Annotated in this window: 41 protein-coding genes, 1 tRNA gene and 1 pseudogene (1 of these 43 running past the window's edge); 13 read left to right on the forward strand and 30 right to left on the reverse strand. The window is 64.5% G+C overall.

Annotated features, from left to right (window positions below):
• The 7 genes from ACQKQA_RS12940 to ACQKQA_RS12970 form a co-directional block, all read right to left on the reverse strand.
• A partial coding sequence (locus tag ACQKQA_RS12940) for a PAS domain-containing protein (RefSeq protein WP_427557672.1) occupies positions 1–528 on the reverse strand: 528 nt, incomplete at its 3' end.
• A gap of 208 nt (positions 529–736) precedes the next feature.
• Complete coding sequence (locus ACQKQA_RS12945; RefSeq protein WP_427557674.1) at positions 737–2,311, reverse strand: ABC transporter ATP-binding protein; 1,575 nt, start codon at positions 2,309–2,311, stop codon at positions 737–739.
• Positions 2,312–2,327: 16 nt separating this feature from the next.
• Entirely contained in the window at positions 2,328–3,350 is a 1,023-nt protein-coding gene (locus ACQKQA_RS12950) for an ABC transporter permease (protein WP_427557677.1), read from the reverse strand.
• Positions 3,350–4,411 carry a microcin C ABC transporter permease YejB gene (locus ACQKQA_RS12955; protein WP_427557680.1) on the reverse strand — a complete coding sequence of 354 codons (1,062 nt, stop codon included), beginning with the start codon at positions 4,409–4,411 and terminating at the stop codon, positions 3,350–3,352. The genes ACQKQA_RS12950 and ACQKQA_RS12955 overlap by 1 nt, the downstream gene beginning before the upstream one ends.
• Positions 4,411–6,279: an extracellular solute-binding protein gene (locus ACQKQA_RS12960; RefSeq protein ID WP_427557683.1), complete on the reverse strand. Its 1,869-nt coding sequence runs from the start codon at positions 6,277–6,279 to the stop codon at positions 4,411–4,413. Before ACQKQA_RS12960 ends, ACQKQA_RS12955 begins: the two co-directional genes overlap by 1 nt.
• A gap of 135 nt (positions 6,280–6,414) precedes the next feature.
• Positions 6,415–6,696 (reverse strand): peptidylprolyl isomerase, encoded by a 282-nt coding sequence (locus tag ACQKQA_RS12965; protein ID WP_427557686.1) that lies wholly within the window; start codon positions 6,694–6,696, stop codon positions 6,415–6,417.
• Between the two features lie 379 nt (positions 6,697–7,075).
• Entirely contained in the window at positions 7,076–8,167 is a 1,092-nt protein-coding gene (locus ACQKQA_RS12970) for a 3-deoxy-7-phosphoheptulonate synthase (RefSeq protein WP_427557689.1), read from the reverse strand.
• A gap of 641 nt (positions 8,168–8,808) precedes the next feature.
• On the opposite strand from ACQKQA_RS12970, the gene ACQKQA_RS12975 reads away from it, so the two are divergent.
• On the forward strand, positions 8,809–9,567 hold the full coding sequence (locus tag ACQKQA_RS12975; protein ID WP_427557691.1) for a carbon-nitrogen hydrolase family protein: 759 nt from the start codon (positions 8,809–8,811) through the stop codon (positions 9,565–9,567).
• On the forward strand, positions 9,564–10,010 hold the full coding sequence (locus ACQKQA_RS12980) for a GNAT family N-acetyltransferase (RefSeq protein ID WP_427557694.1): 447 nt from the start codon (positions 9,564–9,566) through the stop codon (positions 10,008–10,010). Before ACQKQA_RS12975 ends, ACQKQA_RS12980 begins: the two co-directional genes overlap by 4 nt.
• 32 nt (positions 10,011–10,042) lie before the next feature.
• On the opposite strand, the gene ACQKQA_RS12985 is transcribed toward ACQKQA_RS12980, so the two are convergent.
• Positions 10,043–10,273: a DNA-binding protein gene (locus tag ACQKQA_RS12985; protein ID WP_427557697.1), complete on the reverse strand. Its 231-nt coding sequence runs from the start codon at positions 10,271–10,273 to the stop codon at positions 10,043–10,045.
• Between the two features lie 81 nt (positions 10,274–10,354).
• Between ACQKQA_RS12985 and ACQKQA_RS12990 the strand changes: the two genes are divergently transcribed.
• From ACQKQA_RS12990 to ACQKQA_RS13010, 5 genes are all read left to right on the forward strand, one after another.
• Entirely contained in the window at positions 10,355–10,720 is a 366-nt protein-coding gene (locus tag ACQKQA_RS12990) for a helix-turn-helix domain-containing protein (RefSeq protein ID WP_427557699.1), read from the forward strand.
• A gap of 145 nt (positions 10,721–10,865) precedes the next feature.
• Entirely contained in the window at positions 10,866–11,507 is a 642-nt protein-coding gene (gene gacA / locus ACQKQA_RS12995; RefSeq protein ID WP_020295157.1) for a response regulator transcription factor GacA, read from the forward strand.
• Between the two features lie 2 nt (positions 11,508–11,509).
• Entirely contained in the window at positions 11,510–13,333 is a 1,824-nt protein-coding gene (uvrC, locus tag ACQKQA_RS13000) for an excinuclease ABC subunit UvrC (protein WP_427557704.1), read from the forward strand.
• Positions 13,334–13,365: 32 nt separating this feature from the next.
• Entirely contained in the window at positions 13,366–13,926 is a 561-nt protein-coding gene (gene pgsA / locus ACQKQA_RS13005; protein WP_427557706.1) for a CDP-diacylglycerol--glycerol-3-phosphate 3-phosphatidyltransferase, read from the forward strand.
• Between the two features lie 63 nt (positions 13,927–13,989).
• Positions 13,990–14,065 (forward strand) — tRNA-Gly (locus ACQKQA_RS13010).
• A 207-nt stretch (positions 14,066–14,272) separates the two neighbouring features.
• On the opposite strand, the gene ACQKQA_RS13015 is transcribed toward ACQKQA_RS13010, so the two are convergent.
• Entirely contained in the window at positions 14,273–14,629 is a 357-nt protein-coding gene (locus ACQKQA_RS13015; protein ID WP_427557709.1) for a type II toxin-antitoxin system RelE/ParE family toxin, read from the reverse strand.
• Positions 14,630–14,631: 2 nt separating this feature from the next.
• Entirely contained in the window at positions 14,632–14,922 is a 291-nt protein-coding gene (locus tag ACQKQA_RS13020) for a type II toxin-antitoxin system ParD family antitoxin (RefSeq protein WP_427557787.1), read from the reverse strand.
• Positions 14,923–15,035: 113 nt separating this feature from the next.
• Between ACQKQA_RS13020 and ACQKQA_RS13025 the strand changes: the two are divergent.
• From ACQKQA_RS13025 to ACQKQA_RS13045, 5 genes and pseudogenes are all read left to right on the forward strand, one after another.
• Positions 15,036–15,249: pseudogene (locus tag ACQKQA_RS13025) on the forward strand (IS5/IS1182 family transposase); the annotation flags it as partial.
• A 918-nt stretch (positions 15,250–16,167) separates the two neighbouring features.
• Positions 16,168–17,958, forward strand: coding sequence for a type I secretion system permease/ATPase (locus tag ACQKQA_RS13030; RefSeq protein ID WP_427557712.1), 1,791 nt, complete (start codon positions 16,168–16,170; stop codon positions 17,956–17,958).
• Positions 17,939–19,252 carry an HlyD family type I secretion periplasmic adaptor subunit gene (locus tag ACQKQA_RS13035; protein WP_427557790.1) on the forward strand — a complete coding sequence of 438 codons (1,314 nt, stop codon included), beginning with the start codon at positions 17,939–17,941 and terminating at the stop codon, positions 19,250–19,252. Before ACQKQA_RS13030 ends, ACQKQA_RS13035 begins: the two co-directional genes overlap by 20 nt.
• Positions 19,253–19,254: 2 nt before the next feature.
• Complete coding sequence (locus ACQKQA_RS13040) at positions 19,255–20,646, forward strand: TolC family outer membrane protein (RefSeq protein WP_427557715.1); 1,392 nt, start codon at positions 19,255–19,257, stop codon at positions 20,644–20,646.
• Between the two features lie 701 nt (positions 20,647–21,347).
• The gene (locus ACQKQA_RS13045; protein ID WP_427557718.1) at positions 21,348–22,064 is read left to right on the forward strand and encodes a response regulator transcription factor; all 717 of its coding nucleotides are present in this window, start codon (positions 21,348–21,350) and stop codon (positions 22,062–22,064) included.
• 207 nt (positions 22,065–22,271) lie between these two features.
• Here ACQKQA_RS13045 and ACQKQA_RS13050 read toward each other — a convergent pair whose 3' ends face one another.
• The 12 genes from ACQKQA_RS13050 to ACQKQA_RS13105 form a co-directional block, all read right to left on the reverse strand.
• Positions 22,272–26,951: a DUF5801 repeats-in-toxin domain-containing protein gene (locus tag ACQKQA_RS13050; protein WP_427557721.1), complete on the reverse strand. Its 4,680-nt coding sequence runs from the start codon at positions 26,949–26,951 to the stop codon at positions 22,272–22,274.
• 261 nt (positions 26,952–27,212) lie between these two features.
• Positions 27,213–33,632, reverse strand: coding sequence for a DUF5801 repeats-in-toxin domain-containing protein (locus ACQKQA_RS13055; RefSeq protein WP_427557793.1), 6,420 nt, complete (start codon positions 33,630–33,632; stop codon positions 27,213–27,215).
• A gap of 810 nt (positions 33,633–34,442) precedes the next feature.
• A complete protein-coding gene (locus tag ACQKQA_RS13060) occupies positions 34,443–35,801 on the reverse strand; it encodes an ATP-binding protein (RefSeq protein WP_427557724.1) in 1,359 nt (452 codons plus the stop codon).
• The gene (locus ACQKQA_RS13065) at positions 35,777–36,442 is read right to left on the reverse strand and encodes a response regulator transcription factor (RefSeq protein WP_427557726.1); all 666 of its coding nucleotides are present in this window, start codon (positions 36,440–36,442) and stop codon (positions 35,777–35,779) included. The genes ACQKQA_RS13060 and ACQKQA_RS13065 overlap by 25 nt, the downstream gene beginning before the upstream one ends.
• Positions 36,443–36,527: 85 nt before the next feature.
• The gene (locus ACQKQA_RS13070; RefSeq protein WP_427557728.1) at positions 36,528–36,962 is read right to left on the reverse strand and encodes a hypothetical protein; all 435 of its coding nucleotides are present in this window, start codon (positions 36,960–36,962) and stop codon (positions 36,528–36,530) included.
• 29 nt (positions 36,963–36,991) lie between these two features.
• Positions 36,992–37,756: a hypothetical protein gene (locus tag ACQKQA_RS13075; RefSeq protein ID WP_427557731.1), complete on the reverse strand. Its 765-nt coding sequence runs from the start codon at positions 37,754–37,756 to the stop codon at positions 36,992–36,994.
• An 82-nt stretch (positions 37,757–37,838) separates the two neighbouring features.
• Positions 37,839–38,882, reverse strand: coding sequence for an ABC transporter ATP-binding protein (locus ACQKQA_RS13080; protein WP_427557734.1), 1,044 nt, complete (start codon positions 38,880–38,882; stop codon positions 37,839–37,841).
• Complete coding sequence (locus ACQKQA_RS13085) at positions 38,879–40,477, reverse strand: ABC transporter permease (protein WP_427557796.1); 1,599 nt, start codon at positions 40,475–40,477, stop codon at positions 38,879–38,881. Before ACQKQA_RS13085 ends, ACQKQA_RS13080 begins: the two co-directional genes overlap by 4 nt.
• 3 nt (positions 40,478–40,480) lie before the next feature.
• Entirely contained in the window at positions 40,481–41,497 is a 1,017-nt protein-coding gene (locus tag ACQKQA_RS13090) for an iron ABC transporter substrate-binding protein (RefSeq protein ID WP_427557737.1), read from the reverse strand.
• A 237-nt stretch (positions 41,498–41,734) separates the two neighbouring features.
• Positions 41,735–42,136, reverse strand: a complete 402-nt coding sequence (locus tag ACQKQA_RS13095) for a cupin domain-containing protein (RefSeq protein WP_427557740.1) — start codon at positions 42,134–42,136, stop codon at positions 41,735–41,737.
• 86 nt (positions 42,137–42,222) lie between these two features.
• Complete coding sequence (locus tag ACQKQA_RS13100) at positions 42,223–42,702, reverse strand: carboxymuconolactone decarboxylase family protein (RefSeq protein ID WP_427557742.1); 480 nt, start codon at positions 42,700–42,702, stop codon at positions 42,223–42,225.
• Between the two features lie 38 nt (positions 42,703–42,740).
• Positions 42,741–43,490 carry an SDR family oxidoreductase gene (locus ACQKQA_RS13105; RefSeq protein ID WP_427557745.1) on the reverse strand — a complete coding sequence of 250 codons (750 nt, stop codon included), beginning with the start codon at positions 43,488–43,490 and terminating at the stop codon, positions 42,741–42,743.
• 226 nt (positions 43,491–43,716) lie between these two features.
• Here ACQKQA_RS13105 and ACQKQA_RS13110 point away from each other — a divergent pair, with 226 nt between their 5' ends.
• Positions 43,717–45,282: a winged helix-turn-helix domain-containing tetratricopeptide repeat protein gene (locus ACQKQA_RS13110; protein ID WP_427557747.1), complete on the forward strand. Its 1,566-nt coding sequence runs from the start codon at positions 43,717–43,719 to the stop codon at positions 45,280–45,282.
• Between the two features lie 113 nt (positions 45,283–45,395).
• Here ACQKQA_RS13110 and ACQKQA_RS13115 read toward each other — a convergent pair whose 3' ends face one another.
• The 8 genes from ACQKQA_RS13115 to ACQKQA_RS13150 all read right to left on the reverse strand — a co-directional run.
• On the reverse strand, positions 45,396–45,902 hold the full coding sequence (locus ACQKQA_RS13115; protein ID WP_427557749.1) for a hypothetical protein: 507 nt from the start codon (positions 45,900–45,902) through the stop codon (positions 45,396–45,398).
• A gap of 163 nt (positions 45,903–46,065) precedes the next feature.
• The gene (locus tag ACQKQA_RS13120) at positions 46,066–46,887 is read right to left on the reverse strand and encodes a helix-turn-helix transcriptional regulator (RefSeq protein WP_427557752.1); all 822 of its coding nucleotides are present in this window, start codon (positions 46,885–46,887) and stop codon (positions 46,066–46,068) included.
• A gap of 479 nt (positions 46,888–47,366) precedes the next feature.
• The gene (locus ACQKQA_RS13125; RefSeq protein WP_427557755.1) at positions 47,367–48,098 is read right to left on the reverse strand and encodes a helix-turn-helix transcriptional regulator; all 732 of its coding nucleotides are present in this window, start codon (positions 48,096–48,098) and stop codon (positions 47,367–47,369) included.
• A gap of 372 nt (positions 48,099–48,470) precedes the next feature.
• A complete protein-coding gene (locus ACQKQA_RS13130; RefSeq protein WP_427557758.1) occupies positions 48,471–50,210 on the reverse strand; it encodes a dipeptidase in 1,740 nt (579 codons plus the stop codon).
• 187 nt (positions 50,211–50,397) lie between these two features.
• Positions 50,398–51,933, reverse strand: coding sequence for a tyrosinase family protein (locus ACQKQA_RS13135; RefSeq protein WP_427557760.1), 1,536 nt, complete (start codon positions 51,931–51,933; stop codon positions 50,398–50,400).
• A 47-nt stretch (positions 51,934–51,980) separates the two neighbouring features.
• Complete coding sequence (locus tag ACQKQA_RS13140; RefSeq protein ID WP_427557763.1) at positions 51,981–54,173, reverse strand: multicopper oxidase family protein; 2,193 nt, start codon at positions 54,171–54,173, stop codon at positions 51,981–51,983.
• 111 nt (positions 54,174–54,284) lie between these two features.
• Positions 54,285–55,034: a DJ-1/PfpI family protein gene (locus ACQKQA_RS13145; RefSeq protein WP_427557766.1), complete on the reverse strand. Its 750-nt coding sequence runs from the start codon at positions 55,032–55,034 to the stop codon at positions 54,285–54,287.
• Between the two features lie 215 nt (positions 55,035–55,249).
• On the reverse strand, positions 55,250–57,671 hold the 3' portion of the coding sequence (locus tag ACQKQA_RS13150; RefSeq protein ID WP_427557769.1) for a TonB-dependent receptor plug domain-containing protein. 71 nt of this gene lie beyond the right edge of the window; 2,422 of the gene's 2,493 nt are visible here — the last part of the coding sequence; its start codon lies off the right edge, out of view; the stop codon is at positions 55,250–55,252.

Genomic DNA, 57,671 nt, shown 5'->3' on the forward strand with positions numbered 1-57,671 from the left:
GCCAGGAAGCTCGCCGGTGGGGGGCAGGGCCGCGCCGCCGTGGAACTTGGTGATCAGGCCGCTTTCCGCCAGATCGCTGAGCCGCGCCCGCAGCAGCGAGCGGGTCGAGGCCAGCTCCTCCTGCATGCTCAGGTAGCGCTTGAGCATCGGCGACAGGCTGCGCAGTTCGTCGAACAGGGCAAAGCCAATGGCGCCGATCACCGCCCCGGCCTGGTCATGGATCGGCAGGCGCATCACCACCAGCGGGTCCTTGGGAGTGTCCTGCATGTCCAGCAGGATCGGCCGCCCGGTGCGCACCACTTCGCGCAGCAGACTGCCGGGGATCACGCTTTCGCAGGCCTTGCCGATGGCGAACGCCGCCGACTCCAGGCCGAAGCGTCGGGCATAGCGCTCGTTCATCCAGACGATATTGGCGTCGCGGTCGACGATCACCGTGCCCTCGCTGGACTGCTCGATGATCTCGAACAGCGAACGGATCGCCAGTCGGCGAACCCGTTGGTAATCCTTGAGGCTTTCGGTGTCGTTCATGGCGGGAGTCCTGAAGGGAGCGCGGCGCCGATTATGCCGGGAATCCTGGCGCCGACGCGACTGTGACGCCATGCCCTGTAGCCGCTGCCGCAGGCTGCGATCGACCGCGAAGCGGGCGCCGCGATTTCGGACCCATGAAGGTCCTTCGGACCTTATCGCAGCCTGCGGCAGCGGCTACAGGGTGTTGCTCCTACAAGGGAGTGCCGGGTCAGCCGGGGTGGGCGGCAGCCAGCAGTTCCTTGGTGTAGGGATGCTGCGGCGCTTCGAACACTTCGTGGCTGGGGCCGCGCTCGACCACCTTGCCGTCCTTGACCACGATCATGTCGTGGGCCAGGGCGCGGACCACGGCCAGGTCGTGGCTAATAAATAGATAGGTCAGGCCGTGCCGTTCCTGGAGCTGGCGCAGCAGCGCCACCACCTGCTTCTGCACGGTGCGGTCCAGCGCCGAGGTCGGTTCGTCCAGCAGGATCAGCGCCGGCTTGAGCACCAGGGCGCGGGCAATGGCGATGCGCTGGCGCTGGCCGCCGGAAAACTCGTGGGGGTAGCGATGGCGGCTGGCCGGGTCCAGGCCGACTTCTTCCAGGGCCTGGATCACCTGCTGCTCGCACTGCTGGGCGGTGGAGTGGCTGTGCACTTCCAGCCCTTCGCTGATGATCTGTTGCACCGACATCCGCGGGCTGAGGCTGCCGTACGGGTCCTGGAACACCACCTGCATCTGCTTGCGCCAGGGCCGCAGCTGCTTCTGGTTGAGGCCGTCCAGCGCCTCGCCCTGGAAGCGGATGCGGCCCTCGGAATCCAGCAGGCGCAGGATCGCCTGGCCCAGGGTGGACTTACCGGAGCCGGACTCGCCGACTATGCCCAGGGTCTTGCCCCGTTGCAGGCTCAGGCTGATGCCGTCCACTGCGTGCAGGTATTCCTTGCGCCGGAACAGCCCGCCGCCGATCGGGAACCGCACAGTCAGGTCGTCCACCTGCAGCACCACCTCGCGCTCGTCCCGGGGCAGGGCTTCGCCTTCCGGCTCGGCATTGAGCAGCAGCCGGCTGTAGGGATGTTGCGGGGCGCTGAACAGGGTTTCGCAGGGTGCCTGCTCGACGATCTGCCCGGCCTTCATTACGCATACGCGCTGGGCGATGCTGCGCACCAGGTTGAGGTCGTGGCTGATCAGCAGCAGCGACATGCCCAGGCGCTGCTGCAGGGACTTGAGCAGTAGCAGGATCTTGCGCTGCACCGTGACGTCCAGGGCGGTGGTCGGTTCGTCGGCGATCAGCAGTTCCGGCTCACAGGCCAGGGCCATGGCGATCATCACCCGCTGGCGTTGGCCGCCGGAGAGCTGGTGCGGGTAGGCCTTGAGCCGTTCCTCGGGCTTCTGGATGCCCACCAGGCGCAGCAGCTCGAGGATCCGCGCCTGGGCCGCCTTGCCGCCCAGGCCCTTGTGCAGCAGCAGGGTTTCGCCGATCTGCTTTTCGATGCTGTGCAGCGGGTTCAGCGAGGTCATCGGTTCCTGGAAGATCATGGCGATGCGGTCGCCACGAATCTTGCGCAGAGTAGCGTTGTCGGCGCCCAGCAGCTCCTGGCCGCGGTAGCGGATGCTGCCGCTGCTGTGGCTGTCGCAGTCGGGCAGCAGTTGCAGGATCGAGTGGGCGGTCACTGACTTGCCCGAACCCGACTCGCCCACCAGCGCCAGGCACTCGCCGGGGCGGATGTCCAGGCACAGGTCGCGCACCACGGTCTGCGCGCCGAAGGCGACATTGAGGTTGCGGATTTCGATCAGGTTGTCAGTCATTACAGAGTCCGCTTCTTCAGGATCGTGGGTCGAAGGCGTCGCGCAACGCCTCGCCGATAAACACCAGCAGCGACAGGATCAGCGCCAGGGTGAAAAACGCCGTCAGGCCCAGCCAGGGTGCCTGCAGGTTCTGCTTGCCCTGGCCGATCAGTTCGCCCAGGGAGGCGCTGCCGGCCGGCATGCCGAAGCCGAGGAAGTCCAGGGCGGTGAGGGTGGAGATCGCCCCGGTGAGGATGAACGGCAGGTAGCTCAGGGTGGCGTTCATCGCGTTGGGCAGGATGTGCCGCACTATCACCTTGCGGTCGTTGAGCCCCAGGGCCCGGGCGGCCTTGACGTATTCCAGGTTGCGCCCACGGAGGAACTCGGCGCGCACCACGTCCACCAGGGCCAGCCAGGAAAACAGCGCCATGATCCCCAGCAGCCACCAGAAATTCGGCTCGACGAAACCGGAGAGGATGATCAGCAGGTACAGCACCGGCAGCCCCGACCAGACCTCCAGCAAACGCTGGCCCAGCAGGTCGACCCAGCCGCCGTAGTAGCCCTGCAGGGCGCCGGCGGCGATGCCGATCAAGGCGCTGATGAAGGTCAGGGCCAGGGCGAACAGGATCGACACCCGGGCGCCGTAGATCACCCGGGCCAGCACATCGCGGGCCTGATCGTCGGTACCCAGCCAGTTGACCGCGGTCGGCGGGCTCGGCGCCGGGCCGCTGAGGTCGTAGTTGGGGGTGTCCTCGCTGAAGGGGATGGGCGGGAACAGCAGCCAGCCGCCGTCCTGGCGGATCAGCTTTTGCACATAGTCGCTGCGGTAGTCGGCCTGGAACGGCAGTTGGCCGCCGAATTCCTGCTCGGTGTAGCGCTTGAACACCGGGAAATACAGCGAGCCCTGGTAGCTGACCACCAATGGCTTGTCGTTGGCGATCAACTCGCCGCCCAGGGTCAGTACGAACAGGCCGACAAACAGCCACAGCGACCACCAGCCGCGGCGGTTTTTCTTGAAGCGGTCGAAGCGCCGGCGCGCCAGCGGGGAGAGCGTGGGCATCAGGCGTTCCTCGCGGCGAAGTCGATGCGCGGGTCGACCAGGGTGTAGCACAGGTCGCCGACGAGTTTTATCAAGAGGCCGAACAGGGTGAAGATGAACAGCGAGCCGAACACCACCGGATAGTCCCGCGACACCGCGGCTTCGTAGCTCATGCGCCCGAGGCCGTCGAGGGAGAAGATCACCTCGATCAAGAGGGAGCCGGCGAAGAACACGCTGATAAAGGCCTGGGGAATGCCCGACACCACCAGCAGCATGGCATTGCGGAACACATGGCCGTAGAGCACCCGGCGCTCGCTCAGGCCCTTGGCCCGGGCGGTGACCACGTACTGGCGGGTGATTTCGTTGAGGAAGGAGTTCTTGGTGAGGATGGTCAGGGTGGCGAAGCCGCCGATCACCAGGGCGGTCACCGGCAGCACCAGGTGCCAGAAGTAGTCGACGACCTTGCCCAGGGTGCTCAACTGCTCGAAGTTGTCCGAGACCAGCCCGCGCACCGGGAACCAGTTCAGCGAGGTGCCGCCGGCGAACACCACGATCAGGAACATGGCGAACAGGAAGGCCGGCATGGCGTAGCCGATGATGATCGCGGTGCTGCTCCAGATATCGAAATGGCTGCCGTGGTGCACCGCCTTGCGAATCCCCAGGGGGATCGACACCAGGTAGGTGATCAGCGTCGCCCAGAGCCCGAGGGAGATGGTCACCGGCATTTTCTGCAGGATCAGCTCGGTGACCGTGGCGCCGCGGAAAAAGCTCTTGCCGAAGTCCAGCTGGGCATAGCTCTTGAGCATCAGCCATAGGCGCTCGTGGGCCGGCTTGTCGAAACCGTACTGTTTCTCGATGTCCTTGATCAGCTGCGGGTCGAGGCCGCGGCTGGCCCGGGAGTTGCCGGTGACCGCGTCGCCTGCGCCGCCGAGGTTGCCGCCGCTGCCTATGCCTTGCAGGCGGGCGATGGCCTGTTCCACCGGGCCGCCGGGCGCGGCCTGGACGATGGCGAAGTTGACCAGCAGGATGATCAGCAGGGTGGGAATGATCAGCAGCAGGCGCCGCAGGATATACGCCAGCATCAGTGCGGCCCTCCCGGCTTGCCGCGCTGGATACGCTCGGCAGCCATTTGCTCGTTGGTCAGGGGCGTGCGGCTCATTTCCCACCAGCTCTCGATGGCTTCGTCATTGCTGGCGGGAATGACCGGCATGCCGAAGCGGTTCCACCACACGGTGGAAGTGCCGGGCGGGTAGTAATTGGGAATCCAGTAGTAATTCCATTGCAGCACACGGTCCAGGGCGTGGGCGTAGCGCAGCATCTCCGGCTGGGTGGTGGCCTTGACCAGGCCGTTGATCAGGTTGTCCACCGCCGGGTTCTTCAGCACCATCAGGTTGCTGGAGCCGGGGTCGTTGGCTGCTGCCGAGCCGAAATAGTTGTACAGCTCCAGCCCCGGCGAGGTGGTCACCGGGTAGCCGGTGACGATCATGTCGTAGTCCCGGGCCATCAGCCGGTTGACGTACTGCGACGCGTCGATGCGACGGATTTCCAGGGTGATGCCGATCTGCGCCAGGTTGCGCTTGTAGGGCAGCAGCAGGCGCTCGATGCCGCTCTGGCTGTTGAGGAAGGTGAAGCGCAGCGGCTCGCCGTCGGCGTTGACCAGTGTGTCGCCATCGGGTTTCCAGCCGGCCGCTTCGAGCAGGGCCAGGGCCTGCAGCTGCTTGTCGCGGATCAGGCCGCTGCCGTCGGTTTTCGGGGCTTCGAAGACCTTGTCGAAGACCTCGTCGGGGATCTGCCCGCGCAGCGGTTCGAGGATCTTCAGTTCCCCGGCGTCGGGCAACTCCCGGGCGGCCAGGGCGCTGTTGGAGAAGAAGCTCTGCTGGCGGATGTACAGGTCGCGCATCATCTGCCGGTTGCTCCACTCGAAGTCCCAGAGCATGGCCAGGGCCTGGCGTACCCGACGGTCCTGGAACATCGGTTTTTGCAGGTTGAACACGAAACCCTGGGCCGGTTGCGGCGCGTCTTTGGCCAGGTGGGCCTTTTGCAGGCGGCCGTCGTTCAGGGCCGGGCTGTCATAGCCGATGGAGAAGCCGGTGGCGGAGAACTCGCGGTTGTAATCGTAGGCGCCGCCGCGCAGCACCTGGCGGGCGACGTCGGTGTCACCGAAGTACTCGATGCTGAAGCGATCGAAGTTATACAGGCCGCGGCTGACCGGCAGGTCCTTGCCCCACCAGTCGGCATCGCGGGTGAAGGTGATGCTGTTGCCGTTGTCGACCTTGCTCACCTTGTACGGGCCGCTGCCCAGGGGCGCTTCGTAACCACCGCCGCCGGCGAAGTCGCGACTCTTCCACCAATGCTCAGGGAGCACCGGCAGGGTCGCGATGTCCAGGGGCAGGGTGCGGTTTTCGCTGCTCTTGAAGTCGAAGCGGATCGTGCGCGGCGACTCGACTTCGACGCCTTTGACGTCGGCGAACTGGGTGCGATAGCGCAGGCTGCCCTGGGTCATCAGCAGGTTGTAGGTGTAGCGCACGTCTTCGGCGGTGATGGGGGTGCCGTCGGCGAAGCGCGCCTTGGGGTTGAGGTAGAAGCGCAGCCACAGGCCGTCGTCGGCCCGTTCCATTTTCTGCGCCACCAGGCCGTAGACGGTGTAGGGCTCGTCCAGTGAGCGCTGGGCCAGGGGCGAATAGATGTAGCCGTCGAGCTGCGAGACGCCGATACCTTTGTCGATATAGGGCAATACGTGGTCGAAGCGACCGATCTCGATGGCCGAGCGGCGCAGGCTGCCGCCTTTGGGCGCCAGGGGATTGGCGTAGGCGAAATGACTGAAACCGGCGGGGTACTTGGCCGGCTCGCCATAGACGGTCAGGGCGTGTTGCGGTGCGGCGCCGACACTCGCGGTCCCCAGCAGCAGGGCCAGGGCGGTGAATATCAGGGTGGGGAAAAGCAGTCGCATTGTCAGCCTTAAGAGCCGGGTGATCGATGACCACGATTTGTACGCTACCGGCGCGCTCCTGACCAGCGCGGGCGGCAGCCCAAACACAACGGCCCGCCAAGGGGCGGGCCGTCGTTCATGCGCATCGCGGCAGAATCAGTCCTGGCGGCTGGTCACTTCCAGCAGGTGATAACCGAACTGAGTCTTCACCGGGCCTTGCACGACGTTGACCGGGGCGCTGAACACCACGGTGTCGAATTCCTTGACCATCTGGCCGGGGCCGAACGAACCCAGGTTGCCGCCGTCACGGCTGGATGGGCAGGTGGAGTGCTTCTTCGCGATGTCGGCGAAGTCGGCGCCGGCTTCGATCTCGGCCTTCAGTTCGTTGCACTTGGCTTCGCTGGCAACCAGGATGTGACGGGCAGTGGCTTTGGCCATGGGGAATTGCTCCTTTCAAGAAAGTGGTGAGCCTACCGGATTGTGTCGTCTATTTCTCGTCAAAGTTCCGTCAAGGCATTGCAGCGGTTGACGGTCGGCAGCCTGGGCCTGTAGCCGCTGTCGAGCCTTGGCGAGGCTGCGATCGTCTGCGCAGCAGACGCCAAGCCAGGCACCGCGCAGCGTCAGTTACACCGCGTCGGCCGGTCTACGGGGCTGTGTCGGAATGCCGCCCACCTCGATCGCAGCCTCGCCGGGGCTCGACAGCGGCTACAGGGTGAGTGGGGTTTTGTAGGGGCGAGGCTTGCCCGCGATACAGACGACGCAGTGGAGCAGTCACACCGCATCATCGTTCATCGCGGGCAAGCTCCGCTCCTACAGGTCAGGCGGAGGCCGGAATGTTTTGCCGGGCGTTGCGCAACTGGCGGGCGGCGTTGCGCAGCAGTTGCTCGGTGGCGTCCCAGCCCAGGCAACCGTCCGTCACCGAGACCCCGTAGCGTAGCGTCGGGCTCAGGGGCTGGCAGCCTTCGAACAGGTGGCTCTCCAACATCACCCCGACCAGGGTCGAATCGCCCTGCAGGCGCTGCTCCAGCACCTCGTTGAACACCGCCGGCTGGCGCAACGGGTCCTTGCCGCTGTTGGCGTGGCTGCAATCGACCATGATCCGCGCCGGGATCTTCAGCTTCTGCAGGTCGTGCTGCACCTGGGCCACGCTCTGGCGATCGTAGTTCGGGCCGCGATGGCCGCCGCGCAGCACCAGGTGGGTGTCCGGGTTGCCCGGGGTCTGGATCACCGCCGGGTGGCCCTGGCTGTCGACGCCGAAGTGGCGGTGCGGGTGCGCCGCCGAGCGCATGGCGTCGCAGGCGATGCCGACCCCACCGTCGGTGCCGTTCTTGAAGCCCACGGGCATGCCCAGACCGCTGGCCATTTCCCGGTGGATCTGCGATTCGGTGGTGCGGGCGCCGATGGCGACCCAGCTCAGCAGGTCGTCGAAGTAGCCGGCGGCCATGGGCTGCAGCAGTTCGGTGGCCACCGGCAGGCCCAGGCGCAGCATTTCGCGCATCAGTTCCCGGGACAGGGTCAGGCCGCCGGCCATGTCGTCGCTGCCATCCAGGCGCGGGTCGTAGGCCAGGCCTTTCCAGCCGACGGTGGTGCGGGGCTTTTCGACGTAGGCGCGCATCACCAGCAGCAACTCATCGCTGACCTCGGCGGACAGCCGGGCAAGGTGACTGGCGTATTCCAGGGCGGACTGGGGATCGTGAATCGAGCAGGGGCCGACCACCACCAGCAAACGGGAGTCTTCACCGTTGAGGATGGCACGCACCGCCTGGCGATGGGCGGCGACTTGCTGGCTGAGGGCCAGGCTGAGCGGCAGTTGCTGCTTGAGCTCCAGCGAGCTGGGCAGGCGCTGGGTCAGGGTTTCGTTGGCGCAGTTACGGGTGGACAGCGACAGAGCGGAGACGGACGAGTTCATATTCAAGGCTTCCTGGGCGGGCGGCGGGTCTGATTCCCGCGCGCGGCCCTACTGGGGTGTTCGACAATTGGCCGGATTGGTGATGCAGCTGTGTTTGCCACCAGCGGGTGACCGGTCGGAGGCGGCAGGCTGTCCCGAACGGAAGCTGCTAAATCGCCAGGCGGAGTCAGTGTCGTAACGGTAATAAGTGGCGTAGTTCATGGGGTGAATCCTCGTTAAGTCGGTGTGTTGCTGAAAGTCGTGGTTAAAAATCTTCGGCCCAGAAAAACGAAACCCCCGGTCGGGAGGCCGACCGGGGGTGAGATTTTCTCTGGTAGGCGACCCGTTCAAGTGGGCGCCGTTTGGGTATCAGGCGCGCCAGTGGCTAAACCAATACCCAAAATAAAAGCTGGCTGGAGCGCAGGCGTTTTTCACCCAGGCAGCCGCACCCGAGCGCGAGGCGCTGGCGGTGTGACGATGCAGGGAAAGGGTGAGGGACGACATGCTGTTTCTCCGTGAAGTGGGGCGAGCTTACTAGAGGCCGGGGGCGCGGTTCAATCGGAAAATCCTATGGGCGCGCCAAGGGCTGCCTATGAGTTAAGCGCCTGGACGTTTTGTGACACACTCGCCACGCCCGCATTCGTGCCCATTCAGGAGCCATCATGACCTCGCTGACCCTTGCTGCCGCCCAGTCGATTTCCCTCGCTGGAGACCTGCCGGGCAATATCGCCCGGCATCAGGCCTTCATCCGCGCCGCAGCGGAACAGGGCGTGCAATTGCTGGTGTTTCCCGAGTTGTCCCTGACCGGTTACGAGCCTGAACTGGCGGCCGGGCTGGCGGTCCAGCCGCAGAGCTCACTGTTGCAGCCGCTGCGCGACCTGGCCCGGGAGTTGGGGGTAACGGCGGTGGTGGGCATGCCGATCCGCCTGACGGCCGAAGGGCCGCTGCTGATCGGCGCCCTGGTGCTGGCCGCCGACGGTTCGCTGGCGGTCTATAGCAAGCAGCATCTGCACTCCGGCGAGGAGCAGGTGTTCAGCCCCGGGGTGGGGGGCGCCAGCCTGGTCTTCGCCGAGGACCGAGTGGCCCTGGCGGTCTGCGCCGACTTCTCCCAGGCCAGCCACCCGCGGGCGGCGGCAGGCTCTGGCGCTGGCATTTATGCCGCCGGGGTGTTGATCAGCGAACAAGGCTACGCCGTGGACAGCGCCTTGTTGCAGGGCTACGCCGTGGAGCACGCCATGCTGGTGCTGATGGCCAACCACGGCGGGCCGACCGGGGGCTGGGTGTCGGCCGGGCGCAGCGCGATCTGGGGGCCGGATGGCACTCTGGTCGTGGCCGCAAAGGGCACCGGCGACGAGCTGCTGATCGCCCGGCGCACGGCCGGGAACTGGAGTGGCCAGCAGGTGAGGGTCCAGGCGCCTTGAACGGCTTCCAGCTACGTCCGGCCGCTATCCAGGACGATCTGGTTTTTGCCCGCGACCTGACCCGCAGCAGCATGCTGCGTTATTACATCCGTCACGATCTGTTGTGGCTGGACGAAGCCTTCGATGTGGCCTGGGCCGGGCGCGAGAACCTGCTGGTTTGCCAGGGCACCGAGGTGCTTGGGTTCGTCAGCCTGAGCCGCGATTCTAGGGCGCTGTATATCCGCGAGCTGCACATGCTTGAGGCCTGGCGCGGGCAGGGTGCCGGAGCCTGGACCATCGGCCAGGTACTGGCGATGGCGCGCCGGGAACGGCGTGGGTTGTTGCGGCTGACAGTGTTCAAGGACAACCCGGCGCAGGCGCTCTATGAGCGGATGGGGCTGAAGGTGGTGGGAGAGGACGAGTGTTTTCTGCGGATGGAGCGAAGCAGCGCCATGGACGCATAGCGGCCGGTTGCTGCGAGGTGTGGGGGCGCGGGTCAGGCGGGCGTCTGGTCGGGGCCCTCGGGGTCGGCCAGGATGATGCCCTCCTTCATGCCCAGCAGCACCGCCACCTTGTGCGCCTCTCCGCGTCGGCCTTTCTTGCGGCCGGCCAGGACCTGATAGGTGGTGGCTGGGTCGACCCCGTGTTCACGGGCGAACTGTTGAACCGATTTACCTTGATGTTCAAGCCAGGCCTTGGCTTGTGCGGCAGTGCGAATACCGGGCATAGTTCAAAACCGTTCAAATTTGTTCAATGCTTGAAGGGTGTAACACCCCTAGGGGTGCATAAAAAAGGATCATACATCCAAATGAGTGGAATCGGTTCGCGGTTAAGACAGGAAAGGGAACGCCTGGGGTTATCGCAGAAAAAATTTGGTGAAGTTGGCGGTGTGGAAGCCAACGCCCAAGGCAGATACGAAAGTGGTGAGCGTGTGCCCAAGGCGGACTATTTGTCCCGGGTGGCGGTCAAGGGGGTCGATGTCCTTTATATAGTGACCGGCAAACGGACCCCGACCAGCGCCGAGAACCTCAGCCTGAACGAAGAGAAAATCCTCATCAGTTATCGGGCGTTGTACAAGGAGGATCAGGATGCGATCGGGCACCTGACCCATACCCTTGCCGAGCGTTCGGTTCCTGGCCTCATGAAAAGCAAGACGGACGTCCGAGAACCTTAGGGCAGGGCGTTCGCAGCACATTTACTCTCAGCCGGATATCAGTGGTGGGCAGGTGCTTTTATATGGCGCTTGTCATTAGGTCAGCACGCTGCTTTTTTGCTAAGGTGTCCGGCAACCTATAAAGACCATATCGCGAGGTGTCTGCTTGATTAGGGTGCTAGTAGTCGATGACCATGATCTCGTTCGTACAGGTATTACACGAATGCTGGCTGACATCGATGGCCTGCAAGTGGTCGGTCAGGCCGAGTCAGGGGAGGAGTCCCTGCTCAAGGCCCGGGAATTGAAACCCGATGTGGTTCTGATGGACGTCAAGATGCCTGGGATCGGCGGTCTTGAAGCCACGCGCAAATTGTTGCGCAGTCACCCGGATATCAAAGTCGTGGCCGTCACTGTCTGTGAAGAAGATCCGTTCCCGACCCGCTTGCTGCAAGCCGGCGCGGCGGGTTACCTGACCAAGGGCGCGGGCCTCAATGAAATGGTGCAGGCCATCCGCCTGGTGTTTGCCGGTCAGCGTTACATCAGCCCGCAGATTGCCCAGCAACTGGTGTTCAAGTCGTTCCAGCCTTCCAGTGATTCGCCGTTCGATGCCTTGTCGGAGCGCGAGATCCAGATTGCGTTGATGATCGTTGGCTGCCAGAAAGTGCAGATCATCTCCGACAAGCTGTGCCTGTCCCCGAAAACCGTGAATACCTACCGTTACCGTATCTTCGAGAAGCTCTCGATCAGCAGCGATGTCGAACTGACGTTGCTGGCGGTCCGCCACGGCATGGTCGACGCCAGCGCCTGACAATGACCGAGCCGTTTGATCCGAGTGCTTTTCTTTCCACCTGCAGTGGCCGTCCTGGCGTGTATCGCATGTTCGACAGCGATGCGCGTCTGCTCTACGTCGGTAAAGCCAAGAACCTGAAGAACCGCCTGGCCAGCTACTTCCGCAAGACTGGCCTGGCGCCGAAGACCGCTGCGCTGGTGGGGCGTATCGCGCAGATCGAAACCACCATCACCGCCAATGAAACGGAAGCCCTGCTGCTCGAGCAGACGCTGATCAAGGAATGGCGGCCGCCGTACAACATCCTGTTGCGCGACGATAAGTCCTATCCCTATGTGTTCCTGTCCGATGGCGAGTTTCCGCGATTCAGCATCCATCGCGGGGCGAAAAAGCACAAAGGCAAATACTTCGGCCCGTACCCCAGCGCCGGGGCCATCCGCGAGAGCCTGAGCCTGCTGCAAAAGACCTTCATGGTCCGCCAGTGCGAGGACAGCTACTACAAGAACCGCACCCGACCCTGCCTGCAGTACCAGATCAAACGCTGCAAGGCGCCCTGCGTCGGCCTGGTGGAGCCTGAGGTATACGCCGACGATGTGCGCCACTCGGTGATGTTCCTCGAAGGTCGCAGCAATGCCCTGACTGATGAACTCTCGACCGGCATGGAGCAGGCGGCCAGCACCCTGGACTTCGAAAAAGCCGCCGAACTGCGGGATCAGATTTCCCTGCTGCGGCGGGTGCAGGATCAGCAGAGCATGGAAGGCGGCAGCGGCGACGTGGATGTGGTCGCGGCCTTCGTTAACCCGGGCGGCGCCTGTGTGCACCTGATCAGTGTGCGTGGCGGCCGGGTGCTGGGCAGCAAGAACTTCTTTCCCCAGGTGGGCATCGAGGAGGAGGTGGCCGAGGTCATGTCGGCATTCCTCGGGCAGTACTTCCTCAGCAGCCCGGAGCGCGACTTGCCGAGCGAACTGATCGTCAACGTGGTCCATGACGACTTCCCGGCCCTGATCGAGGCGATCCAGGCGTTGCGTGGCCGCGAGCTGAGCATCAGCCACCGGGTGCGCGGCACGCGGGCGCGCTGGCAGCAGCTGGCGGTGACCAACGCCGAGCAGGCCCTGAGCGCGCGCCTGGCCAACCGGCAGCATGTGGCCGCCCGTTTCGACGCCCTGGCCGACGTGCTGAACCTGGACGAACCGCCGCAGCGCCTGGAGTGTTACGACATCAGTCACTCCAGCGGCGAGGCGACCGTGGCGTCCTGCGTGGTGTTCGGCCCGGAAGGACCGCTGAAGTCCGATTACCGCCGCTACAACATCGAAGGTGTCACTGCCGGCGACGACTATGCGGCGATGCACCAGGCCCTGACCCGGCGCTTCAGCAAGCTCAAGGACGGCGAGGGCAAGCTGCCGGACATCCTCCTGGTGGACGGCGGCAAGGGCCAGCTATCCATGGCCCGCGACGTGCTCAACGAACTGGCGGTGCCCGACCTGATCCTGCTGGGCGTGGCCAAGGGCGCGACGCGCAAGGCCGGCTTCGAGACCCTGTACCTCAACGACGCGGCCCATGAGTTCACCCTCAAGGGCGATTCGCCGGCGCTGCACCTGATCCAGCAGATCCGCGACGAGGCCCACCGTTTCGCGATCACCGGCCACCGCGCGCGTCGCGGCAAGACCCGCCGCACCTCGACCCTGGAAGGCGTGGCCGGCGTCGGCCCCAAACGCCGCCGCGACCTGCTGAAACATTTTGGTGGATTGCAGGAGCTGTCTCGTGCAAGCATCGACGAGATCGCCAAAGCCCCGGGGATCAGTAAAAAGCTCGCTGAGTTGATTTATGCGAATCTGCACAGCGAGTAGAATGCCCATTCACCTCGTAGCCAGTTGTGCCGATGAATATCCCTAATCTGATCACCGTTCTACGCGTTCTGCTTATCCCGATCTTCATTTTGCTGTTTTACCTGCCGTACAGCTGGAGCTACGTCGCCGCCAGTTCCGTCTTCGCCTTTGCCGCGGCCACCGACTGGCTCGACGGCTACCTGGCGCGACGCCTGGAGCAGAGCACGCCGTTCGGGGCCTTCCTCGATCCGGTGGCCGACAAGTTGATGGTAGCGGTGGCTCTGGTGCTGCTGGTGCAGGAACACGGCAATCTGTGGCTGACCCTACCGGCCGCGGTGATCATCGGACGCGAAATCGTTGTCTCCGCCCTGCGCGAGTGGATGGCCGAACTCGGTGCCCGTGCCCAGGTAGCAGTGTCCAACATGGGCAAATGGAAAACCGCGGCGCAGATGCTGGCGCTGGTGATCCTGCTGGCCAATCCTCCGGCCTTCACCTTCTGGGTGCTGCTGGGGTACGCCTTGTTGCTGATCGCGGGCGGGCTGACCTTGTGGTCCATGCTGCAGTACCTGCGCGCTGCCTGGCCGCACCTGAAGACCGATGTAGAAAAAAAATAAAACTTTTTTGAATCAAGGGGTTGACGCAGTTTCGGATTTCTATAGAATGCACACCACCAAGACGCGGGAATAGCTCAGTTGGTAGAGCACGACCTTGCCAAGGTCGGGGTCGCGAGTTCGAGTCTCGTTTCCCGCTCCAAATACTAAAAACGGACCTCTTATGAGGTCCGTTTTTTTTCGTCCCAAAGAAAAGTTTTCTTTGATTCTTCCAACGACATTCGCTGAAGAAGCACAGAGAGACAGGCGATAGTGTGGCGGTGCTTCGCCCGCTGGATGCTCAGACTGAAATGTAGGGACTCACATCCGGTCTTTATAGCCAGTTAACCCTTTGGGCCAAGTTCTCTGTTCAGTCATTAGGCAAGTGCATCTGGACCTCCAGGGCGTCATGAAGGAGCCTGACGACCTCGATCACCTCGTCGTTTGTCACACGATAAAACACGATATGGCGCAGGCTTTTGACCGTTCCATGGGGTTGTTTGGCCTGCTGGCGTGAGTAGATGAGGTGATAGCTGCGAAGGCCCGGTGCAAGCTCGGCGCGGTCGTGGCAGCCCATGCGATAGGGTGTGCCGGCGATATCTTGCAGCGCGGTGAGGATCAGGGCCTGGTAGCGCTGGCGTGCTTGATCGCCGAACTGCGCCTGAAAGAATCTGAGGATGTCGACAACGTCGGTGTGCGCAGCGTTGGAAATCCGATACTGCGGCATGCTCAGTGTTCCTCACGCACGGGGAGGGTTGCCTCCAGGCTCAAACCCTCGAGGTAGTGCTCCAGGTCCCCTTCGTCTAACTGCGTGAAGCGCTCGTGCTCAAGATCCATGATGCCGATCGAGGTCGCCTGACGCAGGGCCTCGATTTTGGCGCTGTCTTCGGCGACGCGTTGCTCCAGTAGCCGCAAGCCTTCTCGCATCCCTTCGCTGGCATTCTGATAACGGCCAGACTGAACCAGGTCCTGGATAACCTGTTCCTGGTGAGGGGTGAGAACTACGTTTCGAGTCGCCATGGTTGGCTCCAGATCGGGATAAACAATCATTCTTGATATGCCATCGCACTGGAAAATGCATGATTTGGGGTTTGCATCTGACGAGCTGGAATGCAAGGGCTCATCAGCAGTGCATGAGTCAAATGAGCTTTTCCGACTTCGAATACGTCTTCGGCGTAAGCCAGCCCGGCGTGGACGCTTTCTGGCTGAAATGGGGTAGGTGCCGTCCTGTGGAGCGGTTTACTGGCGCTGATCGAACCGTACCGTTTCAAGGTAGGCGATGGTCATAAGTCTTGGCCTCTAGACACCATGCTGTGCAGTCATCTGCTGCAAGGGCAGTACGCAATGATTGGTGTTCTCGCAACTTGTTGGACCAGGCCAGAGTGGAACAACAGTTACCCTCTGGTTGCCTATGGACTAAGGGGGGTAGTAAGCCAAACATACTGAGCTAGCAGTGCTGCAACCAGACCGATTCCTCCTTGAATACGTACCCACCGAACAGCTGCTCTGCTACTGAGCGACTCACTTGTAATACTAAACATGGATTTCATATACCACATCCACATGCGGCTTTGTTTTACATAGTCGAGCACCCGTTCTGGTACAACTGCCATTGCAGTTGATATGAATATGCACCACAGAATTATCAGTAATAATATTGCCCTGAACATATTTCTCTCTTGGTGTGGGCTCGCTGGAGTAGTAAAGCGCCTGGGTTTTCTTGAAGCTCCGCCCGTGATTGTTCAGGATGCAGTGATCCGGTTTTACTTATGGTCTGAATCGTCGATCTTCCTGTAGCTACGGAACAAGATAACGACGAATCCAACTCCGCTGATTAAGAAAAAGCCCCATATAGCCAGCTTTGTTGAGGGTGTTAACTGTTCGGCGGATGCAAACTTCATTGAGGCTATCAACGCTAATGTAGCCCATAAGCACATGGCCAGCGATAGCGATCAAGGTCGCCGTGCGCAATGGCGAGCTGGATGACATGGGTGCTCGACAAGGGGAGTAGGGCATGGGGCATGCCCCTGTGTCGATCGGCCGATGCGAGCGTGGCCTTGACCTCCTGTAACGGCCGCCCCAGGGGCCTTTCCAAGGCCGGCCAACCCTGCGATCAGAACAAATCGAGATATCGAGGCCCGGCGTTTACAGCCCCTGTCTCTATTGCCCGGGGTTTGCCCCCGGGCGCATAGGGCCAATTGCGGCACGTGGTGGTCCGGCATGATCTAAGCTCCAGAAAGACCGGCTCTCAGGGCAGGAATCGCGATGCGAACCACACCGGAAAACAGTCTGAAAGATGCGTTGAAAGCCTGTCGGGACAGCTTCATGTCTGTCGGCTTCTTCAGCTTCTTTATCAACGCGCTGATGCTCGTTCCCACCTTCTACATGCTGCAGGTGTATGGGCGGGTGATCACCAGCGGAAGCCTGACGACCCTGGCGATGCTGACGCTGATCATGACCGCGCTGGTGATCACCATGGGCTCCCTGGAGTGGGTGCGGTCGCGCATCATGGTCCGGGTCAGTACCCGGCTGGATGTGTTGCTCAGCCGCCAGGTCTACAAGGCCAGCTTCAAGCGCGCCCTGGACAGTGGCGGCATGGATGCGTCGGCGCAGCCGCTCAACGACCTGACGGGGCTGCGGCAGTTTCTCTCCGGCAACGGTCTGTTCGCCTTTTTCGACGCGCCCTGGTTGCCGATCTATGTCGCCGTGATGTTCCTCTTCCATCCCTGGTTCGGCTGGGTCGCGACGGGTAGTGCGCTGTTGCTGCTGATCCTGGCCGTGGTCAACGAGAAGCTCACGGCGTCGACCCTGGCCCAGGCCAACAAGGAGCATATCGGCTCCACGCTCTACACCACCAAGAACCTGCGCAACGCCGAAGTCATCGAGTCCATGGGCATGCTGGAAACCCTGATGGACCGCTGGGGGCGTCGGCAGGGCAACGTGTTGCTGCTGCAGTCCCTGGCGAGCGACCGGGGGGCGATCGTCAGTACGATTTCCCGGTCTTTCCGGCTGCTGGTGCAATCGCTGGTGCTGGGCCTGGGCGCCTACCTGGCGGTGGACCACCAGGTGGGGGCGGGCATGGTGTTCGCCGGGGCGGTGCTGCTCGGGCGGGCGCTGGCCCCGATCGACCTGATGATCAGCAGTTGGAAGGGTTTCATCACCGCCCGCTCGCAGTACAAACGGCTGAACGACATCCTCGAAAAGCTGCAGGGCCAACCCGAGCGCCTGCCGTTGCCCGCGCCCAATGGGCAGGTGCAGGTGGAGAACCTGATTGTCGCGGCCCCGGGCTCGAAAACCCCGATCCTCAAGAACATCAGCTTCAACGTCCCCGCCGGTTGCGTGGTGGGCATCATCGGCCCCAGCGCCTCGGGCAAGTCGACCCTGGCTCGGGCGCTGATGGGGGTCTGGCCCGCGCAGCATGGGGGGGTCCGGCTCGATGGCGCGGACATCAGCACCTGGGACAAGCATGAGCTTGGCCCGCATATCGGCTACCTGCCCCAGGACATCGAACTGTTCGAAGGCAGCGTCGCCGAGAACATTGCCCGTTTCGCCGAGATCGATCCGGTGAAAGTCATCCAGGCGGCCAAGACCGCCGGCGTTCACGAAATGATCCTGCTGCTGCCCGATGGCTACGACACGGTCATCGGCAGCGAAGGGGTGATGCTCTCGGGCGGGCAGCGCCAGCGCATCGGCCTGGCCCGCGCCCTGTACGGGCACCCGCGGCTGATCATTCTCGACGAGCCCAATTCCAATCTCGACGAGGTCGGCGATCGCGCCCTGGCGGCCGCCATCCAGCAGATCAAGCACACCGGCGCGACCCTGTTCGTGATTACCCATCGCACCAACATCGTGTCGCAACTGGATCGGCTGATGGTGATGATCGCCGGGGAGATCAGCCTCTATGGGCCGCGCGAGCATGTACTGGCCGAGCTCAGCGCGCAGCAACAGCAGGGCCAGAAACACGCCATGCCAGCCCCCGCGGGCGCCAGTGTGGCTCCGGTCGATACCCGTAAGGACCATGGCGATGAATCCTACGATGCCCAGCCGACAAATTGAGAGCTTCGCCCACCTCCCGGTGTCCGACCGCAAAGTCCGCCGCCTGGGCCTGAGTATCATCGGGGTGACCTTCGGCCTGTTCGGCACCTGGGCGGCCATCGCGCCCCTGGACGGTGCCGCCTACGCCCCCGGGGTGGTCACCGTGCAGGCGTACCGCAAGACGGTCCAGCACCTTGAGGGCGGGATCGTCAAGGAGGTACTGGTCCATGACGGGGATATCGTCAAGCAGGACGATCCGTTGATCGTCCTCGACGATGCCCAGCTGCGTTTCGAATACGAGATGGCCCACGGTCAGCTGGTGGCGGCCAAGGCCACGGAAGCGCGGCTGATCTCCGAGCGCGATGCGCTGCCGGCGATCGACTTCGGGCGGGTGGCCGATCTCAGCAGCCCGCGCGGGGAGGAAGCGCGCCAGAGCGAGACCCAGGTGTTCAACGCCCGGCGCGGCTCGCGCCTGGGCCAGGTCTCGGTGCTGCAGGAGCGCATCGGCCAGTTGCAGCAACAGATCAGGGGCCTGGAGTCGATGGTCGGCACCAAGGTCCAGCTGGAGAGTTCCTACAGCAATGAAATCGGCGAGTTGAGCGAGCTGCTCAAGCAAGGCTTCGTCGACAAGCAACGCATGCTCGAGCAGGAACGCAAGCTGGGAATGCTCAGGACCGAGGTGTCGGATCACCGTTCGACCATTAACCGCACCCGCCTGCAGATCAACGAAACCCAGCTGCAGATCCTGCAGATCGACAAGGATTTCAACGCCGATGTGGCCAAGCAACTGGCGGAAGTGCAAACCAAGATCTATGACTTGCAGGAGAAAACCTCGGCCCTTGAGGACCGGCTCAGCCGTATCGTCATCCGCGCCCCCGAGGCGGGCATGGTGATCGGCATGACCGTGCACACCGTGGGCGGTGTGGTGCGCGCGGCGACGCCGCTTCTGGACATCGTGCCATCGGTGTCCGAGCTGGTCATCGAGGCCCAGGTGGCGCCGGTGGATATCGACCGGGTCGGCATCGGCAAGCGGGCCGATATCCGTTTCGGTGCGTTCAAGAGCTCGACCACTCCGGTGATCGAGGGCGAGGTCAGCAGTGTCTCGGCCGACCGGCTGGTCAATGAAAAGACCGGGAATGGTTATTACCTGGCGCGGGTCCGGGTGACCGAGAAAGGGGTGCGTACCTTGGGGGAACGCAGGCTGTTGCCGGGGATGCCGGCAGACGTATTGATCATCACCGGGCAACGGACGCTGTTGCAGTACCTGTTGCAGCCGGCCCGGGATGTCATGTCTCAATCGATGATCGAGGAGTGACCATGGAAGTGTCGTCAATGCTGTTGGGTGGGGTATTGATGCTTACAACAGGGGCCGCACTAGCACAAACCCCTGCCGCAACACCGAAAGAGGTCCGGGCCTCGACCTATTCCACGGACCTGATGCAACTGTATCGCGAGGCCCGCTTGGAGGACCCCAAGGTCCTGGCCTCCTTTGCACAGGCGCAAGCGGGCAAGGAGTATCAGCGCGAGGCCATGGGGGCGCTGTTGCCACAACTGTCGTTCAACGCCGGGGCGAACCGGATCCACCAGGAAAACGACCTGATCGATGCGCGCAGCTTCGATAGCGAAAGCTACAGCCTGGTGCTGCGCCAGTACCTCTACAACAAGGCCGCCTGGGAGAACTACCAGAAGTTCAAGAGCCTGGCCAAGCAGTCCGAATCCGAAGCGCTGGACGCCCAGTCCGAGGCCGCGGTGGAGCTGGCGCGGCGTTACTTCACCGCCTTGGCGGCCGAGGACGAACTGGAGTTGGTGAGGGCCGAGCGGCGCACCACGCAAAAGAGCCTGGACCGGGTCAATGCCCTGTACGACAAGCAGATGGCCATGGTGACCGACCAGCTCGATCTCAAGGCCCGGGTGGACTTGCTCGCGGCGCAGGAGATGGATGCCCGCAACCAGGCCAGCATCAGCCGCGAGTCCCTGGCGGAGATCGTCGGCCGGCCGGTCAAGGAGAAGCTCAACCGGATCAGCAACAATGCGCAACTGCGGGTGACGGCGCAGAGCCTCGAGTCCTGGGTGCGCGAGGGCATGGAGCTGAACCCGACGCTCAAGGCCAGCGAGAGCGGCGTCGAGGCCGCGAACGCGGCGTTGCGTGGTGGCAAGGGCGGGCACTATCCGACCGTGAGCCTGAACCTGAGCGCGCAACAGACCAACGAAGGCTACAACAACACCCTGGCGCCGCGCACCGACAGTTATGTGGCCGGTATCGGCGTCCAGGTGCCGCTGTACAGCGGCGGCTCGACCTCGGCGCGGGTCCGCGGGCTCTACCAGGATCAACAGGTCGCCGAGCAGCAGCTGGAGTCGATCCGGCGCCGGGTGGTCAAGGAAATCACCAGCGCCTACCTGACCGCCAATTCCAACGGCGAAAAGATCGACGCCAATCGCCTGGCCCTGGAGTCGGCCCAGCTGTCCAGGGTGGCGGCGGAGAAGGGCCTGAGCTACGGCATGGTCAATGCCGTCGATGTACTGACCAGCGTGCGCAACGAATTCCGCGTGCGGCGTGACCTGCTCAAGACCCAATACGAGTTCCTCAGCAACGTCTTCAGCCTCAATCGCTGGGCGGGAAAACCGCCGGGGGAAAGCGTCGCCAGCGTCAACGGCTGGCTGAGTCCCGGTAGCGCCGGCCAGGCCGTGGACGTCGACGCCGAGGAATAGACCGCGCTTGAGCGTTATCCGCCTTTTCACCCCAGACTGTCCGTCGCCCCACAGAGTCATTCTGCTGGGGCGATGGCGTTTGCAAGGCCTGTGCGCAGGCGAGCATCGCCAAGGGGGCCTGGGACCTCAGCGCAGGCCGCTCGCCTGCCTGGCGGGCCTTGAGGGGGGCCGGGCAGGCCTGGGACGGCAAGGCGGATCTCGCCGGTAAATTGACATACTCGCCATTCTTGTACTGAGTTGTACGCCATTCGTCCGTTAATTGACGAGCCGGGGTTGGGGCGGTGTGGCCCGCGGATCGCCTGCGGTACACCTAAGATCTTGATTTTCAGGGGGCAGGGCGGTCCTCGGGGGCCTCGGCGGGGCCAACTCCCCGGGCTTGGGACGATGACTGGCCGATGGGCGGGCGGGCAGCACACAGGGCTGGCCTAGACTCAATGCAGGGGTTCGCGGGAGCCCGAAAAACACCTGTAAGCTATTGATACGTATTCCTATTCATATCGTTTCAAGAGTCTTGCCCGGCGTTGGAAACCTGCGTAACGCCTGGTGGTGCCACCCGGTTGCCAACACCTGGACGGGCACCTTCAACGGTAGTCGGCGTTTGCATTCGTCCTCCGGGCGCGGTGGATGGGTGAGCTAGCGGCTGATCAAAAAAGGCCAGCGGAGGGAGGCCATCATTCGTTTTTCAGGGGAGGCAGGAAGGTATGCCAGACCACAAAAAAACGATACGCGTCATGCTGATCGATTGTCGCCCTCTTGTGCTCATGGGCCTTCACGACGTGATCAATGCCAGGAAACCCCGGATGGAGGTGAGCGGCCATGCCACCACCTATACCCATGCGTTGGACCTGGCCGATCAATTGCGTCCCGATGTGGTTTTTTTCAGTTTCTTTCCGGATGCGCTGAGCCCGCTGGAGGTCGTTGCCGGGCTTGCCCGCAACAGCGAAATGAAGGTGCTGGTGCTCAAGGGCCTGTACGAAGCCATCCCGGTGGCCGAGGTGATGGAGGCGGGCGCGCGGGGCATCGTGCTGGCGGAGGATCCGACGGAGTCGATCATCCGGGCCATTATCCAGGTCCATCATCACGACACCGGCCTGGACCGGGCCTGGTCCGGTGAGTTGTCCGACTATGCCGCGACCCGGCATGTGTCCCTGCGATGCAACAAGGAGCGAGCGAAACAGGCGCGGCTGACGCTGCGCGAAAGGGAACTGATCTACGCCATCGTCGGCGACCCGTCCGCCAAGTACATGAGCATCGCCGAGCGGCTGGGCATCAGCGAGCACACCGTGCACAACCACCTCAGCAACATCTATCAGAAGCTGGATCTGATCAACCGTATCGACTTGCTGATGTATGCGCTCAAACATGGGCTCACCAGTGGTGAGGAACCGCCCAAGTCCACTCGGGCGGGACCGGATTGAGTTTCCCTTCAGGACATGGCCCGACAGCCTCGTGAGGCGCCTGGGCCGTCGTTGTCCTGGTCGATTCCTGCCGCGTGAATCGCCGTCTGCCGTCCTGTCCTGCCAGCCTTGTGGGGTTTTGGCATTCGGCGCGCCGCGCACCTCGGAACCGCAAAAAATGCGAAGGTGGTTTCCAGGCCACCTTCGCATCCGTTTCCCCGCTGCGTTTCAGACGCTGCCATGCACGATGTCGGTGTTGAGCGGATGGGCCCCGACCAGGGTAATGGTGGTCAGCTGTCCGCCGGTCTCGGCGATCGTCACCACGCCGTCGGCGCCCGCGTTGTTGATCGACTGCACCGTGGCCCCCGGATCACCGATCAGCACCAGCGTATCCCGGGCACCGGCGGCCGTATCGAAGCCGGTGACCTGATACTTGTTATCGGCGCCCGACAGGTCGATGTTGAAGGCATCCCGGGCACCGGTAGTACCCACCAGGCGGAAGTCGAACAGCGCATCGTTCGGGTCGTTGGCGAACAGGTTGGCGTTGAACGCGCTGGCCGCCGTGTCCCCGTCCTTGTCGGTGACCGTCGCGTTGAACGACAGCTTGATATCGCTGGCCAGGCTCTCGGTCTCGTGAGCGAACTGGATTACCGGGATCTTGATCGTGCCCTTGCCCATCGTCAGTTGGACGGCGTCTATCAGGTGGGTGCCATCCCAATTGAGGGTGAAGGATTTCTGGCCTCCGGCTTCCGCATGCAGGTCAGCGGCCTGCACCTTGATCGGTGCGCCCGAGGTCGTGCCGTTGTCGTAGTAGATGGTGTAGTACAACTCTTCCGTGGCCGGGTCGTAGCCCTGCACCGAGTTGTCGATAAACACTTTCATACTCGTCAACAGGGTCTCGGGGTTGACCACGAAGCTCTCGTCACCGGCATTGATGCCAGCGGTGTTGTTGCCCTCCAGGTTGTTGTTGGCGATGCCGATGCCCGAGGTACTGACGTTCAAGGCCGCGGTACCGATGTACGACGGCAGCGGGTTGGTCTGCAGTTGCGCCTCGGTAGGGTCGGGCGCCCCGATGCCGACACCGGTCAGGATGCTGTTCGGACCGGTTTGCGGAGCCAGCGGATCCGCGCCGAAGAACACCACATGCTCGGTGCCAATGGTCAGGGTGCGCACCGGATCAGGCCCACCGGCGTCCAGCGAACCGTCGGCGGTGCTGAGGACGACGGTGGAGTGGAAGCTTTCCAGCAGATCCAGGGCGTAGGTGCCATTGGCATAGGCGCTCAGGGTGTAGTGGACGGTGGTGTTCGCCGTGGCAGGGTTGTTGTCGAAGTCACCGGTCAAGGTGCCGGCGAACTGGTAGGCGCCACTGCCATCCGGCGAAGGCGACTGTTCGACCAGAGTGCCGGTACCGGTGGTGGTCGTGTTGTCCGGCCTTACCAGGGTGAACTGGCCGTTCACCAGGGAGATGTCCAGGCCGTTGGCATTCAGCCCGTCGGCGCCCGTGCCCAGGTCCCAGTAGCCTTGCTGCGCGTGGTCGGTACCGGTACCGATCAGGTTGCCGAAGGCCAGGGTCGGGGTGTCGTCATTGACGGTGATCACCAGCTTGTTGGCGGCCGCCGTCACGATGTCGCCGTCCTTGTCGGTGGCTTGCAGCAAGGTGCCCAGGTTGAGGGTGAGGTCGTTTTCGTTGTTACCCGCGGCATGGTCCAGGGGTTGCAGCAGGGTAAAGGCGTAGGCACCCGCAGCGCTGAGGCTGAAGGTGAACACATTGACCGCCCCCGCCTTGGCCGTCAGGGTATCGCCGGCCACGCTGTACACCAGGGCCGTGCCGCCGGAGCTCAGCGCCGCCAGGCCGCTGGTATCGCTGGACAGGGAGTAGCTCAGCGGTACATCGGCGCCGGACTGGAAGATCCCCGTCACGCTGCCACTGGCGACTGTGGCTTCACCGGGCACATCGCCGATACCACCGGGAATGCCATGGGCCAGGCCGTCTTCGTCGACGATACCGGTCACAGGGGTTCCGGTGGCGGTTGGCGTGTCGTCATTGACGGTGATCACCAGCTTCTCGGCGGCAGCCGTGACGGTGTCGCCATCGTTATCGGTGGCTTTGAGCAGCGTGCCGAGGTTGAGGGTGATGTTGTTTTCGTCGTTACCGGCGGGGTGATCCAGCGGTTGCAGCAGGGTAAAGCTGTAGGCACCCGCGGCGCTGAGGCTGAAGGTGAACACATTGACCGCGCCGGCCTTGGCGGTGAGGGTATCGCCGGCCACGCTGTACACCAGGGCCACACCGCCGGAACTCAGGGCGGGCAGGCCGCTGGTGTCGCTGGACAGCGAGTAGGTCAGCGGTACGTCGGCGCCGGACTGGAAGATGCCCGTCACGCTGCCACTGGCCACGGTAGCTTCGCCGGGCACGTCGCCGATACCGCCGGGGATGCCGTTGGCCAGGCCGTCTTCGTCGACCGTACCGGTCACAGGGGTGCCGGTGGCGGTCGGCGTGTCGTCATTGACGGTGATCACCAGTTTCTCGGCAGCGGCCGTCACGGTGTCGCCATCGTTATCGGTGGCTTTGAGCAGGGAGCCGAGGTTGAGGGTGATGTTGTTTTCGTCGTTACCGGCGGGGTGATCCAGCGGTTTGAGCAGGGTGAAGCTGTAGGCGCCGGCAGCGCTGAGGCTGAAGGTGAAGACATCCACCGCGCCGGCCTTGGCCGTCAGTGTGTCGCCCACCACGCTGTACACCAGGGCCACGCCGCCGGAGCTCAGGGCGGGCAGGCTGCTGGTATCGCTCGAGAGCGAGTAGGTCAGGGGCACGTCGGCGCCGGAGTGGAAGATGCCGGTCACGCTGCCGCTGGCCACCGTGGCTTCGCCGGGCACATCGCCGATACCGCCGGGAATGCCGTTGGCCAGGCCGTCTTCATCGACCGTGCCGGTCACGGCGGTGCCGGTGGCGTCTGGCGTGTCGTCATTGACAGTGATCACCAGCTTCTCGGCCGCCGCCGTGACCGAGTCGCCATCCTTGTCGGTGGCCTTCAGCAGGGAGCCCAGGTTGATGTTGATGTTGTTTTCGTCGTTACCGGCGGGATGGTCCAGCGGTTGCAGCAGGGTAAAGGTGTAGGCACCCGCTGCGCTCAGGGTGAAGGTGAAGACATTGACCGCGCCGGCCTTGGCGGTGAGGGTATCGCCGACCACGCTGTAGACCAGGGCCACGCCGCCCGAACTCAGCGCAGGCAAGCCGCTGGTATCGGTCGCCAGGGAATAGCTCAGCGGCACGTCGGCGCCAGGCTGGAAGATGCCGGTGACGCTGCCGCTAGCGACCGTGGCTTCGCCGGGCACGTCACCGACACCGCCGGGAATGCCATTGGCCAGGCCGTCTTCGTCGACCGTACCGGTCACGGCGGTGCCGGCCGCTCCCGGCCCATCGTCCTCGAAGATCATCTTCGAGCCGATCTCGGTGGTCTCGGTCGAGGCCTGTTTCAGGGTGAAACCACCGACATCGAAGTCGGCGTGGTTATTGCCCGAGGCGTTGAGGGCCGCACCGTTCTCCACCAGGACGCGGTTGTGATCCGCGGAGGTGCTGTATTCGATCCTGTAGCCGGCCTTGACCCCGGTGATGGTGGCCACTCCGCCGGCAAAGGTGATGGCAATGCTCGGGTCATTCACCGAGCCGTCGGAGTTCTCGATCACTTGCCCGGTGCTGATGTTGACCACCCGGACATTGGTGATGGTCACCGGCGTATCGTTGCTGTAGCCGTTGACGAAGTTCACCCCGGATTCGACTGCGGTGCTGAAGGCACTGACTTTCACCACGGCACTCTTGCCGCTCTGCAGTTGCACCACATCGAAGGTGGCCGACTTGGCATTAAACATGTTGGTGAAGTCGATATTGGCTTCCACATCGGCTTCGTTCTGGTCCAGGTTGGGAATGGTCACGTTCTGCCGGGCACCGGTGACGAAGGTGAACCGGATGCCTTCCTGTTCCACGATCATCTGGTTGTTGGTGCCGAAGGTGGTCGAGCCGCCGCCCTGGCTGGTGTTGATGGTGTCACCGGTGTTGATGTTGACGCCCGAGGACTGGTCGGCGGGGTCCTTGCCGGTGGCGATGATCGTCGGATCGCTGATCCGTATCACCCCGGCGTCGTTGTACACCGTCGGGTTGGCCTTGGTGAACATCAGGAACAGGTTCTGCCCGGAAGGCGCGTTGGCCAGGCTGAAACTCAGGTCCTGGCTGGCGCCGATGAACACCTTGTTCAGCAGGTTGACGGCATCGTCCGGGTTAGTGGCGTCCGGATGCTTGAGCGGTTGGTATTCCACGGTCCAGATCTTGCCGCCCGACACCGGCGAGCCGGTTTCTTCGATATAGCCGGCGAACACGATCGCCCCGGCAGGGCCGCCGGCCCGACCCACAACGATGTTGTTATTGGTCGTATCGGTATAGAGCAGGATGCTGGTGCCATCGAGGGTCAGCAGGCCGCTGTCCAGGCCATTGAGCGGCGCGCCCAGGCTGTCGGTGAAGCTGATATCGGTAATGCTGCCGCCGGGGGGCGGGCTGAGGGTAAAGGCATTGCTGCCCGTATCGCCCGCGGCGCCGGTGTAGCCGCTCAAGGCAGCACCCGTGGCGGTACCGGCCCCGAGGGCGGTCAAGCGGGTAGTGAAGTCTGAGGGCAGGGCGGCCACCAGGATGTCATTGTCGTTGGCATCTTCTGCCGGGCTGGGCGTGGCCGTGGCGTTCTGCAGCCCGGCGGTTTCGTCCAGGGAAACGCTCGCGCCGGTGGCGACGATCAGCGAGGCGCTGTTGGTCTGGATACTGGCGGTGGACAGGGTGTCGTAGCTGGAGAGAACGGGGTACAGAGCGGCGCTGCTGCTATCGGTCAGGTCGTTCGTGGGGAGTATGGGTTTTTTCGGCGTAGTCATGACGGTCTCCTGAACAGTTCCAGTCGTCGAGGCCGGACCGTGGCCTTCTGCTGGCACCTGTCACAACTATGGTGATGCGGCGCGGGTCGCGCATTGGCCGATACTCCCAGGCGGGATGGGAGTTTTAGCCTATCCAGGGGTAAAAAGGCGCGAGTCGGCGCGGATCTTCCATCGACTCCGTACGCGGGTTGCCCATATCGGCGCTAAAAAAAGCGAGGGTGGTTCCCAGGCCACCCTCGCATCGGTTTACCGCGCTACGTTTCAGACGCTGGCGTGCACGATGTCGGTATTGAGCGGATGAGCGCCGACCAGGGTAATGGTGGTCAGCTGTCCGCCGGTCTCGGCGATCGTCACCACGCCGTCGGCGCCGGCATTGTTGATCGACTGCACGGTGGCACCCGGATCACCGACCAGCACCAGGGTATCCCGGGCACCGGCGGCCGTATCGAAGCCGGTGACCTGGTACTTGTTGTCGGCGCCCGACAGGTCGATGTTGAAGGCATCCCGCGCCCCCGTGGTGCCCACCAGGCGGAAGTCGAACAGCGCATCGGTCGGGTCGTTGGCGATCAGGTTGGCGTTGAACGCGCTGGCCGCCGTATCCCCGTCCTTGTCGGTGACCGTTGCGTTGAAGGACAGCTTGATATCGCTGGCCAGGTTCTCGGTCTCATGAATGAACTGGATCACCGGGATCTTGACCTCACCCTTGCCCATCGTCAGCTGGACCGCATCGATCAGGTGGGTGCCATCCCACTGCACGGTGAAGGACTTCTGGTTGCCTGCCTCCGCGTGCAGGTCGCCGGCCAGTACCTTGATCGGGGCGCCCGAGGTGGTGCCGTTATCGTAGTAGATGGTGTAGTACAGCTCTTCCGTGGCCGGGTTGTAGCCCTGCACCGAGTTGTCGATAAAGATCTTCATGCCCGTCAACAGGGTCTCGGGGTTGATCACGAAGCTCTCGTCACCGGCATTGATGCCGGCCGTGGTGTTGCCCTCCAGCAGGTTGTTGGCGATACCGATCCCCGAGGTACTGACGTTCATCGCCGAGTTGCCGATGTACGACGGCAGAGGGTTGGTCTGCAGTTGTGCCTCGGTAGGGTCGGGGGCTCCGACCCCGACCCCGGTCAGGATGCTGTTCGAACCGGTTTGTGGCGCCAACGGATTGGCGGCGAAGAACACCACATGCTCGGTGCCGATGGTCAGGGTGCGTACCGGGTCCGGGCCGCCGGCATCCAGCGAGCCGTCGGCACTGCTGACCACCACGGTCGACTGGAAGCTTTCCAGCAGGTCCAGGGCATAGGTGCCGTTGGCGTAGGCCGTCAGGGTGTAGTGCACGGTGGTATTGGCCGTGGCCGCGTTGTTGTCGAAGTCACCGGTCAGGGTGCCGGCGAACTGGTAGGCGCCGCTGCCGTCCGGCGAAGGCGATTGCTCGACCAGGGTACCGGTGCCGGTGGTGGTCGTGTTGTCCGGCCTGACCAGGGTGAACTGGCCGTTCACCAGGGAGATATCCAGGCCGTTGGCATTCAGCCCGTCGGCGCCCGTGCCCAGATCCCAGTAGCCTTGCTGCGCGTGGTCGGTACCGGTACCGATCAGGTTGCCGAAGGCCAGGGTCGGGGTGTCGTCGTCAACGGTGATCACCAGCTTGTTGGCCGCGGCCGTTACCGTGTCGCCGTCCTTGTCGGTGGCCTGCAGCAGTGTGCCCAGGTTGAGGGTGAGGTCGTTTTCATCGTTACCGGCGGCATGATCCAGCGGTTGCAGCAGGGTAAAGGCGTAGGCCCCCGCGGCGCTGAGGCTGAAGGTGAACACACTGACCGCACCGGCCTTGGCCGTCAGGGTATCGCCCGCCACGCTGTACACCAGGGCCGTGCCGCCGGAGCTCAGCGCCGCCAGGCCGCTGGTATCGGTGGACAGGGAGTAGCTCAGCGGTACGTCGGCGCCGGACTGGAAGATCCCCGTCACGCTGCCACTGGCCACCGTGGCTTCGCCCGGTACGTCGCCCACGCCACCGGGAATGCCATGGGCCAGGCCGTCCTCGTCGACCGTGCCGGCCACAGGCGTGCCGGTGGCGGTCGGCGTGTCGTCATCGACGGTGATCACCAGCTTGTTGGCAGCGGCCGTTACCGTGTCGCCGTCCTTGTCGGTGGCCTTGAGCAGCGTGCCGAGGTTGAGGGTGATGTCGTTCTCGTCGTTACCGGCGGGATGATCCAGCGGCTTGAGCAGGGTAAAGGTGTAGGCACCCGCGGCGCTGAGGCTGAAGGTGAACACATCCACTGCACCCGCCTTGGCGGTGAGAGTGTCACCGGCCACGCTGTACACCAGGGCCACGCCGCCAGAGCTGAGCGCTGGCAAGCCGCTGGTATCGCTGGACAGCGAGTAGGTCAGCGGTACATCGGCGCCGGACTGGAAGATACCGGTGACGCTGCCACTGTTGACCGTGGCTTCGCCGGCCACGTCGCCCACACCGCCGGGAATACCATTGGCCAGGCCGTCTTCATCGACCGTACCGGTCACGGGGGTACCAGTGGCGGTTGGCGTGTCGTCATCCACGGTAATGACCAGTTTTTCCGCCGCGGCCGTTACCGTGTCACCGTCGTTGTCGGTGGCTTTGAGCAGGGAGCCCAGGTTGAGGGTGATGTCGTTCTCGTCGTTACCGGCGGGATGATCCAGCGGTTGCAGCAGGGTGAAGCTGTAGGCACCGGCAGCGCTGAGGCTGAAGGTGAAGACATCCACCGCGCCGGCCTTGGCCGTCAACGTATCGCCCGCCACGCTGTAGACCAGGGCCACGCCGCCCGAACTCAGGGCCGGCAAACCACTGGTGTCGCTGGACAGCGAGTAGGTCAGCGGAACGTCGGCGCCGGAGTGGAAGATGCCGGTCACGCTGCCACTGTTGACCGTGGCTTGGCCGGGCACGTCGCCGATACCACCGGCAATGCCGTTGGCCAGGCCGTCTTCGTCGACGGTACCGGTCACGGCGGTGCCGGTGGCGTCTGGCGTGTCGTCATCGACGGTGATCACCAGCTTCTCGGCAGTAGCCGTTACCGTATCGCCGTCCTTGTCGGTGGCCTTGAGCAAGGTGCCCAGGTTGAGGGTGATGTCGTTTTCATCGTTGCCGGCGGGGTGGTCCAGGGGTTGCAGCAGGGTGAAGGTGTAAGCACCGGCAGCGCTCAGGCTGAAGGTGAATACATTCACCGCGCCGGCCTTGGCCGTCAACGTATCGCCGGCCACGCTGTACACCAGGGCCACGCCACCGGAACTCAGCGCTGGCAAGCCGCTGGTGTCGCTGGACAGCGAGTAGGTCAGGGGCACGTCGGCGCCGGAGTGGAAGATGCCGGTGACGCTGCCGGTGTTGACCGTGGCCTGGCCGGGCACGTCGCCGATACCACCGGCAATGCCGTTGGGCAGGCCGTCTTCATCGACGGTGCCGGTCACGGCGGTGCCCGTGGCGTCTGGCGTGTCGTCATCGACGGTGATCACCAGTTTCTCGGCGGCGGCCGTCACTGTATCGCCGTCCTTGTCGGTGGCTTTGAGCAGCGATCCCAGGTTGAGGGTGATGTCGTTCTCGTCGTTACCGGCGGGATGATCCAGCGGCTGGAGCAGGGTAAAGGTATAGGCACCCGCGGCACTGAGGCTGAAGGTGAATACATTGACCGCGCCGGCCTTGGCCGTCAGGGTGTCGCCCGCCACGCTGTACACCAGGGCGACGCCGCCCGAGCTCAGGGCGGGCAGGCCGCTGGTGTCACTGGACAGCGAGTAGGTCAGGGGCACGTCGGCGCCGGACTGGAAGATGCCGGTGACGCTGCCACTGTTGACCGTGGCTTGGCCGGGCACGTCGCCGATACCACCGGGAATACCATTGGCCAGGCCGTCCTCGTCGACGGTACCGGTCACGGCGGTGCCGGTGGCGGTTGGCGTGTCGTCATTGACGGTGATCACCAGTTTTTCCGCCGCGGCCGTGACGGTGTCGCCATCGTGGTCGGTGGCTTTGAGCAGCGTGCCGAGGTTGAGGGTGATGTTGTTTTCGTCATTGCCGGCGGGATGATCCAGCGGTTGCAGCAGGGTGAAGGTATAGGCACCGGCAGCGCTGAGGCTGAAGGTGAACACATCCACCGCACCCGCCTTGGCGGTGAGAGTGTCACCGGCCACGCTGTACACCAGAGCCACGCCGCCAGAGCTGAGCGCAGGCAAGCCGCTGGTATCACTGGACAGCGAGTAGGTCAGCGGCACATCGGCGCCGGACTGGAAGATACCGGTGACGCTGCCACTGTTGACCGTGGCTTCGCCGGCCACGTCGCCCACACCGCCGGGAATACCATTGGCCAGGCCGTCTTCATCGACGGTGCCGGTCACAGCCGTGCCGGTGGCGGTCGGCGTGTCGTCATTGACGGTGATCACCAGTTTCTCGGCGGCCGCCGTCACGGTATCGCCATCGTTATCGGTGGCTTTGAGCAGGGAGCCGAGGTTGAGGGTGATGTTGTTTTCGTTGTTACCGGCGGGGTGATCCAGCGGTTGCAGCAGGGTAAAGGTGTAGGCACCTGCGGCGCTGAGGCTGAAGGTGAACACATCCACCGCGCCGGCCTTGGCCGTCAGCGTGTTGCCCACCACGCTGTACACCAGGGCGACGCCGCCGGAACTCAAGGCGGGCAGGCTGCTGGTATCGCTCAAGAGCGAGTAGGTCAGCGGTACGTCGGCACCGGAGTGGAAGATGCCGGTGACGCTGCCGCTGGCCACGGTGGCTTCGCCGGCCACGTCGCCGACGCCGCCGGCAATGCCATTGGCCAGGCCGTCTTCATCGACCGTACCGGTCACAGGGGTTCCGGTGGCGTCTGGTGTGTCGTCATCGACGGTGATCACCAGTTTTTCGGCGGCCGCGGTGACCGAGTCGCCATCCTTGTCGGTGGCCTTCAGCAGGGAGCCCAGGTTGAGGGTGATGTCGTTTTCGTCGTTACCGGCAGGATGATCCAGCGGTTTGAGCAGGGTGAAGGTATAGGCGCCCGCAGCCGTGAGGCTGAAGGTGAACACATCCACCGCCCCGGCCTTGGCGGTCAGGGTATTGCCCACGACGCTATAGACCAATGCCACGCCACCGGAGCTCAGGGCGGGCAGGCCGCTGGTATCGCTGGCGAGGGAGTAGGTCAGCGGTGTATCGGCACCGGGCTGGAAGATACCGGTGACACTGCCGCTGGCCACCGTGGCCTCGCCCGCCACGTCGCCGACCCCGCCGGGAATGCCATTGGCCAGGCCGTCTTCGTCGACCGTGCCGGTCACGGCGGTGCCGGCCGCTCCCGGCCCATCGTCCTCGAAGATCATCTGCGAGCCGACTTCAGCGGTGGTGGTAGTGGCCTGACGCAGGGTGAAGCCGCCGATATCGAAGTCGGCGTGGGTATTGCCCGAGGCGTTGAGGGCCGCGCCGTTTTCGATCAGGACGCGGTTGTGATCCGTCGTGGTGGTGTATTCGATCTTGTAGCCGGCCTTGATCCCGGTGACGGTGGCAACCCCGCCGGCAAAGGTGATGGTAATGCCCGGATCGTTCGCCGAGCCGTCCGAGTTTTCGATCACCAGTCCGGTGGCGTTGTTGATCACTCGGACATTGGTGATGGCCACCGGCGTATCGCCCACATAGCCGTTGACGAAGTTCACGCCAGGTTCAGACGCGGTGCTGAAGGCACTGATTTTCACTACCGCGCTCTTGCCGCTTTGCAACTGCACGACATCGAAATTGGCCGACTTCGCATTGAACATGGCGGTGAAGTCGATATTGGCTTCCACATCGGCTTCGTTCTGGTCCTCGTTGGGAATGGTCACATCCTGCCGGGCGCCGGTGACAAAGCTAAAGCGAATGCCTTCCTGTTCCGTGATCATCTGGTTGTTGGTGCCGAAGGTGGTCGGGCCGCCCGCCTGGCTGGTGTTGATGGTATCGCCGGTATTGATGTTGACGCCGCTCGACTGGTCGGCGGGGTTCTTGCCGGTGGCGATGATGGCCGGATCACTGATCCGCATCACCCCGGCGTCGTTGAACACCGTCGGGTTGGCCTTGGTGAACATCAGGAACAGGTTCTGCCCGGAAGGCGCGTTGGCCAGGCTGAAGGTCAGGTCCTGGCTGGCGCCGACGAACACCTTGTTCAGCAGGTTGACGGCATCGTCCGGGTTAGTGGCGTCCGGATGCTTGAGCGGCTGGTACTCCACGGTCCAGATCTTGCCGCCCGACAGCGGTGAACCGGTTTCTTCGATGTAGCCGGCGAGCACGATCGCTCCGGCAAGGCCGCCGGCCCGGCCCAGGACGACGTTGTTATTGGTCGCATCCGTGTAGAGCAGGATGCTGGTGCCGTCGAGGGTCTTCAGGCCGCTGTCCAGGCCGTTGAGCGGTGCGCCCAGGCTGTCGGTGAAGCTGACATCGGTAATGTTGGCGCCGGGTGCCGCGGTGATGGTGAAGGCATTGCTGCCCGTATTGCCCGCGGCGCCGGTGTAGCCGCTCAAGGCGGCGCTTGTGGGGGTACCCGCCCCGAGAGCGGTCAAGCGGGCGGTGAAGGCCGAGGGCAGGGCGCTCACCAGGATGTCATTGTCGTTGGCATCTTCCGCCGGGCTGGGCGTGGCCGTGGCGTTCTGCAGCCCGGCGGTTTCGTCCAGGGACACGTTGACGCCGGTGGCGACGACGATTGGCGCGCTGTCGGTGAACGAGGCGGTCGCCATGGCACCCGCCGAGGTCGCGCTGAGCAGGAAGGTGGCGCCCGCCGAGTCGTCGGGGTTCACGTACCAGGAGGTGGTGACGCTGCCGTTGACCAGGCCGTCGAGATCACCGGGGCCGCCGTCGGTCACCGACCAGGGATCGTGCCCTGCGCCGGAGTCGGTGGCCAGTACGTCATCGGGCGTACCCCACACCTGGTCCGCGCCGGGGCCCGTGGCATGCTCCACGGCGAACGTCACTGTGCTGCCGTCGGCGAAGCCGCTGGCCGTGATGGTCGCAGTGCTGCCGGGGGCGTAGTCACTGTGGTCGGTGGTGACGCTCGGGGTGTCGTTGCTCGTGGGGGCTGCAGTTTTTTTGCGGCTGCTCATGACATTCTCCTGGTGGGTTCCAGTGGTTTTTTTGGGGGCCGAACGTGGCCCTTTGCTGGCAGATGTCAGAACTATGGTCAGGTATCGAAGATCCCGCATTGGCCGATACTCCCAGGCTCAATGGGAGTTTCGGACTAGGCGGGAGGGGAGCGCGGGAGAGCGGCGCCGTCTGTTCCGCAGGTGCGGGCGGGGTGCTTCGGGGCGCCGAAAAAAGCCACTCGACGAGTGGCTTTGGCTTGACCGGGATCTCTGCTCGGCAGCGTATCGGCTCAGGGTTCTGGCGGTGGGGCAAAGGCGCCTGGGTAACAGCCCTGGGGCTTCTTGAGCATGTCGCTCAGGCCCGTGGGGCTGTTCAGATCATGGGGGCAGGTCCCGAACGCCGGGTCGAGCAATGGGCTGTGTCCGGGAGCACACCTGTGCGAGCGAACCCGAGCGAGGCCCGGTGGCTCAGCCATTCCCGGCGGCTTTCAACCAGACGGAAAAACACCAGCCGCTGTTCTGCGTCGCATCCGCGAAACCCATTTCAACCCTGGCCCCCGCGCGATCCGCGATTGCCTTGACGATTGACAGCCCGAGGCCCGAACCGGCTTCGCCGGACCCCAGGCTGCGATAGAACGGATCGAATATCCGCGCCCGCTCGTCCTCTGCGATACCCGGGCCCGAGTCCCTGACCTGCAGTCGCGCGCTACCCTGTATCAGCTCCACGCTGAGGTCGATGCGCCCGCCTTCGGGGGTATAGCGGATGGCATTGTCCACCAGGTTCTTGACCAGGGTGAACAGGTCCATGTCATGGATGATGACCTGCGTATCCTCCGTCCCTTCAACACCGATATCGAGGTGCTTGCGTTCTGCCAGCGGCAGCAGGTCCTCCAGAACCCGCCGATAGGTTTCATGCACCGAAACCCGGGTCTGCGGGCGGTCCGCGGCGAACTGCGCGGCCGCCAGGCTCAACAGCTGGTCGATCAGCTTCCTGCCACGCTCGATGCCCTGGGACAGTGGCAACAGGCGCTCGCGGGCCGCCGCCGACATTGGCGTGGCCGCCAGGCGTTCGGCTTGCAGGGACAGGGCGGTCAGGGGGGAGCGCAGTTCGTGGGCCGCATCGGCAACGAAGCGGCGCTGAGTGTCGATGGACTGGGCGACGCGTGCGAGCAAGCGGTTGATGGCGACCACGAAAGGCCGGATTTCAGTGGGCAGATGGTGTTCGTCGATCGGGTGCATTTCCTGCTCGGCGCGCTGGTCGATTTCCGCGGCGAGGGTGGCAATGGGACGAAACAGCTTGCGCACCAGATCGCCGACCACCAGCAGCAATACCGGTAGCAGGATGAAGAAGGGCAGCAGGCTGCGCCAGGCGCTTTCGCGGGCGTCCTTGTCACGGGCGCCGACTTCCTGGGCGACGGCAATGCGTTCGCCCCGCGCGGTGGTCCTGACCAGCACGCGAAAGGCCTCGCCACCGACACTCAGGGTGGACACGCCATCCGCCAGGGTCGTGGGCAGGGGCAGGGGGATCAGCTCGTCGGTATTGGCCGAGGCTTTCCTGCCGTCGGCCAGGTATTGAATGATGACCCGGGACTCTTCGTCGTCGCCCTCCAGGGCTTCGCCGGCGGGGTACTGCAGGGTCATCCGCTGGCGGTCGAACAGCGTGGCCACCTGGCGCAAGGTATCGTCCTGCAGTTCGTGGGCTTCGTCGAAGGCGGACGCGAAGGCGAACACACTGGCGGCGACGGCGACCAGCAGAATCACCAGTGACAGGGCCACTGATAGCCGAAGTTGCACCGACTCGCTCAGACGTTTTTTGAAACCATCCATCCCATTCCCCTGACGTTCTTGATCACGTGGCTGCCCAACTTGCGCCGCAAGGCATGAATCAGGAACTCGATGGCGTTGCTTTCCACTTCGTTGCCCCAGCCGTAGAGGCGGTCTTCGAGTTCGCTGCGCGAAAGGATCGCCCCCGGGCGGATCAGCAACGCCTGCAACAGGGCGAATTCGCGGTTCGAGAGTGCGACGCCGTGGCATTCCGCAGTGCTGGCCTGTTTGGAGACCAGGTCCAGCGACACCACGCCGTTGTCGAGCAAGGGCAGGGCAGTGCCGCCCTTGCGCCGCAGCACCGCGCGCATGCGCGCCAGCAGTTCGGCCATGTCGAAGGGTTTGAGCAGGTAGTCGTCGGCGCCGCCATCGAGGCCGCGCAACCGGGCATCGAGGCTGTCTCGGGCCGTCAGGATCAGCAGGGGGACGGGGTTGTTGCGGGCGCGGATGGTGTCCAGTACCTCCAGGCCGTCCTTGCCGGGCAGGCCCAGGTCCAGCAGCACCAGGTCGTAGGGGGGAGTGTCCAGGGCGGCGAGGGCGGCGAGGCCATTCTTCACCCAGTCGGCGGCGTAGCTCGCATCGCTGAGCGCACGCTGGATCGCATCGCCAATCATCGGGTCGTCTTCGACCAACAATATCCGCATGTCCGTCTCCGGAGAAAAACCGGCACGGCGGTCATGACCGCCGTGCCTGTAGTGAAGCACTCGAGCCGTTGTTTGTCCGCTCTCCCTAGGGGTTGCCCGCCATCGACGCGAAGGCCTTGAGCAGGTTATCCATGGCGGCCTTGCAGTCTGCCTGGTTCGGGCTGCTGGCGCGCAAAGCGTCCAGGGCGCGGTCAATGGCCTTGTCCACGACATGCCAGTCGCTGGCGGCGCGGGGCTTGATCCCGGCTTCGGCGGAGTCCCAGGAGGTTTCCAGGTCCTTGATCCGGGCTTTCGCGCCAGGCAGCTCGTTCTTGTCGACCAGGGCGGCGACCTCGGTGGCGATGTTGCGGAATTCGGACAGGTCGCCGAGTTTCGAGCCTGCCTGACTCTGGGTGCCGACCGCCCCCGCAGGGGCATTGGCAGGCTTGTCGGCAGGTTTCGAGCAGCCGGCGGCGATGCCCAGCAAGCCGATTGAAACGACGATGAGTAGCGGGCGAGCAAGAGGTTGCAGGTAGCGCATGATGAGGTCCTTGTTGGGCGGTCGAAGTGTCACTGAGTGAGAGCCTTGCGATTACCGACGCCGATTTGCGCGGCGGCCACCAGCAGGACAATCACGCAAAGAAACAGGGCGCTGGTCCAGGTCGCTCCCATGCCGAGTCCGCCGTAGGTCTTGGCCTGTGTCAGCAGGTCGCCGAGGGAGGCACCGAAGGGGCGGGTCAGGATGTAGGCGATCCAGAAAGCCAGCACGGTATTGGCCCCCAGGCGCCAGGCCACCAGGGTGGCGGCGATCAGCACACCGAAGATCACCGCGCCGAGGGTGAAGCCCAGGCCCAGGGCCTCGGTCGCCAGGTCGCCGGCCGCGGTGCCGAGGGCAAAGGTGCAGAGCACTGTCGTCCAATAGAACCACTCGCGCCGTGGCGTGACGATTTCACGAATCGACAGGTTGCGTTCCATCCGGTACCAGACCAGGAAGTTGAGGGCCAGCAGCACGGAGAACATGGCCGTGCTGGTGTAGAGGCTGACATCCAGCTGGTCGGTGAGAATGTCGGTGATTTGCGTGCCGACGATGCTCACCAGCACCACGGTCAGCCAGTAGATCCAGGGAGTGTAGGCCTGGGTGCGGCGCTGGCAGAACAGCGCGATGGCCAACAGCAGTGCCATGCCAATGCTGGTCCAGCCGGCGCCAAAGCCGGCATCGACCGCGAGGAAGTCGGCGCCGGTTTCGCCGACGGTGGTGGACATGACCTTGATGACCCAGAAGGACAGTGTCACCTCGGGCACTTTGTTCAGCCAGCGGGCTGCTGTGGCATTCATCTGTATGACCTCTCCGGTGTCGCGCCCTGAATGGCGCAGGGGAGAAGGTACGGGACGAAACTTAGCTGGAACTGAGGGGCGCTCAATCCATCAGCACATGGGCATGCCCCACTGTCAGCAGCCGCACCGCACTGCCGGCGGCGGGCGCCTGCAGCCCGGAGCTGCGCACCAGCAGCGGGCGCCCGGTGGCGGCGTGCAGCTCCACGGTCAGGGTGCAGGTGTTGCCGGCGAAGTCGCGCTCGATGACCTGCCCGTGGCAGCCGGAGGCGTCCGGTTCGAACGGGGCGAGCTGCAACTGTTCGGGCCGCAGCATGATCCGCGCCGTCTGATGAGTGGCCTGGCTGTTGACCGGGATCCGCCCCAGGTCGCAATGGGCCCAGCCCGCCTCGATGCTGGCGGGCAGCAGCACCGCATCGCCGAGGAACAACGCTGTCTGCTCGTCCCGGGGATGCTGGTACAGCTCGATCGGATGGCCGCACTGCACCAGGCGGCCGTCGCGCATGACCGCCAACTGGTCGGCGAAGGACAGGGCCTCGCCCTGGTCGTGGGTCACCAGGATCGCGGTGATGCCGGCGTCGCTCAGCAGGCGCGCGACCATCTTGCGCATCGCTGCGCGCAGCCCGGTGTCCAGGGCCGAGAAGGGCTCGTCCAGCAGCATCAAGCGTGGCCGTTGGGCCAGCGCCCGGGCCAGCGCCACCCGTTGTTGCTGGCCGCCGGACAGTTCATGGGGCCAGCGCAGGGCCATCTCTGCAGGCAGGGCCACGCTGTCCAGCAGCTCGGCGATACGTTCCTGCCGGGCACTGCCCTTGGCCGCGAGGCCGAAGCCGATATTGGCGGCAACCGTCATGTGCGGGAACAAGGCCCCGTCCTGCGGCACATAACCGATCAGGCGCTGGTGCGCCGGTACTTCGTGAGTGCTGTCGAACAGCGGCTGGCCGTTGAGCGAAAGGCTGCCCGAGTCGGGAAATTCGAAGCCGGCAATCAGCCGCAGCAAGGTGGTCTTGCCTGAGCCCGAGGGGCCGACGATCACCGTTCGACTGCCCGCGGGCACCGACAGGTCGATGTGGTCCAGGACCCGTTGGGCGCCGAAGGATTTGCAGATCGCGTTGAGTTCGAGGGCGTTCATCGGCCGGCCGTGCGTTTGGATTGGTAATGGATGATCCCGGTCAGCGGCAGCGACAGGGCAATCATCAGCAGCGCATAGGGGGCCGCCGCCGCGTAGTCGATTTCGCTGGTCATGGCCCAGAAGCCGCTGGCCAGGGTGCGGGTGCCGTTGGGCGCCAGCAGCAGGGTCGCGGTCAGCTCGTTGCTGATCGCCAGGAACACCAGGGCGGCGCCCGCCGCCGCGCCCGGTGCGGCCAGGCGCAAGGTGATCGACCACAGCACCCGGCCAGGGGAACGGCCAAGGCTGCGGGCGATGTTTTCCAGCTCCACCGGCGCCTGGGCGATGCCGGCACGCAGGCTCACCAGGGCCCGGGGCAGGAACATCAGCAGGTAGGCGAGCAACAGGGTGAAGCTGGTCTGGTAGAGCGCCGGGACGAAGTGAATGCTCACCGTCACCAGAGCCAGGGCGACCACGATGCCGGGCAGCGAACTGGTGATGTAGTTGCAGCCTTCCAGCAGCCGTTGCAGGCGCCCGGGCTGGCGGACCGACAGCCAGGCGATCGGCACCGCCGCGCAACTGGTCAGCACCGCGCCGGCGACGCCCAGCAGCAGGGTCTGCTCCAGGGCCGGCAGCAGTTCGTCCAGCCGCCAGACCTCGCTGCCGCCGGCAACCAGCCATTGGCCCAGGGTGAGCAGCGGCACGCCCAGCGCCAGCAGGCACGTCAGGCCTTGTAGGCCGAGGGCGAGCAGGGTGCCGACGGGGCCCAGGCGCACAATCGTCTGCACTCGGGGGCTGCCCGAGCCGACCCGGGCGTAACGGGCATGGCCCCGGGCCGCCGATTCGCCGCAGAGCAGGGCCAGGCAGCACAGCGCCAGGACCGCCGCCAGCATGTTCGCCGCGGGGCCGTTGAAGGTGGATTTGAACTGATCGAAGATCGCCGTGGTGAAGGTGTCGAAGCGGATCAGCGCGTACAGGCCGTACTCGGCCAACAGGTGCAGGCCGACCAGCAGCGCGCCGCCGCAGATCGCCAGGCGCAGCTGCGGCAGCACCACCCGGAAAAAGATCGCCCAGGGCTTGAACCCGAGGGATTGGGCGACGTCTTCGATGGCCGGGTCGAGCCGCAGCAGGGTCGCGGCCACCGGCAAGTAGAGAAACGGGAAGTAGGCGATCACCGACACCAGCACCCCGGCCGGCAAGCCGTGGATCGACGGCACCAGGCTGACCCAGGCGTAACTGTGGACGAAGGCCGGCAAGGCCAGGGGGGCGACCGCCAGCAACGACCACAGGCGCCGCCCCGGCAGGTTGCTGCGCTCGGTCAGCCAGGCCAGGGTCACCCCCAGCACCACGCACAAGGGCAGGGTGATCGCCACCAGCAGCAGGGTGTTGACCAGCAGTTCGGCTACCCGCGGGCGGAATACCAGGGCTTCGATCGCTGTCCAGCCGAGCTGCCAGGACACGCCGAGCACGAAGCCGATCGGCAACAGCGCCAGCAGCGAAACCAGGACCGACAGGCCGATCACCCACAGGCCCCTGCGGCCCTTGAACAGGCCGCCCAGGCGTCTGGGCGAGCGGGCGGGCGTCGACGTGGCGGCACCCGCGGGCAGGGTTTCAGGCAGCAATCAGAGCAGTCCGGCCTGGGTCATCAATTCCACCGCTTTCTTGCTGTCGAGCTTGGAAGCATCGAGCTTCGGTGCGTCCAGCTGTGCCAGCGGCACCAGTTTCGGGTTCGACTCGGCGTTCTGGCCCACGGCGTATTCGAACGACTTGCCGTTCTTCAGCACCGCCTGGCCGTCCTTGCCGGTGATCCACTGGATGAACTTCTGGGCTTCTGCCGGGTGTTTGCTGGAGGCCAGCACGCCACCGCCGGAAATGCTCACGAAGGCCCCCGGGTCTTGGTGCTTGAAGTAGTGCAGGGTGGTGTTCTTGCTGTTTTCGCCGGTCTTGGCCTGGTCGACGAAGCTGTAGTAGTGGTAGATCAGGCCGCTGTCGACCTGGCCGGCGTTGACCGCCTTGAGCACCGCGCTGTTGCCGCGGTAGAGGCTGGCGTTGGTCTTCATCGCCTTGAGCCAGTCGAGGGTGGCGGCCGGCCCCTTGAGCTCGAGCACCGCGGCGACGATGGCCTGGAAGTCGGCGCCGGCCGGGGAGGCGGCCCAGCGGCCTTTCCAGCTCGGCGAGCCGAGGTCCAGCAGGGATTTAGGCAGGTCGGCTGCGGCCAGCTTGCTCGGGTTGTAGACGAACACCGTGGAGCGCGCGGCGATCCCCAGCCATTTGCCCTGGGCCGGACGATAGGCCGAGCCGACCTGTTCCAGGGTGCCCTTGTCGATCGGCGCCAGCAGGCCGGCGTTGTCCACCAGCACCATGGCCGGCGAGTTCTCGGTCAGGAACACGTCGGCGGGGGACGCGGCGCCTTCCTGGACCAGCTGGTTGCCCATTTCGGTGTCGTCGCCGTTGCGCACTGTCACCTTGATCCCGGTTTCCTGGGTGAAGCCTTCGACCCAGGCCTTGGTCAGGCTTTCGTGCTGGGCGTTGTAGACCACGATGCCGTCGGCGTCGCTTGCGGCATAAACCTGCCCGGCAGCGGCCAGGGCCACGACCAGCAGGGCTTTGCTCAGAAAGGAAGGGACACGAGGGATCATGCTGATGGCGCTCCTGTTTGTTGGTTTTGGCATGCGCGGACGCCTGGGCAGGCGCTCGAATGAGTCTAGGTCAATAGGAATCATTTGCATGTTTGGCGGAGCGAGAATGTAGAGTCGCGAATGAGAAAAAAACGTTAAAAAAATGCAGGCCGGATGTCATTTGGCCTGCGGCCGGATGACCCAGGTTACCGGGGTCGTCCTGTCGACGACCCCGACCGGGAGCTGCCCCTTGGGCCGTCAGGGCACCGGGGTAAAGATCGGTTCGTCGCGGTTTTTCAGCAGCACCACCAGGAACTTGGCTGGCTGGGTGCTGCTGGCATTGCGGCCGACCGTGTGGACGTCGTCCGGGCCTTCGTAGAAGGTCTGGCCCGGCGTCAGCGTGACCGACTGGCCACCCTGTACCCCCATCACGATCGACCCCTCCAGCACATAGATGAAGCCATGGGCATTGTGCCGATGCACCGGGTCCCCGCCGCCCGGTGGGTATTGCACGGTGATGATCTCGGCTTCCTTGCCGGGATAGTCCGCCAGCGCCTGGGTCAGCAGCGGGGTCACCTTGGCCGGTGGCAGCGCCTGCTGGGCGCTGGCGTGGCCGGCGGTCAGCAGGAGCCCCAGGGCGAAGATTCTGAAGATGGACATGTTGTGCTCCTTGGTGGTCGGTCCGGTCAGTGGGTTCATGGTTGGGGCGCCGCGGCGCAGCCCCCCGCCCATAGGTCGATGCAGGCTCAGGACAGGCCGGACTTGTCCACGCCGAAGGCCTTGTCGTAGGTGCCGGGCACGACCTGGAAGCCGACGTTGACGCGGTTCCAGGCATTGATCGACATCACCAGGAAGGTCAGGTCGGACAGCTCTTTCTCCGACAGTTGGCTGCGCACCCGTTCATACAGCTCATCCGGTACGCCCTGGGCGGGAATCTGGGTGAGGATTTCGGTCCAGGCCAGGGCGGCGCGTTCGCGCGGGCTGAACAGCGGCGACTCGCGCCAGATGGCGACATGGTGCATCCGCAGCGGCCGCTCGCCGTGGATCGTGGCCTCCTTGACGTGCATGTCCACGCAGAAGGCGCAGCCATTGAGTTGCGAGGCCCGGATATCCACGAGATCGCGCAGCGACTCCTCGATGGCACCCTGCTTGAGGGCGAGGCTGAACTCGACGAACTTCTTGAACAGTTCGGGGGATTGCTTCTGGTAATCGATACGTTGGGTCATGGCGAATGTCTCCAGGTGAGGGGTACGCAGGGCGGTGTTCAAGCCGGTGAACGGGTGAGCCAGTTGTGGAAGCGGGTCGGGCCGATATGCGCGTCGCCGCCGGCCACCAGGGATCGATCGTTCAACTCGTTGCCGAAGTAGCGGGCATGCACGTCGGCGATGACCGGGCGCGGGTCGTGGCGCGCGGCGAGGAACTTGCGCGCCAGGTCGTCGAGGGGAAAACGATCGGGACCGCCGATTTCGACGATGCCGTTGACCGGCGCCCCGACCGCGAGATCGGCCAGCAGCGCCGAGACGTCGTCCGCGGCGATGGGCTGGATCAGGGCCGGCGACAGGCGAATGGTGTCGCCGTCGGCCCCCGAGTGGACAATGCCCTCGATGAACTCGAAGAACTGCGTCGAACGCAGGATGGTGTAGGGCACCTTCGAGGCTTCGATCAGCTCTTCCTGAGCGACTTTGGCCCGGAAGTAGCCGCTTTGCGGCAGGCGTTCGGTGCCGACCACGGACAGCGCAACGTGGTGTTCCACGCCAGTGGCGGCTTCGGCCGCCAGCAGGTTCTGACTGGATTGGCGGAAGAACTCCAGGACGGCCCGGTCTTCGAACGAGGGCGAGTTCGCCACGTCGATCACCACCTGGGCCCCGGCCAGGGCTTCGGCCAGCCCCTGGCCGGTGACGGCGTTCACCCCGGTGCCGGGCGAGGCCGCCACGGTCTCGTGTCCGTTCAGGCGCAGCCGGCTGACCACGTTCGAGCCGATCAGCCCGTTACCACCTATCACGACAATTTTCATGTCCCGCTCCTCGGTTGCTGGTCGACCCTCTGGGTGGCGTCGACCGATGGAGACAGCGTGCCTGGCGGACGCGCGCAAGACTTTGCCGGAACCTTGGGTTTTCCTTGGATTTGGCTTGGCGGTTTGTCCAGGAACCCGTGCTATAAAAAGCGTTCGCTTGACCACCCATAGTCGACCGGGCCGTGGGCGGCTGCCCGCGTGCGCGAGCCCGGGACAGGAGCCTTGAATGCTATTGATGTTTGCCGACTGCGTGCTCGACCTGGACCGGCGGGAGCTGCTGCGGGCCTCCCGGGTCGTCGCCACCGCGCCCCAGGTGTTCGACCTGCTGGCCTACCTGGCGCAGCACCGCGAGCACGTGGTCAGCCGGGACGAGCTGATCGCTGCGATCTGGACCGGCCGCATCGTCTCGGAGTCGACCCTGGCCAGCCACATCAATGCCGTGCGCAAGGCGGTCGGCGACAACGGCCAGCAGCAGAGCGTGATTCGAACGGTCGCGCGCAAGGGCTTCCGCTTCGTCGCCGAGGTCAAGTCGCCGGACGCCGCCGGCAGCGAGCCCGTGCCGGCGCTGCCAACCGCCACGGGCGCGCCGGCCTTGCCGGCCAAGCCGTCCATCGCGGTCTTGCCGTTCGTCAACCTGAGCGGGGACGAGGAGCAGGATTACCTGGCCGATGGGGTGGTCGGGGACATCATCGCGGCGTTGTCGCAGTACCGTTGGCTGTTCGTCGTCGCGCGCAATTCGAGTTTTACCTACAAGGCGCGCACGGTGGACGTGAAGCAGGTCGGTCGCGAACTGGGCGTGCGTTATGTGCTGGAGGGCAGCTGGCGCAACGCCAGGAACCGGGTGCGCATCACCGCCCAGCTGATCGATGCGAGCACCGGGGCCCACCATTGGGCAGGCCGCTTCGAAGGCGTGCTGGGAGACATCTTCGAACTGCAGGACCAGATCACCGAAAGTGTGGTCGGCGCCATCGCGCCAGAGCTCGAGCGGGCAGAGATCGAGCGGGCGCGGCACAAGCCCACCGAAAGCCTCGACGCCTACGATTATTACCTGCGCGCCATGGCCAAGCTGCATCAGGGAACCCGGGACACCATCGATCAGGCACTGCCGCTGTTTCACCAGGCCATCGCCTTCGATGCGGATTTCGCCTCGGCCTACGCCATGGCGGCCTGGTGTCATTGCTGGCGCAAGGTCAATCACTGGATGAGCGATGGCCCGCAGGAGACGGCCGAAGGTGTGCGCCTGGCGCGCCGGGCGGTGGAGCTGGACAAGGGCGATGCCGTCGCGCTCACCCGCAGCGGCCATGCGCTGGGCCATCTGGCCGGCGACCTCGAAGGGGGCATCGCCTTGCTGGACAAGGCGCTGGTCCTCAATCCGAACCTCGCGGCGGCGTGGTTCCTGGGCGCCTTCCTCAGGCTCTGGCACGGCGAAACCGATGCCGCCATCGATTACTTTGCCCGCGCCATGCGCTTGAGCCCCCTGGACCCCGAGCTGTATCGGATGCAAGCCGGCATGGCGGCCGCCCACCTGTTTCTGGGGCGTATCGACATGGCCACGTCATGGGCGGAAAAAGCTACGCGGGAGCTGCCGAGTTTCCTGTTGGCGGCGGCCGTCCTCGCGGCGAGCCATGGGCTGGCCGGCCGCCAGGCGCAAGCGCAACAGGCGATGGCGCATCTGCAGCAGCTCGACCCGACCTTGCGTCTGGCCACCCTGTGCGATTGGTTGCCGATCCACCGGCCGGAAGATCTCGCCCAACTGGTGGACGGCCTGCGCCGGGCCGGGCTGCCGGAGTAAGCCGGGCGGGAGGCGTGCCATGGAGGCCTTCGGGACTGGCGAAAAAAAGCCACTCGAGGCGTGGCTTTTGCAGTGGCCCGGGGGCGCATCGGGCGCCCGGCAGGGCGTTGCGGTCAGGGTTTTGGCGGTGGCGTGAAGGTGCCGGGGCAGTACGCCGCAGCCCCATAATTCTGGCTCCTTTTGAGGACCAGATCGAGGTCGGCCGCCTTGTTGAAGTCGTAGGAAAAGATCCCGAGCTCCGGGTCGAAGAAAAACAGATTCAGCGTGTTCTTGTAGATGCCCATCGCGTGTCCGCCGACGGTCACGGAGTGCCCATCGGCGGACACGAAGAGGAAGTTTCCAGCCTTCAAGGCCTGCAGCGAGGCCAGGGTGGTCGGCACCGGGGGAATGGGATTGAAACTCGAAGTGGAAAGCAGCAGGGGAGGCAGCAGTTCAATGAACGTTCCTCCCTTTTCCACTTGATCCTGCAGGGCGTCGCATTGGTCCGGCGTCAGCTTCAACGACTGGGCCAGGCCGCTGTTATCGATAGCCGCCAGCCACTTCATGCTGGCCGCCTCGCAGACCCCCTTGGGGTGCTTTTGGGTTTTGTTGACCCATTTGACTAAGAGTGTTTCGCTCATGGCGTGCTCCTTGCGCTGTCTCTGTCCAGTGGTCCGGTTCATCGGATACCTGTCGTCCAGCCCCGGTTTTCCCTGGGCCTCGAGACGACCTGTTGAGGTATAGGACCGGTTCCCGGTCGCAACAAGCGCGGCGCCAGGTCGGGGCGATGAGTGGTGGCGGGCGTCAGGCCCCGACCATCCATTTGGCCAGGCCGTGCCGGCCGCTGACCCCGAGCTTGGCGGCGGCGCGCTTGAGGTAGGTCTCGACGGAGCTGTTCTTGACACTGAGCCGTTCGGCCACTTCCGGCACGGTGCCGCCGGTCAGCAGGCCCAGGCAGACTTCTTTTTCCCGGGCCGACAGGTTGATGTCGCCCCGGCACAGGCGCTCGTTGAATTCCCGTTGCAGCGGCGATTGCTCAAGTGCCGCCAGGGGGCAGTCGGGCACCTCGCCGGGCTGGTTCTGGCGCGCCTGCCGGTTGATCTGGGCATGGCGCTCCGCCAGCGGCAGCAGGGTTTCCGAGAAGCTCTTGAGAAACGACAGCTCAGCCAGGGAAAAGGGCCGGTGCGCAGGGGGGCGATGGAGGGTGATGACGCAGCGGCGATTGGCTTTGCGTGACACCAGGTTGCACTGGTGGGAAAGGTTGCGCGGGTACTGGCTGGCGGTCTTGGCGTTCATCTGGATCAGTAGCGAGTCCTCCATCTCGACCAACTGCTCCAGGAGCGGATGACCGTCCTGGTACTGCGGCGGCCCGACCGGCAGCAATTCCTCCTGCTGGTCGGCGCTGCCCAGCGCCTTGACCTCGAGCAGGCTCGCCTGGCGCTCGTCGAGGGTCCATTCGCCGAGTTCCACCCGTTGCACCGGCACCAGCTTGTCCACCAGTTGCAGCAGTTTCGTGGCGAAGGCCCCGTGGCCGGTGCTGGAAATCAGCTCTCCCAGTTCGTTGTAGAAATGTGCGCTGTCGATGCCTTGAATACGGCTGTCTCGAATACTGCGGGTCAGACTCATATCCTTATCATCCTTGATGTAGACAGATCGTCGAACGGTTGGCGTTGGCGGTTGCCGGCGACGCTCGAAGCGCCCCCCGTGGCCGGGATTTTTTATTTGATCCCGGGGGTTTAGCCAGCGTCAGTCACTGAAAGCGGGGACATAACCTGCCATAAAAAAACGCGCCGGGAATTTGGCGGTTTTTCGGGTGAGGGCCGGTTTTTCGCCGGGGGGCGATTTTCTGTTGTAAATTCAAGTGTTTGATTTTTATAGGATTTATATTTTCTGAAGAGCGTTGCGCAATCGGCGCCAACCTCGGCTCGTGGTGGATTTCCTACACGCTTTTAAGCCTTGGAAACGGGAATCTTTAGCGACTCCGTGCGTGTTGGCCGGCCAGAACCCAGGCCTTCGCCCACGGCAAGCGTGGGCGGGGGCCGGTTCGGGGAAAGGGGCTGTCCGCGTGGGCGGGGGCAGCGGCCGGGGTCGCCGGAGCGGGTGGGTCAGAGGGTGCTGCCGGGGTTCGCGGGGGCGCTGCTTTCGTCCGGGGAGTACATCCAGCGCAGCAGCGAGTGACGCCCGCTGATGCCCATCTTGATCGCTGCCCGCTTGAGATAGCTTTCGACGGTGTGCACCTTGAGTTGCAACTGCCCGGCCAGCTCCGGGGCGGTACGCCCGGCGAGCAGGCCGACGCAGACCTGCATTTCCCGCTCCGACAACTTGAGCCCCGACTGCTGCAGGCGGGCGGCGAAGCGCAGGCGCAGGGTCTCCAGGCCCTGGGGCTCGAGGCTGGCGCTGTCGGGGTGGTCCCCGCTGGCGTCCTGGGGCTGCAGGGCGGCCAGGTGTTTTTCCACCATGGGCAGCAGCAGCGGGGAAAAGTCCTGCAGGAGGATGCGTTCCTGGGGCGAGAAGCTCTGGGACTGGCTGGAGCGGTAGACCGAGATCACGTAGCGGTAATCGTCCTTGTCGCAGGTCAGGTGCACTTGCGCGGCGCTCTCGACGGGGCGCGACGCGGGGGCCTGGCCGGACGGGCTCTGGGTGGAGTCGCTGTAGACTTCGTCCCGGGCATTCCTGGGCCGGGACTGCCCCTCGGCGTACACACGCATTTGGGTGATATGGGTGGCGTCCACCGCCAGTTGGGTGCGTATCAGATCATGCAGCATGCGCGGAAAACTGCGACTGCCGGTGCTGGCGATGACCTTGCCGATGTGGGGGAAAAGCAGGTGTGAGTTCATTGTTTCATCCATGAGTTTCGTGTTGCGCGACACTTGTCCTATTGGCGACTCGCGCGGTGAGACGGTATCTAGAGCGTCCCGCCGGATTCGGCGCCGTCTCGTATCCTAGTACAGGGTTCGGGTGGCGGTTTGATGAAATATCGCAAAAAGCCCGGGGCGGAGCGTTTTCCTGACGCGGCGCCGGTGCCGGAGCCGGGTCCGGACCAGGGGGAACTGTGTCTATCCTTTTGGGTGGTTTCAAGGTGCCACTGTTTGGCGTTCGACAGTATGGACAGGTGCAACAGGGCAGGGGGCACGTCGAAACCGGGGGGATTGGCCCGGATCGCCCCGGGCAAGAAAACGGACCCGCCAGGACGGCGGGTCCGGCGGGGCTCAGAGTTTTGGCAACTGGCCGACGCGGCCGACCATTTCGGTGACGATCTGCAGGTCCAGCAGGAACTGCTCGGTGGTCTTGAACTCGCTGTCGGTGTGGCCGGTGTACTTGAGTTCCGAACGGGCCAGGCCGAACTGCACGCCGTTGGGCAGCTCGTGCACCGAGGTGGCGCCGGCGGAGGTGCCGAACTTGTGCTCCATGCCCAGGTTCTCGCTGGCCGTCGCCAGCAGCGCCTTGACCCATTCACCCTCGGGGTTGCGGTACATCGGCTCCTCGATCGAGTAGTCGAAGTTCACCGCCACCTGGGACTTCTTGCTCCAGGCCGCCAGCTTGTCGGCGATTTCCTTCTGCAGCACCTCCGGGGTCTTGCCCTTGGGCACACGCAGGTTGACCGCCAGCTTGAAGGCCTTTTCATCCTGGGCGACATAGGTCAGGGAGGTGGTCAGCGGGCCCATGAAGGCATCGCTGAAGCCGACCCCCAACTTGCCGCCCAGGTAGTCCAGGCCCCAGTTGTCGGCGGCGTAGCGGGCGGCGTCGGTGATCTGGTTGTGCTTGAGCGCGACCTTGCCGTCCAGGCCGTTGATGAAGTCGAGCATGCGCGCCACCGGGTTGACCCCGGTTTCAGGCTCGGAGGAGTGGGCGGACACCCCGGTGACCGTCAGCTTGACGTCCTTGCCCTCGACCTTGGCGCTCACGCTGAAGTCGCCGCCATGGCGTTTTGTGTAGTCGGCGCCGGCCTGTTGCAGGCTGGCGGCCAGCTCGGCGGGTTTATCGGTGACCAGGGTGGCGACCGAGGCGCCCGGGATCTGGTTGGTGGCCAGGCCGCCGGTCAGTGTGGTGATTTCCGCGCCTTTGCCTTCGGCGGCGCGCCGGGCAAAGCTGGCCATCACGGTGCCGTAGCCTTTTTCGGCGATCACCACCGGGTAGCTGCCGTCCAGCGCCAGGTTGTAGTTGGGCGTCGGGTTGCGTTCGAAGTAGTAGGGGATGGCGTCGCCGCTGGTTTCCTCGGTGGTGTCCACCAGCAACTTGAAGTGGCGCGCCAGGGGCAGTTTTTCTTCCTTGATGATCTTCATCGCGTACAGGGTCACCACTATGCCGTTCTTGTCGTCTTCGGTGCCGCGGCCGTACATGCGGTCGCCGATCAGGGTGACCTTGAACGGGTCGAGCTTGGTGCCGTCCTGCAGCACCCAGTTTTCCGGGGTCACCGGCACCACGTCGGCATGGGCGTGGATGCCCACCACTTCATTGCCGCTGCCTTCCAGGGAGATCTCGTAGACGCGGTTGTCGATGTTGCGGAAACCCAGGTTGAAGTCCTGGGCCAGGTCCTTGATCTTGTCGGCGATCTTGTGGAACTCGGGGTTCTCGTGCTGCGGCACGCCTTCGACGCGCACTGTCGGGATCGCCACCAGGTCGATCAGGGTGTCGGTGGCGGCCTTGCCGTATTTCACCCGGGCATAGAGGCCCAGCAGGCGATGGATCTCGTTCTGCTGTTCGGTGGACAGGGTCTTGTTATCGAGAAAGGCCGTGATGGCCGGGCCGAGGTTGGCGCTCTTGCCCGCTTCGCTCTTGGCCAGGGTGCCGAGGAACTGGCGGAAATCGCTGACCGAGGCGTCGCCGAAGCTCTTGAGGATCGCCGCGCTCTGCTGTGGGGTGATATTGGCCTGGGCGGCCGTGGTGTACGCCGACAGGCCGGCCAGCATCAGGGTGGCCGCAGCCAGTTGCTTGAGGGAGAAGTTCATTGTGGATGGCATTCCTTTGCAAAGGGATAAGAAGTATCGACCCCAGCCAAACTAACACCGAGCGGGTCTGGATCGGGAGTCCCAGAAGTGGGATCTGTCGCACAGAACAGTAAAAGCGGCGCACAAACGCAAAAGCCCCGGGACGCGTCCCGGGGCTTGCCCTGTGTTGCCCATTCCCCCGATGGCGCTATTCCGTCTGTAGCAACAGATGCACCTCGATGGTCGGGTTGCCCATCAGCTTCTGCGGAAAGCGCTCACCGACGAAGTGCTTGTTCACGGGCTCGACCCAGACACTCAGCGTGCCGCCCTGGATGACGCTCAGCGGCAGTTCGAAATCGAAGTGGGCGATGGCGTTGGCCACGCAGTTGGCACAGGTCTGGACCGCCACCGGCTGAAACAGTCCCCGGGAGGCGATGGTCTTGCCGTCCTTCTGCAAGTGCACGGTGAAACTGCCGGGGATCTTCAGGCGATTGATGCCGTTGACCCGCACGTTGATCCGGTCGCCCTCGACCTTGAAACTCTGGTTCGCGGCGACCAGGCGGCGGGTCCTGGGCAGGAAGCCCGGCGTCGAGACCGAGACGGGAGACTGATAGTCGATGCCCAGCTGGTTCAGCGAGTCGATGGTCGTGAGGGTGCTGAGTTCCGGTGGGTTGCTGGTGAACGGGTTCAGGGCCTGCAGCGCGGTATCGGTGAAGATCTGGTAGCTGATGGGGTCGTTCGTTTCGTTGATGGTGGTCAGCAGGCCGTGCAGGTCGGTGGCGACCATCTTCTTTTGCCATTCCCAGAACAGGCGGTCCCAGTTGCAGTGGAAGAACCAGAACACCGGGTCGAAAGCCGCCACTTCCTGGTTCTGCATGGTCGGGCCGATCGAGTTATGGCCACTGTCATGGGCGGCAATGATGGTGTTGTAGGCGGCATCGGACCAGAAGCCGTGAAAGTCTTCCCAATCGGTCTTGGACATGGCCCGGTAGACGTCATCGGTCACACCGTTGGTCAGCAGTCTCTGGGCGATCTCTTCATAGGGAAAACGGCTGGTGACATGGCCTTCCGGGTAGCCGGGGCCGATCGCCTGCGGCAGTACGTATTGGTCGAAGGGTGGGCTCTTGAGCACGTCGGGGAAGGGGGTGGTGATGTCCCAGTAGGGCAGGGTCACGCTCTCGCAGCCGGGCACCGATCTCAGGGCGTTTTCGAAGCTCACCAGGTACGCCCGGTGCCAGGGGTTGTAGCCCGGCACATGGTGCATGCAATAGGTGTCCGGCTCGGGGAACCAGTGATAGCCGGCCTGGACGAAATAGCTGTTCGGGTCGCTGGGCGGCTTGGCCACTATGGCGCTGAAGGCCTTCTTCAACAGCGCAAGTTCACTGTTGGAGAGCGTGGTGATGTCCTTGCGGATTCTCGCGGCGGGCGTCGTGGTGCTGAGCCAGGAGCGGGCAGAGAACTCCATCGGGGCGCCGGGGGCCAGCGGCGTGCCCTTGGGGTAGCCGTTGTTCATCCAGTTGAGAAAGGTGCTCACCCAGTCGGGGGACCAGGGCGTGTCTGGCGGCATATTGCCCCCCGCCACCTGCTGGTAGATGCTGCCGGCGTGGTTCACCACGCTGTCGTAGCTGGCAAGGTCGAGGCCTTGTGCGGCCATGTGGTTCTGGTCGCGGGTGGTGAACATGTCGCGGATCTGTCCATACCAGGTGGGGTTGGTGACCGGGGCGGTGGTGGAGGTAAGTGTCATGGTCGACTCCTTGTCGTGGTAACCGGGCCAGGTGGACGTGGCACGGATCAGTGCTGCAGGGGGGGCGGAGGTTGATGGGCGGTGTGCTTCATACCCGCCATGCCGACACCGCCGCCGATGGCCTTGATGTCGGGAACGATCTGGATATTGGTCATCATGCCGCCGTCTTCGTGGTCGAGGATGTGACAGTGGATGACGAACTCGCCGATGTAGCGGTCGTAGTGCGTGCGCACCAGGACCTGATAGTCGTTCTGCACGAAGAGGGTGTCCTTGAACTGGCGCCACATCCCGCAGTACTGGTTCTGCAGGCCCAGTTCGTCGGGGGGCATCAGGCATTCGCCCTTGGGCCCGAAGATGCTCTTGGGTGTTTCGCCGGGCTTGGCATGCAGCACGTCCATCACCTGGAACGGATTGACGTGGATATGAAAGATGTGGGGCTCGCCCTGGGAAGTCAGGACCCAGTCGTCCGTGCTATTGACCTGGCGGGTGAAGTCGATACGGTCCGGGTCGTAGGACTTGTAGTTGATGTAGAAGCCGAACGGGCCGGTCCAGGGCTCTCCCGGCTTGCTCGGCGGCGTGGCCGGCGGCGACGGCGGGAAGGGCGGATGGCCGATGAAGAAGTCGGCCTTCTGGAGGTCGTCGTTGACCACCGCGTCCTTCAGGTCGTCCATGCCGCGCCAGGGGCTCAGGTCACCGTTCTTCAGGCCTTCCAGGGCGGCGGCCGGCAGTGTTTTGTCGGCTTTGTTGGCCTCGTACAGCGCTTGCTGGATATAGGCCTGCGGGTCCTGGGTCACGGGGCTGCCGCCGGTGACTATGACGGTGGCCAGCAACTGGGTTTCGTTCGGCCCCTGGCCGCCCGGGCCGCCGTGGGGGCCGGCATTGGCGCGCTCGGCGGGGGTCGCCGCCTGGTTCAGCACGCAATAGGTGCCCGCGCTGGGGAACATCAGCAGCACATCGCTGCGATAGCCGGGTTGCAGGAAGTTGCTGCCGATGCCGCCGCTCACGCTCTTCTGGTTCAGGCCGATGGGGCGGATGGCGGCGCGCGTGAGGCCGTCGGCGGCGATTTCGAACTGTGGCACCAGTTCGACCGGCTGGCTGCCGTCCGGCACGGTCGACGGGCACAGCACGGCAAGTGCCGCGGCCTGTTCCTTCGGCGTACCGCCAAGCACTCCCTTCAAGGCCAGCGCGGCTTTTGGCCCGTCGGTCTGCATGGGCACGATCTGCAGGTTCACCGTGTCGTGGATCCCCCCGTGGATAAAGCGCCAGCGCTGTATTTCCCCCGCGGCGATGCCGCCGAGGGTCGGCTGGACCACGCCGTTGATGCTGGTGAAGCGGCCGCTGTCGTCCCAGACGGTGGGTGAGCTCAGTTGCGCACCGAAGTCCTCGACCACGCCGATCTTGCCGCTGGGGCAGGTCCAGGTACCGTCCTTGTCGGTGATGATCGCGCCCTTGTCGTCGAAGCAGGCATAGGGAATCTGCTGGAACAACAAGACCTGTTCGGGAAGGGGCTGGCCCGCGGAGTTCTTGAGGATGGTGTCGATATCGCCCGGCTTGCCGCCGGTATAGGGGCGCTCGCCGCGGACAATCAGCGCGCCGGCCGCGCCGCTGGCCACTTGCAGCGCCGTGGAACCATGGCGGTGGGCGTGATACCAGAAGGTGCCCGAAGGGTGGTCGGACGGGATGTTGACCTCGTACTCGAAGCGGGTCTGCGGGGCGATATTGAGCAGCACGTTGTCGCTGTTGCCCGAGGGCGAGACGTGCATCCCGTGGTAATGCAGGTTGATGGTGTTGAAGCAGCCCGGCTGGCCATTCGCCGGATCGCTGCCGCCCGGACAGCTGGGGTCGTTCTTGTCCAGCTGGTTGTCCAGGTGGATGCGCAGGGTATTGCCCGGGCGCACATCGATCAGCGGGCCGGACAGGCAGCCGCCATAGGAGCGCAGCTTGACCCGGTCCATCGCGCCATCGGGATTGCCCGGGTTGTAGATGACGTTCTCGCGCTTCTGCACCTGCAGGCTCAGCTCGACGGTCTGACCGTCGCGGGTAATGTCGCCGGCCGGGTTGCAGCCGGTTTGCGCACCGGCTAGCTCAGTGCCCGGCTGCGTGCCCTTGAGGGCGCCCGGCGCGGCTTTTTCCTGGAGCCTGGGTGGCGCCAGGAATGGCTGGGCGGCCAGTTCGGCGAGTGCCGTCGAGGAGGCCGCACAGGCCATCAACCCGGCCAGGACCCTACACAGCGAAATCATGTTGTTCTCCTTGCACCCTGGTGCGGATTGAGCACGGCGCCTGGTGGCCGTGTGTCCCTTGACGGGCAGATGTCCAAAGGCACTGTCGGTCCTGCAGTGGTTCGCAGGCCCTTACAGCAAGCCTCTGCCCTTGAGTACGTGGGCAATGGTCTCGGCCATGCCGGAAGACGCGCAGGTGCTGCCGTCGCCCGCGGTGTAGACGGGCGGCCGGGCGACAGAGGGATCACCGCTGTCGAAGGGCGGGCAGGGGTGGTACTGGATGTTCAGTTGCACCTGCCGGGCGACCCGTTCGCTGGAAATCAACGAGATGATCTTCAGGGCCTCATCCAACCCCGAGGAGATACCACCACCGGTGACGCGCTGTCGGTCGACGACGTAGCGCGGATAACCGCTGGCCACTTCGATCTGGGGAAAGAGTTTCAGGCAGGCGATGAAAGCCCAGTGGGTGGTGGCCTGGTAACCGTCGAGCAGGCCGGCCGCGGCGGCCAGCAGCGCGCCCTCGCAGACCGAGGCGGCCAGCTGCGCCGCTTCGCCCTGGCGCGCCAGCCAGGCCATGCGCTGCGGGTTGCGCATCAGGCGCTGCAGGTCGTGCGGGTCGCCGCCGGGAATCCACAACAGATCGACCTGTTCGGGGTGTTCATCGAATATCGGCAAGTGGCTGCCCAGAGGCAGGCCGTCCCGGGTGGTGACGGTCGGTCCGTCGAGGGAGATCAGCCGCACTTCCCGGGGCGGGGCATCGGGGTTTTGCCTCGATTCGATCTGTGCCATCCAGTTGAACAGCTCGTAAGGCACGGAGACATCGAGCAGGTCGACGCCGTCATAGACTGGAATTCCAATCAGATACCATCCTGGTGCGGGCATGGTTCCCTCCCTGGGAAACCCCGCGCGGCGAACGCCTTGGCGTTGTCGGGCGATGCAGCTGGCTGTCGATCAGCGACGCGATGCCGGACGGCAAAACCGGAGCTCTGGCTGCCCGGAACCGATCTCCCGATAGCAGCATTTTGGCAGCATAGCCGGCGCCCGCGCCCGCGCAAGGCGATTTCGGCGGATAGCCGCAGCGCTGTGCCCGGGCAACCTCAGAACGCGTATTGCAGGCGAGTGTAGTAGTAGCCGCCGGTGAAGCCGAAGGGCGAATAGCTGCCCCAGTTGTCGCCGAACGAGGCGTTGCTGACGCCGATGTGGTCGGGGTACTGGTCGAACAGGTTCTGCGCGCCCACGGCCACCGTCAGCTGTTTGTCGACGGCGTAGGCCACGTCCAGGTCGGTGATCCATTTGGCCGAGTACTCGCGGTCCAGGCTCGGGTCGCTGGAGCTGTTGACCTCGGTGTAGGTGCCGTAGCGGGTCAACCGCAGGTTGACGTCGAAGTCGCGGATCGCCCAGTCGGCGGCGAAGATCATCTTGCTGCTGGGGGTGGTCTTGGTGAGCAGCGCCCGGGACTGCCGCCCCAGCAGCTGGAAGCCGCTGCCCAGGGCGCTCAGTTGCGCCGGCGTATCGCTGACGCTGAGGATCTGCGTGTGGTTGTAGTTCAGCGCCGCGGTCCATTTCACCGCGCCGTAGCGCTCCAGCTCCTGCCGGTAATTGCCCACCACGTCGACCCCGGAGGTGCGGGTGCTCGCGCCGTTGGTGAAGTACTGCGCGCCAGCGGTGGCGGGCACGCCGATGCCGTCGAGCAGGGCGGCGACGCCGGGGCCCTGGAAGCGTTCGCTGAGCACCAGGCGGTCGCGCAGGTTGATCACGTAGCCGTCCACGGTCAGGCTCAGGTCGTCGCTGGGGGTCAGGGCGAAGCCGAGGCTGAAGTTGGTCGAGCGCTCCGGTTTCAGGGGTTGCGCCCCCAGGGCCTGGGCGCCGGCCGAGTCCACCGGCAGGATCACGTAGTTGTAGGACTGGTAGACGCCGTTGATGGTGTCGAACCCGGTGGAGCGCGCGGTGAAGATCTGGTTGGCCAGGGACGGCGCGCGAAAGCCGTTGCTGATCGTGCCGCGCAGGGCGAACACCGGGTTGAACTCGTAGCGGGTGCTGAGTTTGCCGCTGCGGGTGGCGCCCACGCCTTCGTTGTAATGCTCGTAGCGCGCGGCCACGCCCAGGTACCACTGCTGCACCGGGTAGAAGCCCAGGTCGATGTAGCTGGCGACGCTGTTGCGGCTGATTTTCTGCTCGTCCTCGGGGCTGATGCCGTTGGTCACCTGGGCCCCGGGGTCGGGGCGTTGCCCGGCACGCGGATGCCCGGCGGGAAACACGTAGCCGCCGTCGCTGTAGGAGGCTGCGGAGCCGGCGCGGGTCTCGTAGCTTTCCCGCCGGTGCTCGAAGCCGAAGGCCACGTCCAGGGGCTTGGCCAGGCCGATCTCGTAGCTGCGCTTGAGGTCCAGGTTGCTGGTCAGCTGGTCGGCGATATAGATGCCCGAGGTGAACTTGTTCGGGGTGTTTTCCCCCAGCGACGGGTTCTGGTTGTCGTAGGTGCGTTGCTTGGCGTAGTTGCGCCCGTAGGTGCTGCTCAGGTCCCAGGCCCAGCCGGCGAGGTCGGTGCCCTTGGCGCCGAATGCCGACTGGAAGTCGGTTTCGTTGATCAGCCAGTAGGGGCTGTAGCCGTCGGGGTAGCCGTTGGGGCCGGTGGTGATGGTGTTGCGCCCGTTGGGCAGGCGGAAGTTCTGGCCGTCGTTGTTTTCCCGGGTGGCCAGGGTCGAGAACGAATACAGCGTGAGGTCATCGTTCAGCGGCAGGTCGAGGTTGTAGGCGACATCCGCCAATTGGCTGCGGGGCAGGCCGTAGCCCTTGTAGGTGTGGTGGCTGGCGCCGGCCTCCCGCGGGTCGGGCGAACCGTCGGCCTGGGGGTAGTAGTGGCTGCTGTAGCCGTTGCTGCCGGCCTTGTTGTCGCGCTCCTGGTAACGGGTGTCGAGGGAGACGTTGAGCACCCCCGCTTCGCCGACCTGGAAGCCGTAGTTGAGCGCCTCCTGGGCGGTGCCGCGCTTGCCGTCGTAGCCCTGGCCGAGGGTGGTGTCGGAGCTGCCGCCGGTGCTTTGCTTGAGGATGATGTTGATCACCCCGGAAATCGCGTCCGAGCCGTACTGCGCCGCCGCGCCGTCGCGCAGCACCTCGATATGGTCGATGGCCGCCACCGGGATCAGGTCGAGGTCGCTGGGCGCGGCGCCGCTGTTGATGCCGTTGATGTTCAAGGTGGCGCTGGTGTGCCGGCGCTTGCCGTTGACCAGCACCAGCACATGGGCGGCGGTCAGGCCGCGCAAGGTGGGCGAGCGCACCACGCCGCTGGCGTCCCAGCCGGCGCGGTCGGGCAGGTTGAACGAAGGAATGAACTTGCTCAGGGCCTCCAGCAGGCTGGGCTTGCCCACGGCGCGCAATTGCTCGCCGGTGACCACGTCGATCGGCGTCGGGCTGGTGGTCACGGTGCGTTCGGCGGTGCCACGGTTACCCGTGACCACCACGGTGTCGAGGGTGGGCGAGGCGCTGTCGGCCGCCTCCAGGTTGAGCGAGGCCAGGCTGCAG

The organism is Pseudomonas sp. NPDC089530 (assembly GCF_050280705.1).
Lineage (GTDB): Bacteria > Pseudomonadota > Gammaproteobacteria > Pseudomonadales > Pseudomonadaceae > Aquipseudomonas.

Bases quoted from the DNA above. Each gene is read 5' to 3' on its own strand.
- ACQKQA_RS13090 (WP_427557737.1), bottom strand. From the start codon at position 41,497: ATGATCCCTCGTGTCCCTTCCTTTCTGAGCAAAGCCCTGCTGGTCGTG.
- ACQKQA_RS13095 (WP_427557740.1), bottom strand. From the start codon at position 42,136: ATGTCCATCTTCAGAATCTTCGCCCTGGGGCTCCTGCTGACCGCCGGC.
- uvrC (WP_427557704.1), top strand. From the start codon at position 11,510: ATGACCGAGCCGTTTGATCCGAGTGCTTTTCTTTCCACCTGCAGTGGC.
- ACQKQA_RS13045 (WP_427557718.1), top strand. From the start codon at position 21,348: ATGCCAGACCACAAAAAAACGATACGCGTCATGCTGATCGATTGTCGC.
- pgsA (WP_427557706.1), top strand. From the start codon at position 13,366: ATGAATATCCCTAATCTGATCACCGTTCTACGCGTTCTGCTTATCCCG.
- ACQKQA_RS13070 (WP_427557728.1), bottom strand. From the start codon at position 36,962: ATGCGCTACCTGCAACCTCTTGCTCGCCCGCTACTCATCGTCGTTTCA.
- ACQKQA_RS12960 (WP_427557683.1), bottom strand. From the start codon at position 6,279: ATGCGACTGCTTTTCCCCACCCTGATATTCACCGCCCTGGCCCTGCTG.
- ACQKQA_RS12990 (WP_427557699.1), top strand. From the start codon at position 10,355: ATGAGTGGAATCGGTTCGCGGTTAAGACAGGAAAGGGAACGCCTGGGG.
- ACQKQA_RS13040 (WP_427557715.1), top strand. From the start codon at position 19,255: ATGGAAGTGTCGTCAATGCTGTTGGGTGGGGTATTGATGCTTACAACA.
- ACQKQA_RS13055 (WP_427557793.1), bottom strand. From the start codon at position 33,632: ATGGCGACCGCCTCGTTCACCGACAGCGCGCCAATCGTCGTCGCCACC.
- ACQKQA_RS12950 (WP_427557677.1), bottom strand. From the start codon at position 3,350: ATGCCCACGCTCTCCCCGCTGGCGCGCCGGCGCTTCGACCGCTTCAAG.
- ACQKQA_RS13035 (WP_427557790.1), top strand. From the start codon at position 17,939: ATGCCCAGCCGACAAATTGAGAGCTTCGCCCACCTCCCGGTGTCCGAC.
- ACQKQA_RS13120 (WP_427557752.1), bottom strand. From the start codon at position 46,887: ATGAGTCTGACCCGCAGTATTCGAGACAGCCGTATTCAAGGCATCGAC.
- ACQKQA_RS13110 (WP_427557747.1), top strand. From the start codon at position 43,717: ATGCTATTGATGTTTGCCGACTGCGTGCTCGACCTGGACCGGCGGGAG.
- ACQKQA_RS13060 (WP_427557724.1), bottom strand. From the start codon at position 35,801: ATGGATGGTTTCAAAAAACGTCTGAGCGAGTCGGTGCAACTTCGGCTA.
- ACQKQA_RS13135 (WP_427557760.1), bottom strand. From the start codon at position 51,933: ATGACACTTACCTCCACCACCGCCCCGGTCACCAACCCCACCTGGTAT.
- ACQKQA_RS13075 (WP_427557731.1), bottom strand. From the start codon at position 37,756: ATGAATGCCACAGCAGCCCGCTGGCTGAACAAAGTGCCCGAGGTGACA.
- ACQKQA_RS13145 (WP_427557766.1), bottom strand. From the start codon at position 55,034: ATGCCCGCACCAGGATGGTATCTGATTGGAATTCCAGTCTATGACGGC.
- ACQKQA_RS12965 (WP_427557686.1), bottom strand. From the start codon at position 6,696: ATGGCCAAAGCCACTGCCCGTCACATCCTGGTTGCCAGCGAAGCCAAG.
- ACQKQA_RS12955 (WP_427557680.1), bottom strand. From the start codon at position 4,411: ATGCTGGCGTATATCCTGCGGCGCCTGCTGCTGATCATTCCCACCCTG.
- ACQKQA_RS13050 (WP_427557721.1), bottom strand. From the start codon at position 26,951: ATGACTACGCCGAAAAAACCCATACTCCCCACGAACGACCTGACCGAT.
- ACQKQA_RS12975 (WP_427557691.1), top strand. From the start codon at position 8,809: ATGACCTCGCTGACCCTTGCTGCCGCCCAGTCGATTTCCCTCGCTGGA.
- ACQKQA_RS12970 (WP_427557689.1), bottom strand. From the start codon at position 8,167: ATGAACTCGTCCGTCTCCGCTCTGTCGCTGTCCACCCGTAACTGCGCC.
- ACQKQA_RS13130 (WP_427557758.1), bottom strand. From the start codon at position 50,210: ATGAACTTCTCCCTCAAGCAACTGGCTGCGGCCACCCTGATGCTGGCC.
- ACQKQA_RS12985 (WP_427557697.1), bottom strand. From the start codon at position 10,273: ATGCCCGGTATTCGCACTGCCGCACAAGCCAAGGCCTGGCTTGAACAT.
- ACQKQA_RS13015 (WP_427557709.1), bottom strand. From the start codon at position 14,629: ATGCCGCAGTATCGGATTTCCAACGCTGCGCACACCGACGTTGTCGAC.
- ACQKQA_RS13105 (WP_427557745.1), bottom strand. From the start codon at position 43,490: ATGAAAATTGTCGTGATAGGTGGTAACGGGCTGATCGGCTCGAACGTG.
- ACQKQA_RS12945 (WP_427557674.1), bottom strand. From the start codon at position 2,311: ATGACTGACAACCTGATCGAAATCCGCAACCTCAATGTCGCCTTCGGC.
- ACQKQA_RS13030 (WP_427557712.1), top strand. From the start codon at position 16,168: ATGCGAACCACACCGGAAAACAGTCTGAAAGATGCGTTGAAAGCCTGT.
- ACQKQA_RS13125 (WP_427557755.1), bottom strand. From the start codon at position 48,098: ATGAACTCACACCTGCTTTTCCCCCACATCGGCAAGGTCATCGCCAGC.
- ACQKQA_RS13140 (WP_427557763.1), bottom strand. From the start codon at position 54,173: ATGATTTCGCTGTGTAGGGTCCTGGCCGGGTTGATGGCCTGTGCGGCC.
- ACQKQA_RS13100 (WP_427557742.1), bottom strand. From the start codon at position 42,702: ATGACCCAACGTATCGATTACCAGAAGCAATCCCCCGAACTGTTCAAG.
- ACQKQA_RS13080 (WP_427557734.1), bottom strand. From the start codon at position 38,882: ATGAACGCCCTCGAACTCAACGCGATCTGCAAATCCTTCGGCGCCCAA.
- ACQKQA_RS13020 (WP_427557787.1), bottom strand. From the start codon at position 14,922: ATGGCGACTCGAAACGTAGTTCTCACCCCTCACCAGGAACAGGTTATC.
- ACQKQA_RS13065 (WP_427557726.1), bottom strand. From the start codon at position 36,442: ATGCGGATATTGTTGGTCGAAGACGACCCGATGATTGGCGATGCGATC.
- ACQKQA_RS13115 (WP_427557749.1), bottom strand. From the start codon at position 45,902: ATGAGCGAAACACTCTTAGTCAAATGGGTCAACAAAACCCAAAAGCAC.